At 69.0% G+C, this 49,092-nt stretch carries 36 protein-coding genes (2 of these 36 cut by a window edge); 14 read left to right on the top strand and 22 right to left on the bottom strand.

What is annotated here, in order from left to right; translation table 11 throughout:
• Positions 1 to 3,788, top strand: the 3' portion of a protein-coding gene (locus UAJ10_RS05180; RefSeq protein ID WP_322914293.1) for a beta strand repeat-containing protein. Its footprint begins 1,363 nt before the window's first position; only the last 3,788 of its 5,151 coding nucleotides appear in the window; its start codon lies beyond the left edge, outside the window; its stop codon occupies positions 3,786 to 3,788.
• On the top strand, positions 3,740 to 9,649 hold the full coding sequence (locus UAJ10_RS05175; protein WP_322914292.1) for a hypothetical protein: 5,910 nt from the start codon (positions 3,740 to 3,742) through the stop codon (positions 9,647 to 9,649). The genes UAJ10_RS05180 and UAJ10_RS05175 overlap by 49 nt, the downstream gene beginning before the upstream one ends.
• A 100-nt stretch (positions 9,650 to 9,749) precedes the next feature.
• On the opposite strand, the gene tehA is transcribed toward UAJ10_RS05175, so the two are convergent.
• The 4 genes from tehA to UAJ10_RS05155 all read right to left on the bottom strand — a co-directional run bounded on the left by tehA (position 9,750) and on the right by UAJ10_RS05155 (position 15,713).
• A complete protein-coding gene (gene tehA, locus UAJ10_RS05170; protein ID WP_322914291.1) occupies positions 9,750 to 10,730 on the bottom strand; it encodes a dicarboxylate transporter/tellurite-resistance protein TehA in 981 nt (326 codons plus the stop codon).
• 124 nt (positions 10,731 to 10,854) lie between these two features.
• Positions 10,855 to 11,724 carry a serine O-acetyltransferase gene (gene cysE / locus UAJ10_RS05165; protein ID WP_322914290.1) on the bottom strand — a complete coding sequence of 290 codons (870 nt, stop codon included), beginning with the start codon at positions 11,722 to 11,724 and terminating at the stop codon, positions 10,855 to 10,857.
• A gap of 229 nt (positions 11,725 to 11,953) precedes the next feature.
• Positions 11,954 to 14,329, bottom strand: coding sequence for a glycoside hydrolase family 31 protein (locus UAJ10_RS05160; RefSeq protein WP_322914289.1), 2,376 nt, complete (start codon positions 14,327 to 14,329; stop codon positions 11,954 to 11,956).
• Between the two features lie 244 nt (positions 14,330 to 14,573).
• Positions 14,574 to 15,713 (bottom strand): MFS transporter, encoded by a 1,140-nt coding sequence (locus tag UAJ10_RS05155; RefSeq protein WP_322914288.1) that lies wholly within the window; start codon positions 15,711 to 15,713, stop codon positions 14,574 to 14,576.
• A gap of 216 nt (positions 15,714 to 15,929) precedes the next feature.
• On the opposite strand from UAJ10_RS05155, the gene UAJ10_RS05150 reads away from it, so the two are divergent.
• Together UAJ10_RS05150 and UAJ10_RS05145 are read left to right on the top strand one after the other, a co-directional pair.
• Entirely contained in the window at positions 15,930 to 16,379 is a 450-nt protein-coding gene (locus UAJ10_RS05150) for a DUF3775 domain-containing protein (RefSeq protein ID WP_322914287.1), read from the top strand.
• 144 nt (positions 16,380 to 16,523) lie between these two features.
• Positions 16,524 to 17,030: a YciE/YciF ferroxidase family protein gene (locus tag UAJ10_RS05145; RefSeq protein WP_040846655.1), complete on the top strand. Its 507-nt coding sequence runs from the start codon at positions 16,524 to 16,526 to the stop codon at positions 17,028 to 17,030.
• A 24-nt stretch (positions 17,031 to 17,054) separates the two neighbouring features.
• Here the strand turns inward: UAJ10_RS05145 and UAJ10_RS05140 are convergent, their stop codons facing one another.
• From UAJ10_RS05140 to UAJ10_RS05120, 5 genes are all read right to left on the bottom strand, one after another.
• Positions 17,055 to 18,548: an alpha,alpha-trehalose-phosphate synthase (UDP-forming) gene (locus UAJ10_RS05140; RefSeq protein WP_322914286.1), complete on the bottom strand. Its 1,494-nt coding sequence runs from the start codon at positions 18,546 to 18,548 to the stop codon at positions 17,055 to 17,057.
• Between the two features lie 89 nt (positions 18,549 to 18,637).
• The gene (locus UAJ10_RS05135; protein ID WP_322914285.1) at positions 18,638 to 21,208 is read right to left on the bottom strand and encodes a membrane-bound PQQ-dependent dehydrogenase, glucose/quinate/shikimate family; all 2,571 of its coding nucleotides are present in this window, start codon (positions 21,206 to 21,208) and stop codon (positions 18,638 to 18,640) included.
• A gap of 56 nt (positions 21,209 to 21,264) precedes the next feature.
• Entirely contained in the window at positions 21,265 to 22,800 is a 1,536-nt protein-coding gene (locus tag UAJ10_RS05130) for an efflux transporter outer membrane subunit (RefSeq protein WP_322914284.1), read from the bottom strand.
• 2 nt (positions 22,801 to 22,802) lie between these two features.
• Positions 22,803 to 24,386 carry an MDR family MFS transporter gene (locus UAJ10_RS05125; RefSeq protein ID WP_322914283.1) on the bottom strand — a complete coding sequence of 528 codons (1,584 nt, stop codon included), beginning with the start codon at positions 24,384 to 24,386 and terminating at the stop codon, positions 22,803 to 22,805.
• Positions 24,383 to 25,690, bottom strand: coding sequence for an HlyD family secretion protein (locus UAJ10_RS05120; protein ID WP_322914282.1), 1,308 nt, complete (start codon positions 25,688 to 25,690; stop codon positions 24,383 to 24,385). Before UAJ10_RS05120 ends, UAJ10_RS05125 begins: the two co-directional genes overlap by 4 nt.
• 174 nt (positions 25,691 to 25,864) lie before the next feature.
• Here UAJ10_RS05120 and UAJ10_RS05115 point away from each other — a divergent pair, with 174 nt between their 5' ends.
• Positions 25,865 to 26,407, top strand: a complete 543-nt coding sequence (locus UAJ10_RS05115) for a TetR/AcrR family transcriptional regulator (RefSeq protein WP_322914281.1) — start codon at positions 25,865 to 25,867, stop codon at positions 26,405 to 26,407.
• 17 nt (positions 26,408 to 26,424) lie between these two features.
• Here UAJ10_RS05115 and UAJ10_RS05110 read toward each other — a convergent pair whose 3' ends face one another.
• Together UAJ10_RS05110 and UAJ10_RS05105 are read right to left on the bottom strand one after the other, a co-directional pair.
• Positions 26,425 to 27,285, bottom strand: coding sequence for an alpha/beta fold hydrolase (locus UAJ10_RS05110; RefSeq protein WP_322914280.1), 861 nt, complete (start codon positions 27,283 to 27,285; stop codon positions 26,425 to 26,427).
• Between the two features lie 55 nt (positions 27,286 to 27,340).
• The gene (locus UAJ10_RS05105; protein ID WP_322914279.1) at positions 27,341 to 28,156 is read right to left on the bottom strand and encodes a FadR/GntR family transcriptional regulator; all 816 of its coding nucleotides are present in this window, start codon (positions 28,154 to 28,156) and stop codon (positions 27,341 to 27,343) included.
• A 343-nt stretch (positions 28,157 to 28,499) separates the two neighbouring features.
• Here UAJ10_RS05105 and UAJ10_RS05100 point away from each other — a divergent pair, with 343 nt between their 5' ends.
• From UAJ10_RS05100 to UAJ10_RS05090, 3 genes are all read left to right on the top strand, one after another.
• Entirely contained in the window at positions 28,500 to 29,285 is a 786-nt protein-coding gene (locus tag UAJ10_RS05100; RefSeq protein WP_322914278.1) for an enoyl-CoA hydratase, read from the top strand.
• A 66-nt stretch (positions 29,286 to 29,351) separates the two neighbouring features.
• Positions 29,352 to 29,738, top strand: coding sequence for a hypothetical protein (locus UAJ10_RS05095; RefSeq protein WP_322914277.1), 387 nt, complete (start codon positions 29,352 to 29,354; stop codon positions 29,736 to 29,738).
• Between the two features lie 53 nt (positions 29,739 to 29,791).
• Positions 29,792 to 30,019 (top strand): hypothetical protein, encoded by a 228-nt coding sequence (locus UAJ10_RS05090; protein WP_322914276.1) that lies wholly within the window; start codon positions 29,792 to 29,794, stop codon positions 30,017 to 30,019.
• Positions 30,020 to 30,117: 98 nt separating this feature from the next.
• Here UAJ10_RS05090 and mhpT read toward each other — a convergent pair whose 3' ends face one another.
• Entirely contained in the window at positions 30,118 to 31,329 is a 1,212-nt protein-coding gene (gene mhpT / locus UAJ10_RS05085) for a 3-(3-hydroxy-phenyl)propionate transporter MhpT (protein ID WP_322914275.1), read from the bottom strand.
• 175 nt (positions 31,330 to 31,504) lie between these two features.
• On the opposite strand from mhpT, the gene UAJ10_RS05080 reads away from it, so the two are divergent.
• Positions 31,505 to 32,587, top strand: a complete 1,083-nt coding sequence (locus UAJ10_RS05080; RefSeq protein WP_322914274.1) for a branched-chain amino acid aminotransferase — start codon at positions 31,505 to 31,507, stop codon at positions 32,585 to 32,587.
• A gap of 78 nt (positions 32,588 to 32,665) precedes the next feature.
• Here the strand turns inward: UAJ10_RS05080 and UAJ10_RS05075 are convergent, their stop codons facing one another.
• From UAJ10_RS05075 to UAJ10_RS05030, 10 genes are read right to left on the bottom strand one after another with little or no spacing between them, the layout of a single operon-like run.
• Entirely contained in the window at positions 32,666 to 33,208 is a 543-nt protein-coding gene (locus UAJ10_RS05075) for a hypothetical protein (RefSeq protein ID WP_322914273.1), read from the bottom strand.
• Between the two features lie 34 nt (positions 33,209 to 33,242).
• Complete coding sequence (locus UAJ10_RS05070) at positions 33,243 to 34,751, bottom strand: FAD/NAD(P)-binding protein (RefSeq protein ID WP_322914272.1); 1,509 nt, start codon at positions 34,749 to 34,751, stop codon at positions 33,243 to 33,245.
• A gap of 39 nt (positions 34,752 to 34,790) precedes the next feature.
• A complete protein-coding gene (locus UAJ10_RS05065; protein WP_322914271.1) occupies positions 34,791 to 35,573 on the bottom strand; it encodes an ABC transporter ATP-binding protein in 783 nt (260 codons plus the stop codon).
• The gene (locus UAJ10_RS05060) at positions 35,573 to 36,055 is read right to left on the bottom strand and encodes an ABC transporter permease (protein ID WP_322914270.1); all 483 of its coding nucleotides are present in this window, start codon (positions 36,053 to 36,055) and stop codon (positions 35,573 to 35,575) included. The genes UAJ10_RS05065 and UAJ10_RS05060 overlap by 1 nt, the downstream gene beginning before the upstream one ends.
• Positions 35,965 to 36,423, bottom strand: a complete 459-nt coding sequence (locus UAJ10_RS05055; protein WP_322914269.1) for a hypothetical protein — start codon at positions 36,421 to 36,423, stop codon at positions 35,965 to 35,967. The genes UAJ10_RS05060 and UAJ10_RS05055 overlap by 91 nt, the downstream gene beginning before the upstream one ends.
• Before the next feature lie 4 nt (positions 36,424 to 36,427).
• Positions 36,428 to 37,399 (bottom strand): aliphatic sulfonate ABC transporter substrate-binding protein, encoded by a 972-nt coding sequence (locus UAJ10_RS05050; protein WP_322914268.1) that lies wholly within the window; start codon positions 37,397 to 37,399, stop codon positions 36,428 to 36,430.
• A gap of 31 nt (positions 37,400 to 37,430) precedes the next feature.
• Positions 37,431 to 38,195: an ATP-binding cassette domain-containing protein gene (locus UAJ10_RS05045; RefSeq protein ID WP_322914267.1), complete on the bottom strand. Its 765-nt coding sequence runs from the start codon at positions 38,193 to 38,195 to the stop codon at positions 37,431 to 37,433.
• Entirely contained in the window at positions 38,192 to 38,980 is a 789-nt protein-coding gene (gene ssuC / locus UAJ10_RS05040) for an aliphatic sulfonate ABC transporter permease SsuC (RefSeq protein WP_322914266.1), read from the bottom strand. Before ssuC ends, UAJ10_RS05045 begins: the two co-directional genes overlap by 4 nt.
• On the bottom strand, positions 38,977 to 40,206 hold the full coding sequence (gene ssuD, locus UAJ10_RS05035) for an FMNH2-dependent alkanesulfonate monooxygenase (protein WP_322914265.1): 1,230 nt from the start codon (positions 40,204 to 40,206) through the stop codon (positions 38,977 to 38,979). Before ssuD ends, ssuC begins: the two co-directional genes overlap by 4 nt.
• Positions 40,203 to 41,165 (bottom strand): sulfonate ABC transporter substrate-binding protein, encoded by a 963-nt coding sequence (locus UAJ10_RS05030; protein ID WP_322914264.1) that lies wholly within the window; start codon positions 41,163 to 41,165, stop codon positions 40,203 to 40,205. The genes ssuD and UAJ10_RS05030 overlap by 4 nt, the downstream gene beginning before the upstream one ends.
• A 283-nt stretch (positions 41,166 to 41,448) precedes the next feature.
• Between UAJ10_RS05030 and UAJ10_RS05025 the strand changes: the two genes are divergently transcribed.
• The 5 genes from UAJ10_RS05025 to UAJ10_RS05005 form a co-directional block, all read left to right on the top strand.
• Positions 41,449 to 42,264 (top strand): hypothetical protein, encoded by an 816-nt coding sequence (locus UAJ10_RS05025; protein WP_322914263.1) that lies wholly within the window; start codon positions 41,449 to 41,451, stop codon positions 42,262 to 42,264.
• Between the two features lie 174 nt (positions 42,265 to 42,438).
• Positions 42,439 to 43,947 carry a S41 family peptidase gene (locus UAJ10_RS05020; protein WP_322914262.1) on the top strand — a complete coding sequence of 503 codons (1,509 nt, stop codon included), beginning with the start codon at positions 42,439 to 42,441 and terminating at the stop codon, positions 43,945 to 43,947.
• A 169-nt stretch (positions 43,948 to 44,116) separates the two neighbouring features.
• Complete coding sequence (locus UAJ10_RS05015) at positions 44,117 to 45,583, top strand: S10 family peptidase (protein WP_322914260.1); 1,467 nt, start codon at positions 44,117 to 44,119, stop codon at positions 45,581 to 45,583.
• Between the two features lie 413 nt (positions 45,584 to 45,996).
• The gene (locus UAJ10_RS05010) at positions 45,997 to 48,219 is read left to right on the top strand and encodes a TonB-dependent receptor (RefSeq protein ID WP_322914259.1); all 2,223 of its coding nucleotides are present in this window, start codon (positions 45,997 to 45,999) and stop codon (positions 48,217 to 48,219) included.
• 101 nt (positions 48,220 to 48,320) lie between these two features.
• Positions 48,321 to 49,092 carry the start of a M61 family metallopeptidase gene (locus UAJ10_RS05005; protein WP_322914258.1) on the top strand. 974 nt of this gene lie beyond the right edge of the window, so the window shows 772 of its 1,746 coding nt (coding positions 1–772); the start codon lies at positions 48,321 to 48,323; its stop codon lies off the right edge, out of view.

The following is a 49,092-nucleotide window of genomic DNA, read 5'->3' as shown; positions in this document are numbered from 1 at the left end:
AGTTCGCCATCACCAACGCCGGCCTCGTCACCGTGCTGCGCAACGACGGCACCATCACCGGTTCCCTGGGCAGCAACCGCTACGCCATCAAGAACGCCGCCACCATAGTCCGGCTGGACAACAGCGGCACCATCACCGGCGGCAATGCGGCCGTCTTCAACAGCGGCAGCATCGGCAGCCTGTCCAACAGCGGCGGCATGAACGCCAGCAACGCGGTCTACAACTTCACCGGCGGCATCATCGGCACGCTGTCGAATTCCGGCAGCATCACCGGCGGGGAGGGCATCGCCAACGGCGGCACGATGACCCTGCTGACCAACACCGGCCTTCTGGCCGGTAGTGGCGCCGGCGGCGTCATGAACAACGGTGTCCTGGGCACCTTGGTGAACAACGGCACCATTTCGAACGGCGCCTCCAGCAGCGGCAGCGCCGGCGTCTATGTCTTCGGCGGCACCATCGGCACCCTGGTCAACAACGGGGTGATCACCAGCGCCCATGTGGGCGTTTACAACCTCAGCACCATCGGCACCCTGACCAACAACAGCCTCATTTCCGGTGTCTTCAACGGCGTGGTCAACACCAGCCGTCTCACCCTGCTGGCCAACGGCGGCACCATCGACGGCAGCATCGGCGTCAACAACACCGGCACCATCGGCACCCTGGTCAACAGCGGTAGTATCGCCGGTTCCAACAAGGCCCTCTCCAACACCGGTACGATCACCCGCCTGATCAATGCCGGTACCATCGCCGGCGACATCGTCAGCGCCAGCGCGCTGACCATCGCCGGGGGCAGCGCTGGGACGGTGGGCACCTTCACGGGCCGCGCCGGCAGCCAAGGCCTCATCACCAGCACCATCGCCAACGTCGTGCTGGCGTCCGGCACCATCCTGCTGAACGACGTGGTCAACCTGAACACCCAGACGCTGGTCAACAACGGCGCCGGCCTGACGGTGACGGGCGCGACCATCATCGGTAACTACAGCCAGACGGGCGGCACGCTGGTGGTGGGGGCCGGCAGCGGCGCCCTGCTGGTCACCGGCACGGCCAGCATTTCCGGCGGCCTGCTGGGCGCGGCCGACGCCCCCGCCGCCAGCGGCGCCGTCAACGTGCTCGCCGGGGCCAGCGCCACCATCGTGGAGGCGGGGACCCTGGTCACCACCGGCCTGACCGCCAGCAACGCGGCCTATGGCACCGTCACGAACGGCAACTTCCAAGACCTGGTGCTGGTGCGGACGGGCGATTACATCGGCACCGTCTACGGCAGCCTGGGCGTCACCGGCCAGCTGAGCGCCACCACGGCGGTGATCGTGGCCGCCACCGGCACCCTGGGCACGCTGACCAACAGCGGCACCATCAACGGCGTGAACCAGACCGGCGTGTGGAGCGCCGGCACCATCGGCACCCTGGCCAACAGCGGCACGATCCGCGGCACGGTGGATGGCATCAACAACACCGTTTCCGCCACCCTGGGGCTGCTGACCAACAGTGGCGGGGGCATTATCGCCGGCACGCTGCGCGGCGTCGACAACGCCGGCACCATCGGCACGCTGGTCAACGAAGCCGGTGGCGTCATTTCTGGCAACAGCGTCGCGGTCTACAACCGGGGTGCGGGCGGCAGCATTGGCACGCTGAACAACGCCGGCACCCTGGCGGGTGTCGGCGGACGCTCCGCCATCGGTGTGTGGAACGCCGGCGCGATCGGCGCGCTGGTCAACGGTGGCGTGGTCTCGGGCGGTTCCACCGGCGTTTACAACGGCGGCGGCGGCAGCCTGGGCAGCCTGTCGAACGGCGGCAGCATCGGCGGCAAATCTGGCATCATCAACGCCGGGATCATCGGCGCGCTGCGGAACGACGGGACCATCACCGGCACCACCGGAAACAGCCGCTACGCCATCAAGAACACCGCCACCATAGTCTGGCTGGACAACACCGGCCTGATCAGCGGCGGCGGGGCCGCCGTCTACAGCACCGGCAGCATCGGCACGCTGTCCAACGGTGGAACCCTGTCCGGCGTCAACGCCGTCTACAACAATACCGGCGGTGTCATCGGCACGCTGTCGAACACCGGCGCCATCGCCGGCGAGGCCGGTGTCGGCAACGGCGGCGCCATCGGCCTGCTGGCCAACGGCGGCAGCATAGGCGGCAGTGGCATGGGCGGCGTGCTCAACACCGCCACCATCGGCACGCTGCTCAATGGCACCGCCGGCACCATCACCGGCCACACCGCGGGCGTCTACGCCTATGGCGGCACCATCGGGACGCTGGCCAACCGCGGTACCATCGCCGGCGACCTTATCGGCATCTACAACACCGGCATTCTGGGCACGCTGTCCAACAGCGGCACCGTCACCGGCGCCAACGCCGCCCTCGCCAACGCCGGTCAGATCGGCCTGCTATCCAACAGCGGCGTGGTCGCCGGCAACATCCTCAACACCGGTGCCGGCGCGCTGACCATCACCGGCGGCACCGGCGCCGCCACGGGCACCTTCACCGGCTACGCGGCGGGCGGCCAGGGCACCATCACCAGCACCGTCGCCGGCGTGGTGCTGGCCTCGGGCAACATCCTGCTGAATGACGCGGTCCACCTGGGCGGCCAGACGCTGGTGAACAGCGGTGCGGGCCTGACGGTGACCGGCGTGACCGTCACCGGCAACTACCGCCAGACGGGCGGCACCCTGGCGCTGAGCGCGGGCAGCGGCGCCCTGGTGGTCACCGGCACGGCCAGCATCACCGGCGGCATCGCCACGGCGGCCGGGCTGACCGGCGCCATCAACCTGCTGGCGGGTGACACCCATACCATCGTCGAGGCCGGCACCCTGGTGGCCAGCGGCCTGTGGGCCGGCAACGCCACCTACGGCACCGTCGCCCACGGCGGGCTGCAGGACCTGGTGCTGATCCAGACCGGGGACTATATCGGCACCGTCTACGGCAGCCTGGGCAACGCCGGCACCGTCAACGCCACCACGGCCTTGGCCGTGGCCGCCACCGGCACCCTGGGCACCCTGTCCAACAGCGGCACACTGGCGGGCAGCGCCCATGGCGTGCTGAACCAGGGCGGCATCGGCAGCCTGGCCAACGGCGCCGGCGGCCTGATCGCCGCCACCCAGGTGGGCATTGCGAACCTGGGTGGCACCATCGCCGTGCTCAGCAACGCCGGCACGATCAGCGGCCGCACCGGTGTCGTCAGCAGCGGCGGCATCGGCGCGTTGCTGAACAGCGGCGCCATCGCTGCCACGTCCTATGGCATCGTCAACACCATCGGCGGCACGATCGGCAGCCTGGGCAACAGCGGCAGCATCCGGGGCGGCGGGGGCATCAACAACGCCGGCGTCATCGGTACGCTGGTGAACGACAGCGCCATCGCCGCCGACCACATCGGCATCAGCAATGTCGGCAGCGTTGGCCGGCTGTCCAACGCCGGGGTGATCAGCGGCGCCTTCACCGCCCTGTTCAGCAACGGGACGATCGGCACACTGGCCAACACCGGCAGCATCGCCGGCGGCAACTGGGGCCTCTACAACGCGGACAGCATCGGCACCCTGCTGAACAGCGGCACCATCAGCGCCGTCAGCTGGGCCATCGACAATGAGGGCAGGCTGGGGCGGCTGGTCAACAGCGGCATCATCGCCGGCAACATCATCGACGCCAACACTGCTGGCGCCGGCCTGACCATCATCGGCGGCAGCGGAAACACGGTGGGCACCCTGACCGGCTATGCCGGGCGCAGGGCACCATCTCCATGCCCAATGGCGGCGACGTGGTGCTGGCGTCGGGCAAGATGCTGCTGAACGACGCGGTCAACCTGGCCTCGGGCGCGCTGGTCAATGCCGGCGCCTCGGTCACGCTGGTCAGCATCGTCACCGTCGCGGGCGATTTCCACCAGACGGCCGGCACCTTGCTGGCGGCGGCCGACGGCGGCGGCCTGGAGGTCAGCGGGTCGGCCAGCCTGACCGGCGGCACCCTGGGCATCCAGCACGACGGTGCCAATGTGCTGGCGGGCGACACCGTCACCGTGGTGGAGGCCGGCACCTTGTCCGTCGGCGGCGTGACCGGCATCAACGGCAGCCTGTCCACGGCCACCAGCGGGTCGGTCACCGGCCTGGTCCTGACCATGAGCGGTGACTATATCGGCGGCACCTACGGCAGCCTCGGCAGCGCCGGCCTGATCCAGTCCACCACCGCGGTGGCGGTGGGTACCAGCGGCACCCTGGGTACCCTATCCAACAGCGGGACCCTGGCGGGCACCCGCTTGGGCGTCGACAACCAGGGCAGCCTGGGCCTGGTGGACAACACGGGTACCCTGTCCGGCGGCATCGTGGCGGTCTACAACAACAGCGGCACCATCGGTACGGTGCGGAACAGCGGCACCATCGCCGGCGGCACTTATGCCGGCGTCTACAACGATGGCGGCACCATCGGCACGCTGTCCAACAGCGGCACCATCACCGATGCCTCGCTGGCGGCGGTTGCCAACGACCATGGTGGCACCATCGGCCGGATCGACAACGGCGGCACGCTGACCGGTGGCATCACCGGCGTGTGGAACGCCAGCGCCATCGGCACCGTGGCGAACAGCGGCCTGATCAGCGGCCCGATCGCCCTTTACAACGACGGCGGCACCATTGGCCTGGTGACCAACAGCGGCACCTTCGCCGGCACCATCCTCAACGCCTCGACATCCGCCCTGACCATCGCGGGCGGCAACTTCGACACCGTGGGCACCTTCACCGGCTATGCCCCGGGCAGCCAGGGCACCATCCTCAGCACGCTGGCCAACGTGGTGATGGTGTCGGGCAACGTGCTGCTGAACGACGCGGTGAAACTGGGCACCGGCACGCTGGTGAACAGCGGCGCCAACCTTCTGCTGAGCAACATCGTCACCGTCGCCGGCAACTACAGCCAGACGGGCGGCACCCTGACCGCCGTCATCGACACCGACGCCGCCGGTCAGCTGGTGGTCAGCGGCACCGCCAGCCTGACCGGCGGCACGGTCGCCGTCCAGTCGGGCAGCAACGCCATCGCCGGCGACCGCTACACCGTGGTGGAGGCCGGTACCCTGACCGCCACCGGCGTCACGGCGCGCAACGGCGTCCTGACCACGCTCACCAGCGGCTCGGTCACCGACCTGGTGCTGACGGTGGATGCCGACTATATCGGCGGCGACTATGGCACCCTGGTGAACACGGGGGCGGTCAGCGCCGTCACGGCGGTGCAGGTGGCACCCACCGGCACCCTGGCGGCCCTGTCCAACACCGGCACCCTGATGGGCAATATCTATGGCGTGGCCGTCGCCGGGGGCGGCACGCTGGGCTGGCTGACCAACGCCGGCACCATTTCCGGCGGGTCCACCGGCGCCACCAACCACGGCACGCTGGGGACCCTGGTGAACCAGGGCCTGATCACCGGCGCCGGCGCGAATGGCATCGCCAACGACGGGATCCTGGGCACGCTGGCCAACACCGGCACCGTCGCGGGGCATTGGGGCGCCCTGTACAATTCCGGCGGGACCCTGGGCGTGCTGGACAACAGCGGAGCCATGACCGGCGGCACGGCGGGCCTCTACAACGAGGCCGCCATCGGCACGCTGTTGAACAGCGGCACCATCGCGGGCGGCACCTATGCCGGCATCTACAGCAGTGGTTCCATCGGCAGCCTGGCCAACAGCGGCAGCGTCACCGGCGGCTATGCCGGCGTCCTGAACAAAGGGACGCTGGGCACCCTGTCCAACGACGGCGGCGGCGTCATTACCGGCTCCGCCACGGGCGTGTACAACCACGGCACCATCGGCGTGTTGAGCAACGCCGGCACCATCACCAGCGCCAACCTGGGTGTCTACAACCACGGCACCATCGACACCCTGGTCAACAGCGGCGTCCTGGCCGGCGCCACCGCCCTGCGGAACAGCGGCACCATCGGCGTGGTGGCGAACACCGGCGCCATCATCGGCAACGTGGTGAACGACGGTGCCACCGCCCTGGTCATCACCGGCGGCACGGGCGGCGTCGTGGGCACGCTGACCGGCGGCACCATCACCAGCACGGCCGCGAACGTGGTGCTGGCCTCCGGCACCGTGGCCCTGGACGACGCGGTGAACGTCGGCAGCCACACCCTGGTGAACAGCGGCGCGTCCGTCGTGTTGACCAGCGTGGTCGGCCTCACCGGCAACTACAGCCAGTCGGCCGGCACGTTGACCGCCGTCCTGGGCGCCGGCGGCGCCGGTGAACTGGTCGTCAGCGGCAATGCCAGCCTGACCGGCGGCACCGTGGCCGTCACGGCCACGGACGGCATGAACCTGATCGCCGGCGACAGCTACACCATCGTCGCGGCCGGCGGCAGCCTGTCGGCCATCGGCCTGAGGGCCGCGGCCGACGGCTTCAGCGCCACGCTGGGCACATCCGCCAACGGCGGCGCCACCGACCTGGTGCTGACCCTGGTCAGCGACTATGTCGGCGGCACCCTGGGCACCCTGACCAACAGCGGCACCATCCACGCCGCCACGGCGGTGAACATCGCCGCCGCCGGGTCCCTGGGCACGCTGGTCAACACCGGCGCCCTTATCGGCAACGTGGTGAACAACAGCGCCAACGACCTGGCGGTGGTGGGCGGCCCAGTGGGCGTAAATGGCGGCGGCACGGTGGGCAGCTTCACCGGCGGCACCATCCGCAACAGCCTGAGCAACCTCACCTTCGCCTCGGGTGCCGTCAGCCTGGGTGACGCCATCGACGTGACCGGCCACACGGTTGCCAATACCGGCGCCGTCATCGCGCTGGCCGGCGATGTCGGTGTCACCGGCAAATTCAGCCAGAGCGGCGGCACGCTGTCGGTGGACGGCCACGTGCTGGGCGTCAGCGGTGCCGCCAAGGTCACCGGCGGGGTGGTCAATGCCGGCCTGTCCGTTAGCGGCAACTACCTGGTGGGCGACAGCGCCACCCTGATCCAGGGTGGGGCGGGCTCCAGCTACACCGGCGCCGTGGTCACCAGCGGCGTGGCGGGCCTGGACGCCAGCGGCAGTGTCAGCGGCACCAGCCTGCTGGCGGTGGCGTCCAACGACTATATCGGCGGCACCCTGGCCAGCCTGGCCGTCACCGGGACGCTGACCAACACCGCCGGCGGCGCCACGGCTCTGTACATCGCCGCCACCGGCACGCTGGGCACCCTGGCCAATACCGGCGCCATCGTCGGCAACGTCACCAACCTGTCGGCGGGTGATCTGACCATCAGCGGCGGCAGCGGCGGCACGGTGGGTGTCTTCACCGGCGGCACCATCACCAACACCAGCAGCAACCTGGTGTTCGCGGCCGGTGACCTCAGCCTGGGTGACGACATCGACGTCACCGGCCACACGGTCACCAACGCCGGTGCCAACCTGTCGCTGGCCCGGAACGTGGCGGTGACCGGCGACTACGGCCAGTCGTCCGGCACCCTGGCCCTGTCCGGCCATACGCTGAGCGTCAGCGGGGCGGCCAGCCTCACGGGCGGCACCGTCAATGCCGGCCTGGCCCCCGTCGCCAACTACCTTGTGGGCGACAGCGTCACCCTGATCCAGGGCGGTGCGGGGTCCAGCTACGCCGGCGCCACCGTCACCAGCGGCCTCATCGGCCTGGACGCCACCGGCAGCGTCAGCGGCACCAACCTGCTGGCCGTGGCCGCCAACGATTATATCGGCGGCACGCTCGCCAGCCTGGCCGTCACCGGCACGCTGACCAACACCACGGGCGGCGCCACGGCGCTGTACATCGCCAGCACTGGCACGCTGGGCGGTCTGGCCAACACGGGTGTCATCGCGGGCAACATCACCAACCTGTCGGCCAACGACCTGGCCATCAGCGGCGGGACGGACGCGGCCCCGGGCACCCTGACGGGCCAGGGTGGCAGCCGGGGCACCATCACCAACAACCTGGCCAACCTGCGCTTCGTCTCCGGCACGCTGCTGCTGAACGACAACATCAGCGTGGGCAACCACAGCGTGGTCAACAGCGGGGCCACCCTGCTGGTGAACAGCGCCATCAACATCACCGGCAGCTACAGCCAGACGGCGGGCAACCTGGTGATCGGCGTGACGTCCACCAGCAACTACGGCAACCTGGTGATCAGCGGCAGCGCCAGCCTGACGGGCGGGTCGGTGACGCTGAAGGCCACCAGCGGCGCCCTGGCCGCCGGCAGCTACACCATCGCCACCGCCGGCAGCGGCCTGTCCACCAGCAACCTGGTGCTGACGGCGGCCGGCTACACGGTGACCAGCAGCACCATCACCAGCGGCGGCAAGACCGAGTTGGTGCTGACCCTGAACACCGCCAGTACCGGCACCACCGGTTCCGGCGAGGGCCCGGGGACGAACGGCGGTTCGTCCGGTGATGGCTCCTCAGGCAACGGCTCTTCAGGCAACGGCTCCTCGGGGAATGGCGCCTCCGGCAATGGGTCGTCCGGCACAGGCTCTTCCGGCACCGGGTCGTCGGGTGGCGGTTCCACGGGTGGCGGCACGACGACGCCGGCCACCACAAACTACACCGCCGTGGGCGTGGCGCAGGGCGGTGCGGCGGTGGGCACCGGCGCCGCGCTGGACGTCATCGCGGCCAGCGGCGGCTCGGCCGCGGCGGCCGTGCAGACGGCGGTGCTGGCGCCCCTGTCCACCCTGACCGGTACGGCCAAGCAGGTGGCGGTGGCCCAACTGGCGCCCAACCAGCTGACACCGCAGCTGACCACCAGCCTGGTCACCCCCACCACCACGGCCATCAGCCAGCACCAGCAGACGGTGGCGGGGCTGATGGACAGTTACGGCGGCAAGGGGGCCTCGGCCGGTGACGGCACGATGGGCGGCGTGCTGTGGGGCGAGGTGCTGGGCGGCGGCGCGTTGCGCGCCAACGCCACGGACGCCGCGGGCTACCGCGCCAGCAGCGCCGGTCTGGTGCTGGGGGCGGACTGGTACGCCGATCCCGAGGTCATGGCCGGCCTGGCGTTCAGCTGGCTGAACAGCGCCGCCGTGGGGCAGGGGGTGACGGCCGGCAGCCTGACGCGGGTGGGCAGCTATCAGCTGACCGCCTACAGCGTCTGGCGCCCGGCCTTCGCGGAGCAGCGGTTGTCGGTCGAGGGCCAGGTGGCGTTCGGCTACAACCACTACGACCAGCGCCGGACCATCGACTTCCTGGGCGCCCGCGCCAACGCCAACTACGGCGGGGAGCAGTACCTGGGCAAGGTGACGGTGGGTTACGCCATGCCGGATCGCAATGGCTTCACCCTGACGCCGCAGTGGAGCCTGCAGGCCGCCCGCCTGACCAACCATGCCTACAGCGAGCATGACGCCGGGGTGGCCGATCTGGATGTGGCCGCCATGACCACCAACAGCCTGACCCAGGAATTGGGCTTCAAGCTGGACACGGCCTTGAACACGGGCATCGGCAAGCTGATGCCGGACCTGAAGGTGGCGTGGGTGCACGACTACCTGAATGGCCCGGTGACGACCACCAGCGCCCTGGGCGGCGTCAGCTTCGCCAGTACCACCGGCCGGGTCAGCGCCGACGGCGTCGCCATCGGCCTGGGCGCCACCCTGGCCAAGGGCGACGGCGTCAGCCTGCGCCTGGAATACAGCGGCGAACTGCGCAGCGACTACCAAAGCCATGCCGGCGTCCTGCGCGCCAGCTGGGCGTTCTGACGGGGGAGGGAAGGCCGGGGCGCCGCCCGCCTTGGTCTTCCCTTAAGGCCATCCATTCCCCCCGATCTCGAGGGCCGGCGGGGGACGGGCGCGGGATGGTTCAGCGCGGCGTGGCCGGCACGGGCGGCGGGGGCAGCAGCCGGCCTTGCAGGGCGCGGTAGACGGTGCCGACGGCCACCACGCCCACCACCACATTGGCCAGCAGGAACAGTGCCGGGGCCAGCTGCGCCAGGACGCCGGTATCGCCCCGCGCCGCCATGCGCACCGGGGTGGTGGCCAGGGCGGTGGCGCCGAAGGTGAAGGCCCAGAAGGCGGGGGTGAAGGCCTCCTGCAAAATCCAGGGCAGCAGGCGCAGCAGCACCAGCGCCTGCAACAGGCCATAGCCGACCAGCATGCGGGGGAACAGGGCCGGCAGGTCCGGCGCCACGCTGATCAGGGCGACCGCCCCCACCACCGGCGGCGCCAACTGCACGCCCAGGGTCGGGCGCAGGGCGGGGGCCAGGGCCGGCGCGGTCAGCAGGCGGTGCAGTAGCACGGATTCGATGGCCAGCCAGCCGAAGAAGCCGGCGCCGAAGGCCATCTGTCCCGCCTCCCTATAGCCCAGGGCCGCCGCCATGATGCCGGCGACGAAGCTGCCCGCCACCGTGGGCAGGTACAACACGGCCGTGGTGGTGGCGGGATCGCGGCCACCCTGCCACAGCCCGCCCGTCCTCCACACCGCGAACAGCAGGGTGAAGGCGGCGCCCAGGGCGTACAGCACCAGGGCCAGGGGCCGTGAATGGGGCAAGGCGCCGCCCGCCACCAGCATGGTGGCGACGCCGGCCAGGCCGATGAAGCAGCACTGGACGGGGTGCTCGACCTCCGCCACGGCGGCCGCGCGGTGGTTGATCCATTTCGCGATGTACAGCAGCAGCACGACGGCCCACACGGCCGCGCCCGCGGCCATCAGCGCCTCGCCCACTGCCGCCGGCAGGCCCCAGGCGTCATGGGCCGCCCGCCAGCTGGCGCCCAGGCCGGTCAGGCCCAGCACGATGCCGAAGAAGGCGGCCGGTACGGGAGGCAGGAAGGGGCGGGTGCTCATGGGGGCTCCTTGACAGGTCGGGCGGCAGTCGCCGGGCAAATAGCCTGGCCGAATTGCCGCGCCCGTCAAGGCGGCGCTCAAGCCCCGCAACGAAGTTGGCGGGGACCCTAAATGGAATGCTTGCCTAAATGGAGTAGTTGAAGGACGTGTAGGCGAGGTCGCTCAGCACCTGGTCCAGCTGCTGGGCCGCCTGCCGACCCGCCTCGTCCACCTTCACCACCTTGGCCGGAATGCCGGCGACGGTGGAATAGGGCTCCGTCGGTCGCAGCACCACGGAGCCGGCGGCCACCCGCGTATAGGCGCCGATCTCGATATTGCCCAGGATCTTGGCGCCGGCGCCGATGATGGTGCCCTTGCGCACCTTGGGATGGCGGTCGGTCGTGTTCTTGCCGGTGCCGCCCAGGGTCACGTCCTGCAGCAGCGACACGTCATCCTCGATGACCGCCGTCTCGCCCACCACCAGGCCGGTCGCGTGGTCGAGGAAGACGCCTTGGCCGATGGTGGCCGCCGGGTGGATGTCGGTCTGGAACACTTCGGACGAGCGGCTTTGCAGGTACAGCGCGAAGTCCCGCGCCCCGTTGATCCACAGCCAGTGCGCCAACCGGTGGGTCTGGATGGCGTGGAAGCCCTTGAAATAGAGGAAGGGCTCGATCAGTCGGTCGCAGGCCGGGTCTCGGTCCAGCACGGCGGCGATGTCGGCGCGCAGGGCCGCCGCCAGGGTGGTGTCGTCGGCCGCCGCCTGGTTGAAGGTGTCGACGATCAGGGGCTGCGACACCACGTCGTTCTTCAGGCGCGCCGCGATGCGGTGGAACAGCGCGGTCTCGAACGAGGATTGGTTGATGATGGAATCCAGGAACAGGGGCGCCAGCATGGGCGCGCCGGCTAGCGCGTCCTCCGCCTCGGTCCGGATGCGATCCCACAGACCGTCGCCGGTCAGCTGGGCTGCTGCTTTTTCACGGCGCACCAAAGCCAACCGTCCCCCAAGCACCGGCATCGCCATCCCTCCGCCCACGCGTCCATGCGCCAGCGAAGGCTGCGCTCGGAAGCTATAAAGCCCCCGCCGGGGCGTCAACAATTTGACAATGCTCAAGCGACCGTCGCGGTTCCTTGAGCCCGCCTCATGAAATGGAAACAGCCGCGACACTATCGCGGCCGTTTCTTGTGTAAAATGACGCGTGTCACAGGGGCCTGGCGGCCCATGACCCGCACCTCACAAGGGCCGGCTAGCGGCCCATGACCTGCACCAGCTCGGCCGGGGCCTTGGCGAAGGGCTCGCGCGCGCCGTCGGCCGTCAGCTTGCCCGATGCGTCGTCCCAGCGCAGGGTGGCCGTGGCACCGCCCTTGCCCTTCTCATAGTCCAGGCTCAGGCCGTCGTCGTCGTAGACGGTGAAGCTGGCGTCGCGGCCGGGATAAACCTTCAACGCCACAATCTTCTGCTTCTCCGCCGTGGACTGCACGGCGGATCCCATGGGCACGATGGAACCCGCGCGCACGAACAGGGGGATCTGGTCGATGGGGGACGCCACGGTCACCCACTGGCCGCCGGCCAGCTTCTCGTTGGTCCAGTAGTTGTACCAGTCGGTCCCGGCCGGCAGGTACACCTGCTTGCGCGTCTGGCCCGGCTCCGTCACCGGCGCCACCAGGAAGGCCGGGCCGAACATGTACTCGGTGCCGATGTTCGCCACCGCGGGGTCGTGGGGGAAGTCCATCCACAAGGCCCGCATGAACGGCACGCCGGTATCGTGGGTGGCCTTGGCCTGGGCGTAGAGGTAGGGCACCAGGGCATAGCGCAGCGTGTCGTAGCGGGCCATGATGGCCTCCGCCTCCGGACCGAAGGCCCAGATCTCCGTGTGCTTGCGGTCGCCGTGCAGGCGCAGGGTGGGCAGGAAGGTGCCGTACTGGAACCAGCGGACCATCAGTTCCGGATAGTCGTGGTTCTGGCCCACCGTCTCCTCCGCGCCCGCCGGGCTGACCAGGGGCGTGCCGGTATAGCTGGTGGTTTGCGGCAGGTACTGCCAGCCGCCGATGTCGTTGCCCCAATAGGCGATGCCCGAGGCCGTCATGTTCAGGCCGGTGGGTATCTGGCGGGCCAGCACCTCCCACTGCGGGCTGATGTCCGACGACCAGAACAGGGCGCCGGTGCGCTGGGCGCCCAGGTAGGCCGCGCGCGACAGGATCAGCGGCCGGCGGTTGGGCCGCCAGGCCCGCAGGCCCTGCGACGCCTCCTCCACATGCAGCAGTGGGAAGAGGTTGTGGTACCGGTCGCCGGAACCGATGGAATAGAAGAAGCCGTCCGGCACCAGGTCCGGCTCCGTCTCATCCAGCCAGGGATAGTCGAAGCCGTGACTCAGCACGTTGTCGCGGGCGTGTTCCCAGAACCACTTGCGGGCGGCGGGGTTGGTCACGTCGATCAGGCCGCCCGTGCGGTCGGAGCGGAAGGGCAGGCCGTCCACGCTCTTGCCGTCCTCGTCCTTCAGCAGATAGCCCTTGGCGTCCAGCTCATTGAAATAGCGGCCCGAGGTTTCGAAACGCGGCCAGATGGAGATGATGGACTGCATGCCCATGGCGTGCAGGTCCTGGTTCATGGCGTCGGGGTTGGGGAACTCCGCCGGGTTGATGTCCAGCTGGCCCATGCGGGTCCAGTAGAACCAGTCGATGACCATGATATCCAGCGGGTACTTCTTCTGCCGGTAGGTCTTGGCCACGCGCAGGATCTCATCCTGGCTGTCGTACCGCGCCTTGGACTGGATCAGGCCGAAGGCGGCCTTGGGCGGAATGGGCGTCCTGCCGGTCAGGCGGGCATAGGCGCCGTAGATGTCGGCGGGCGTGTCGCCGGTGATGACGAAGAAGCTGACCCGCTCCCCCACGGTGGAGGTGAGGGAGGTGGCGCCGTTGATGCCGGCGTTCAGCACCGTCTCCGCCGGGTTGTCCCAGACGATGGCGTAGCCCTTGGAACTGACCAGCACGGGCACGCACACGGTCTCGCCGCCGGGCGCGTCGTACCAGTGCTTGCAGTCCAGGGTGCGGCCGCGCAGGTCCAGCGGACCGACCGACTGCTGGTTCTGGCCCATGCCGTAGTAATGCTCGTCCGCCGGCGACTTGAAGCTGGCACCCACCTGGTAGGTCTTCTCACCGGCCACGGTGTGGGGTGCCATGGACCAGCCGTCCATGGCAAGCACGACCTCACCCCGCGCGTTCTTCACCTGCAGGGTGACGGGCGGCAGCTGCGGCGCGAAATACTTCTCCATGGTGGAGGGCACGCGCGGCGCCTTGGCGGCGTCGACATGCAGGGTCAGCGCGCTGGAGGCGAAGCTGTCGCCGCCCTGGTCGCTGGTCCGGTGGAAGCCGCCGTTGTCCACGGCGCCGGGCAACAGGCCGTAGCCGGGGCCCTTCAGCGCCTGGTCCTTCTCGGTGGCGATGGTGACGCGCACCACGTTGGCGCCATAGCCTTCCACCGAGACGTAGGCGCCGTAGCGGTCCAGCACCGCGATGGGGTCGGCCTTCGCCGTCGTCGCCAGGGCGGCCGTCAGGGCCAGGGCAGACACGAAACCGGCCAGCGCCGCCCGTGGGAACGGCTTCCTTTTTCTCGAACTCAGCATCTTGCGACCATCCCCTCCGGATGCCGGGCGTGGTCCATCCCGAGGGGAGGCGGCCGGCTTTATCGGGCATTAATAATACAAAACCCTTCTCGCATGTCGCGGCCTTGGCGCCAAGACGGGAAAATGCGCCCGGAACCGAATGCCACGTCCCGTTGAAATGGATTTCAGACGGTGATTTCGATAGGAATGCCACCCGGAGCCCGCACCACCGCCTCATGGAACCCGTCGCCGGTATGGTTGGTGCTCACGCGTGCCCCGCCCGGGCGATGCGGCCGGCCAGCAGCGGCACGAGGGCCATCAGCAGGGCCAGCAGCCAAAAGGCCGTGGGCAGGCCGGCGGCATGCGCGACGAAGCCGATGCCGGCCGGGCCGGCCAGGATGCCGGCATAGCCGGTGGTGGTCAGGGCGGCGACGGCCAGGCCCACCGGCATCACGGTCTGGCTGCCCGCCAGGCGGAACAGCACCGGCACGATGTTGGAGGCGCCCAGGCCGATCAGCAGGAAGCCGGCGGTGGCCACCGCCGCCGTGGGGGCAATCAGCAGCACGGCCAGTCCCACGATGGCGCCGGCGCCGCCGCAGGCCAGCACCCGGCGATTGCCGAAACGCGCCACGATGCGGTCGCCCGTCAGCCGGCCCACGGTCATGGCGATGGAAAACACCATGTAGCCGAAGCCGCCCTGCGCCGTGTCCGCCAAACCGGCGCCGATGACCAGCAGCGCGCTCCAGTCCAGGATGGCGCCCTCGACCAGAAAGCAGATGGCCGCGAGCGCCGCCAACAGCAGAACGATGCCGTGGGGCGCCACCAGGGGCGTGGGTTCACCGCGCGCCGGCAGCAGGCGGGGCAGGGCCAGCAGGACGGCCGCCAGCACCAGCCCGGCGCTGAGCAGCGTGGCGGCCAGCGGAGCCGTCCCCATGGACAGCAACAGGGTCATGCCGCCGGACCCGAGGAAGCCGCCGACGCTGAACATGGCATGGAAGCCGGACATCAGCGGCTGGCCGGCACCCCGCTCCACCTCCACCGCATGGACGTTCATGGCAACGTCAATGGTGCCCAGCGCGGCGCCGAAGCCCAACAGGGCGGCGGCCAAGGTGGTCACGTTGCCGGCGACGGACAGCAGCGGCAACAACAGGGCCAGGGCGACGCCGCCGGCCAGGATCATGGGTTTGCTGCCCCAGCGGGCGCTGAGAAATCCCGTCAGCGGCATGGCGAGGATGGAGCCGATGCCCAGGCACAGCAGGATCAGGCCCAACTGCCCGTCGTCGGTGCCGACACGGGCCTTGGCCAGCGGCACCAGCGGCGCCCAGCAGGCCATGGCGAACCCGGCGGCCAGGAAGGCGAGGCGTGTGGCCAGGCGGGCACCGGCGGGAATGGAAAGGGGGCTCATGAACGTTCCCAGTCAATAGAGGCGGGGGTTCAACCCCGCGGTCCCGGTCAGGGGACGGCATATGGTCGTGAATCCCGCTTAATGGATTTATCGTTAAACCAAAAGCATGAATTTGACGCCCGCGAGGGCGGGTGAAACGGGGGCGCTTGGCGCCGGCGGGAACTTTGCCCCCGCGCGGCCGGTTTTCCCGACGGTGAAAACGGAGGGTCCCCCACGATGTCCAATACCCAGGAAACCACCGGTGACGACACCCCGGCGGCGGAGCTCAACATCAGCCTGGAAAAGGTCTGCTTCATCATCGTCAAGGCGCGGGAATTCGACGTGAAGGTCGATCCGGTGGAACCGGACCCGGCATCCAACCCCGCCGATGACGGTGAGCGCGGCGTGCTGGAGGATTACGACGACGACCCCACCCAGGCGGAACTGGTGGGCGCCATCACCTCCCTGAACGAGGATGAGGTGGTGGATCTGATCACCCTCACCTGGATCGGGCGGGGCGACTACACCGCCGCCGAGTGGAACGAGGCCCGCGCCCTGGCGTTCGAGCGCCACCGGGAAAGGTCCGCCCGTTACCTGATCGGCATCCCCACCTTGGGCGACTTCCTCGAGGAGGGCCTGGCCGCCCTGGGCCATTCTTGCGAGGAATTCGAGGTGGATCGCCTGTGACGGCGGGGAAAGGCGGCATTCAAAAAATCCCGGAACCGGGGCGGGGCTCAGGAATTGAGTGCTGGCCGGCAGCCGATGCCGACGAGCCGATGCGGCGCCGGCCATCATAAAGACATCCCGCGTCCAATCCCCAGGAGGAACACCATGGGTTTGTTCACCAAGGACATTGAGACCATGAACGACCTGTTCGTTCATCAGTTGAAGGACATCTACTACGCGGAAAAGCGCATCCTGAAGGCGCTGCCCGACATGATCGAAAAGGCCACCAACCCGGAACTGAAGCAGGGCTTCCAGACCCACCTGCGGGAGACCGAAGGCCAGATCCAGCGGCTGGAGCAGGTGTTCCGCCAGCACGGCGTGGAGCCGGAGGCGGTGAAGTGCCCCGCCATCGACGGCATCATCGATGAGACCGATGACATCGCCGGCGACGTGGACGACAAGCAGGTGCTGGACGCCGCCTTGGTCGCGGCCGGCCAGGCGGTGGAGCATTACGAGATCTCGCGCTACGGCACGCTGGTGACCTGGGCCAAGCTGCTGGGCCGCGACGACTGCGCCGCCCTGCTGCACCAGAACCTGGAAGAGGAAAAGGCCACGGACGAGAAGCTGACCATGCTGGCCAAGTCCCACATCAACGCCATGGCGGCGGAATAAGCGGGGGCCCGTCAGCCGGCCCCATCAACCGGTCGTCGCCTGGCTGACCCCCTTCGCCCGTTTGGAGGCCGTTCCCCGCACGCCGGCGCGGGGGACGGCCTTTTTCGCAGGCGTGCCGTCGGTTCCGCTTCGCTCCGACTTGGTCCGCGCCATCTTGCGGTTGGCCAGCGCCTCGGCGAAGGCCTCGCCCCACGCCAGGGCGGAGGTGTCCTTGATGACGTCCCACAGGTCGCGCCAACGTTCCCGCCGTTCCGCCAGCGGCATGGTCAGGGCTCGGCGCAGGGCCTCCTCGATCTGATCGGAATCATACGGGTTGACCTGCAGGGCGGCGCCCAGCTGGGTGGCGGCGCCGGCGAAGCGCGACAGCACCAGCACGCCCGGATCCTCCGGGTCCTGGGCGGCCACGAACTCCTTGGCCACCAGGTTCATGCCGTCCCGCAGGGGCGTGACCAGGCCCACGCGGGCATGCCGCATGTAGCTGGCCACGGTATTGCGGGTGCTGCTCTGCGTCACCAGCTTCAGCGGGGTCCAGTCGGGTTCGGCGTAGGCGCCGTTGGTGGCGCCGGCGATCTTTTCAAGCTCGCGCAGCAGGCTGCGGTAGGCTTGGACGCCCTCGCGCGACTTGGCGGCGATCTGCAGCAGGCTGACGCGGCGGTGCCACTTCGGTTCGGCCGCCAGGAACTGGCGGAACGCGGTCAGCCGTTCAACCAGGCCCTTGCTGGGGTCCAGCCGGTCGACACCCAGCACCAGGGCGCGGTCGCGCAGGTTGTGGGCCAGATCCTGGGCCGGGCGCCGTTCCATGGCGGCGTCGGTCACGCGCGCGAACTCCCGCGCGTCGATCTCCACCGGGAAGACGCCCAGGCGCACGGTGCGGTCGCCCAGGCTGAGGGCCAACTTACCCACCCGCCGGGCGCCGGCGTATTGCGCCGCCGTCTGGGCGAAGTGTTCCGCGTCCGCCGCTGTCTGGAAGCCGATGAGGTCGGCGGCGAGCACATCCTGCACCAGGCCCAGCAGGCCTTCGGAGATGGCGGCCACCGCCGGCGGCGGAAAGGGGATGTGCAGGAAAAAGCCGATGGGGTTGGCGACCTTCAGGTCCCGCAGGGCCGCCGGCACGGCCAGCAGCTGATAGTCCTGCACCCAGATCAGGTCGTCCTTCCTCAACAGGCCCTTCAGGGCCGTGGCGAAGCGGACGTTCACGGCGCGATAGGTTTCCAGCTCGTTCCGGTGGAAGCTCACCACGCCGGGCAGGATGTGCATCAGCGGCCACAGCACGCCGTTGGCGAAACCGAGGTAGTATTTGCGATGCTCATCCGGCGTCAGGTCGATCATGGCGCAGCTGATGCCCTGGCGGTCGACCACGCGGGGTTCCGGATCCGGCTGGTCCGCCAGCGCGTCGCTCCACCCGAACCATAGGCCCTTGTGCCGGCGCAACAGGCCGACCAGCGCCACGACCAGACCACCGGCCTGTGGCGTGCCGGCGGCCGGAACCCGGTTGGAAACGATCACCAGGCGCTTCATGCATGCCCCCTCGATAGAATGTCTGCCCACGCAAGGCAACATCCAGGGGGCGCGCAGGTTCCCAAGCGGGGCGAAAAATGTCCCGTTCTTCAATGGCTTCCAGGGTGGTCCCCCAAACCCACCACGGTGGCCCCCGGTGTGGGTAGGGCGTAGGCCATGATGTAGTCGCCGTTGCGCGTGCGCAGCCCGCCATGCCCGCCGGCGGCGATGATCACGTATTGCCGCCCATCCTTGCCCTGGTAGGTCATGGGGTTGGCCTGGCCGCCGGCCGGCAGGCGCGCCTTCCACAGCTCCCGGCCGGTGTGTTCGTCGAAGGCGCGCAGGTACTGGTCGGCCGTGGCGCCGATGAAGATCACGCCGCTGGCCGTCACCAGGTTTCCGCCGATGTTGAAGATGCCCGTGGGCAGGGGAAGGTTCGTCCGCGTGTTGAACAGGTTGGTGTCCCGCGTGGTGCCCAGCGGGCGCTGCCAGACGATGGTTCGGCTCTGCAGGTCGATGGCCACCAGCTTGCCCCAGGGCGGGGCGTGGCAGGGTGCGCCAAAGGCGCCCAGCCAGGGTTGGACCACGGCGGCGTAGGGCGTGCCGTACTGCGGCCCGATGCTGAAGTCCTTGGGCTTGGGATAGGGCTCGCTCCACCCTTTCCACGGCTTGATCATGCCCTTTTTCATCGCCTCCTCACGCGGGAGGATATCGACGGTGAAGGGGATGTAGCTGGCGTTGGCGATCAGCAGATGGCGGCTGGGGTCGATGCTGGCGCCGTGCCAATCGACCACGCCGTCGAAGGCGGGATAGGCGATGGTGCCGCGGTCCAGCGTGGGCGGAGTGTAGAGCCCGTCGTAGCGCCGGCGCTGGAAATCCAGCCGGCACAGCAACTGGTCGATGGGCGTGGCGCCCCAGGCGTCCGTGGCCTTCAACGGCGGTGGCGTCAGCGACGGCATGCCGGTTGAAAAGGGCTGCGTGGGGGATAGGCGCTCACCCGGCAAGCCCTGGCCCGGCACCGCCTTCTCCTCCACCCGCGCCAGCGGACGGCCATCGCGCCGGTCCAGCAGGTACAGCTCCCCCATCTTGGTGGTCTGCACCAGGGCGGGAACGACGCCGTCCGGCGTCGACACGTCCACCAGCGATGGGCCGATGGGCAGATCGAAGTCCCAGACGTCGTGGTGCACCGTCTGGAAGTGCCAGCGCTCCTGCCCCGTGGCGATGTCCAGGGCCACCAGGGCGCTGGAATAGGCATCGTCAAACGGCCGGCGGTCGGCGCCGTAATAGTCCGGCGTGGCGTTGCCCAGGGGGATGTAGACCAGGCCCAGCGCCGGGTCGGCGGTGTAGGTGCCCCAGCCGTTGGGCGTGCCCCGGGTGTAGACCTCGCCCGGTTTCAGCGGCGCCGTCGGATCGGCCCGCCCCATGTCCCAGGCCCAGGCCAACGCGCCGCTGACGGGATCATAGGCCCGCACCACGCCCGAGGGTTCGCCCTTGGCCTGGTTGTCGTAGATCCAGCCGCCCAGGATGACGCGGTTGTTCACCACGAGCGGCTGCGAGGTGATGAAATGGAAGCCAGGCGGCACCGGCCCCATGGCGTCCGTCAGGCTGACGAAGCCGTTGGTGCCGAAATCGGGGCAGGGCTGGCCCGTGTCGGCGTCCAGGGCCATCAGCCGCGCGTCCGCCGTGGTGGCGATGATGCGGCGGGGGCAGGCGGCCGCCATGGGATCCGTCATGGGGCCCAGGGCGGTGGGCGCCGCCTCGGCCGGCTTCTCATAATAGGCCACGCCCCGGCAGGCCAGGTATTCGTTGGCCGAGGTGTCGTTGTGCGGATCGTATTTCCACTTCACGGTGCCGGCGGTGGCGTCCAGGGCGATGACCTGGCGGTGCGGCGTGCAGAAATAAAGGGTGTCGTTCACCTTGATGGGCGTCGCCTCGAAATTGAATTCCCGCCCGTTCTTGTTTTCGAAGTCGCTGGGCAGGTCACCCGTGCGGTAATACCAGGCCAGTTCCAGCTGGCTCACATTGTCCGGCCGGATCTGGCTCAGGGGGGAGAAGCGGTCGCCATCGGCGGTACGGCCATAGTACCGCCAGCCGTCCTGGGGCACCGGCGGATTGGGCGCCGGCTCCGTGACCGGCTTGCCGCCGACCAGAGGGCTGCCGTCCACGGTGCGGAGGGCGGAGACGCGGTAGCCCAGCACCACGACGGCCACCACCGCCAGGGCATAGACGCCCATGCCCAGCCAAGGGCGATAGGTCAGGGGCCGTGGCTGGACGCTGTGCGTGGCCAGCGGATCGTCCTCGGGTGGCCCCGGTGGGCGCGGCGCGCCATGCAGCGGGCGCACCACCCAGGGCAGGCTGAGCCAGATGCCCAGCAGGGCCGGCGTCAACAGGCGGGGCACCAGTTGCCAGCCGTCCAGCCCCACCTCCCAGTAGGCCCACAGCACCGTCGCCAGGAACAGCAGGGCGTAGAGCCACAAGCCTTCCCACCGGCCCAGGCCCAGCAGCACGCCCACCGCCACCAGCGTCAGGCCGGCCAGCAGGTAGTACCAGCTGCCGCCCGCCACGATCAGCCAGCCGCCGGGGATGGCAAGGGCCAGCCCGAGCAGGATGACGACGACGCCCGTCAAGCCGGGCCACGATAGCCAGGAGGAGAACCGGCGCGATTTCGAGGACGTAGGCATGGGGTCCCATCTCCGTTCGTCAACGCGAAACGCCGCAACGCGGGGCGGGTTCCGCCTCAATAATCCGGCGGGTCGGGCAACCGCGCCGGATCCACCGGCTGCCAGCCCAGGCCCAGGCTTTTCTGCAGGGCGATGTAGTCGTTGCTGGTTTGCGCCTGTGCCTGGGCCAGGCTCTGCTCCACCTGCAAACGCTGGCGCTCGGCGTCCAGCGCCTCCAGCGCGGTGGCGGTGCCGCCGCGATAGCGGGCGTCGGCCAGGCGCTGGGCCCGGGTGGCCACGTCCAGCGCGACCGCCAGCTGGAAGGTGGCCTCGCGCTGGTGGCCATAGCGCGACAGGCCGCTTTCCGCGTCCTGCAGGGCCTGCAGCACGGTGTTCTGGTACTGGGCCAGACCCTCCTGATTGGCGGCGCTGGCTTGGCGGATCTGGGCGCGCACCCGCCCCCAGTCCAGCACGTTCCAGCTCAGCATGGGCGCGCCGATCATGCTGAGGCTGCTGCTGCGGAACAGGGTGTCCACCTTGTTGGAGCCGAAGCCGATGCTGCCGAACAGGCTGACGCTGGGGAACAGCTGGGCCACGGCGTGGCCGATTTCCGCATTGCTGGCGGCCAGCTGGCGTTCGGCGGCGCGGATGTCCGGCCGGCGGCGCAGCAGGGCGGCCGGATCGGCCACCGGCACGACCGCCGGCGGCAGGGGCAGGGGGCGTAAAGGCCTCAGCTCATCATCCAGGGTGCCAGGCTCCTGCCCCACCAGCAGGGCCAGCTGGTCCATGGCCTGTTCCACCTGGCCTTCCAACGGCGGGATCTGCGCATCGGTCTGGCGGGCCTGGGTTTCCATCCGGGCCACATCGGCGTCGGTGGCCGTGCCCAGGCGGCGCTTGTCCGCCGTCAGGTCCAGCATGCGGTGCTCGGCCGCCGCCGAGGCGCGGGTCAGGTCCAGCCGGTGCTGGGCGTCGCGCAGGCCGACATAGGCCTGGCCCACCTCCGCCGCCAGCTGCACCTGGGCATCCTCCACCCGGGCGGCCGCAGCGTCGGTCTGGGCCGCCGCCGCCTCGACCTCCCGCCGCGTCCCGCCGAACAGATCCAGTTCCCAGCGCGCGTCGAAACCCAGGTTGTACAGTTCCGTCGTCACATGGTTGGGGATGTCGACATGGGGCGGCGTGCCGCCGGGGAACAGGCCGGGGTTGGTCAGCGCCTCCCGCGCCAGGGCGGCGTTGATCTGGTTGTCGGCCGTGGACAGGGCGCCGGTGGGGATGCGCGCCTTGGCCGCCAGGGCGGTGGCGTTGCCTTGCGGGAACAGGGCGGCGCGCTGCTGCGCCACCAGGGCGCGCGCCTCCAGCACGCGGGCCTGCGCCGCCTTCAGCGTGGGGCTGGCGGCCAGCGCCTGATCCACCAGGCGCGCCAGTTCCGGATCGCCCACGCCGTCCCACCAGCGCGCCGGCGGGGTGGCGATGTCCACCGGGGCGCTGGCGGCGCGGTGGAACTGGCCGGCGGCCTCGGACCGGGGCGCCACGTCGGGCGGGCCCTGATAGTCGGGCCCCACCGTGCAGGCGGCGGCCAGCAACAAGGGCAGGGGGAAGAAGGCCAGGCGCCGCATCGTCAATGTCCCCCGCCGGGCGCGCCGCCCTTGGGCAGCGGCCGCATCATCAGCACCAGGGGGATGGAGCCGAACAGGATCATGCCGAACAGCCAGAACAGGTCGCTGAAGGTCAGGACGTTGGCCTGGTGGGCCACCTGTTGGCTGAACACCGCCAGGCCGCGCAGCCGCCCGCCCTCCAGGTCGCCGTTGGCGAAGGCCTGGGTCAGCTGGGCGACGTAGGCCTGGCCCTCGGGTGAATTGTAGGTGACGCTTTCGCCGATGCGGTTGATGTGCAGCGTGTCGCGCTGGTCCAGCAGGGTGGAGATGACGGCCAGGCCGAACGAGCCACCCAGGTTGCGGGCGGCGTTGAACAGGCAGGACGCGTCCTCCGCATGCTCCTTGCCGGCCGACGCGGTCGCCGCCTGGTTCAGGAACAGCATGGAGAAGAACTGGCCCACCCCGCGCAGCAGTTGCGGCACCACCAGTTCCGGCCCCGCGATGTCGGGTGTCAGGTGGCTGTTCAGCATGCAGCTGATACCGTAGAACCCCAGGCCCATGGCGACTGCCAGGCGCACGTCGATGCGGCGCACGGCGACAGGGAAGAAGGGCATGAGCATCAGGGTGGGCACGCCGCTGATCATGGCGATATACCCCGACTGTTCGGGGTTATAGCCTTGCACATTGGCCAAGTACTGCGGGATCAGGTACAGCAGGCCATACAGCGCCCCGCCCACCACCAGGCTCATGACGAAGACGGCGGCGAAGCTGTGATTGCTGGCCAGGATGCTGAGGCGGATGACCGGCCGGCGGGCCACGAACTGCCCCGCGATCAACAGCACGAAGCCGACGATGGAGACGCCGGCCAAGGTGTTGATCATGTCGGATTCGAACCACCGCTCCCGCTGGCCCTCCTCCAGAAGGGTGGTCAGGCAGCCCAGGCCCAGCGTCAGCCCCAGGATTCCCAGCCAATCGGCGTCGGCCAACTGGCCCCAATCGCCCTTTTCCGAAGGCAGCCCCAACGTCAGCAGGCCCAGCAGCGTGAGGCCGATGGGCAGGTTCAAGAAAAAGGCGTAGTGCCAACTGACATTCTCCGCCAGATAGCCGCCGATGGCCGGCCCCAGCACGGGCCCCAGCACGGCGGTGGCGCCGAACATGGCGATGCCCACCGGCTGCTGGCTGGGCGGAAGGCGGGTGGAGACGATGGTCATGGCGGTGGGGATCATGGCGCCGCCGGTCATGCCCTGGCCCACGCGACCGATGATCATCTGCACCAGGTTGCTGGAAATGCCGCAGGCCATGGACGACAACACGAAGCCGGTGGTGACGATCAGCAGGAAGGTGCGCAGGCCCAGCAGGCGAACGAACCAGCCGGCCAGCGCGATCATGACGATCTCCGCCACCAGGTAGGCGGTGGAAATCCAGGTGCCCTCGCTGCCGCTGGCGCCCACCTCGCCCTGGATCAGGGGCAGGGCGGCGTTGACGATGGAAACGTCCAGCGTGGCCATCAGGGCGCCGATGGTGCCGGCCGCCACGGCCAGCCAGGCGCCGCTGTCGGCCTTCGACGCCCCACCTTTCTGGTCCGCTGTCGCGGCGGCGGCGCTCATTTGCCGGCCCCGTTCTGCGGCTGGTTGTTCTTCTCCGCGTCCCGGTTGCGCTGGACGGCGTCGTCATGTTCCCGCTGGCGGCGCTCCTCGGTGCGCTTGGCCTCTTCCTTGATGCGGCGCTCCTCCTCCTTGGCGCCGATGGTGTCGACGGTGACGATGACCGACAGGCCGGGCACCAGCACCTTGCGCGCCTCCGGTCCCGCTTCGATGCGGATGCGCACCGGCACGCGCTGCACGATCTTGGTGAAGTTGCCGGTGGCGTTCTGCGGTGGCAGCAGGGCGAATTGGGCGCCGGTACCAGGGGCGAAGCTGTCCACGGTGCCGTGGAACTCCCCGCCGCTGACGGCGTCGACGGTGAAGGTGGCGGGCTGGCCGATACGCATCAGGCCGATCTGCGTCTCCTTGTAGTTGGCGACCAGGTACACGCCCTCCAGCGGCACGATGGACATCAGGCGCGTGCCGGTCTGCACATATTGGCCGACGCGCACGGCGCGGTCGCCCACCCGGCCCTTGATGCTGCTGCGCACCAGGGTGCTGCGCAAATCCACGTCGGCCTGGTCCACCTGGGCCTGGGCTTGCTCCACCTGCGCCTGGGCGCTCTGGATCTGGGCGTTCAGCACGTCGATCTGGCGCCGCGCGCTTTCCACCTGCGCCTCGTCGGCGACAGCCTCGGCCTTGGCCTGGTCGCGCGTCTGGCGCATCTGGTCCAGCTGTTCCGCCGTCTGGGCGCCGCTGGCGGCCAGGGGGGTGTAGCGGTCGACCTGGCGCTGGGCATAGAGGGCGGTGCTGCGGGCGCCGGCCAGCTGGGCCTGGGCGCGGACGATCTCCGCCTCCTGCCGGCGGATCTGGGCCTGATATTCCACGATGGCGGCCTTGCCCTGGGCCACCTGGGCCACGGCCTGGTCGTGGCGCGCCTTGGTCTCCCGCTCGTCGATCTTCACCAGGGGCTGGCCCGGCTCCACCAGTTGGTTGTCCTCCACCAGCACCTGCTCGACATAGCCGCCCACCTTGGGGGCGACGGTCACCATGTCGGCCTGCAGGTAGGCGTCGTTGGTCTCCTGCTCGTATTGGCCGGTGGTCCAGTAATAGACGCCCCAGGCGATCAGGGCGGCCACCACGACCACGGCGGCGATGATCAGGCCGATGCGCACCCGGGGATTGGCGAGGGGGGAGGGTTTCTTGTCCTCCTTGCGGTCCTTGTCGCCGTCCTCGGCCCGCTTCTTGTCGTCCTGTCGCTTGTCATCGTCCTGATGACGATCGCCCTGGGGCTGCTGGTCCTTGCGTGGCGTCTCGTCATCACTCATGGGGCGGGCCTGCTCAGGGTATGGGGCGGCTGGGTGAACGGCCGCAGTAAACGGACAGGCCTGTCCAGATGTTCCGTGACAAACGCCGCAGCGGGAAATTTTTGAGGCGGTGCAACCGGATACGCCGCAACGGCGTTTCGGTTGAAGACATCTCCCCAGGGAAGGAGCGGCCCCGTGCGTCGCGATGCGCAGGACCGTCGGGAACGGTTGATCACGGCGGCGGCGGCGCTGTTCCAATGCCATGGCTACAATGTGGCGCTGGAGGCCATCGCGGCGGAGGCCGGGGTGGGCCGCGCCACGCTCTACCGCAACTTCGCCGACCGCCGTGCGCTGGCCCTGGCGGTGTTTGAGCGGCAATTGGCGGCCTTGGTCCAGGATTGGGCGGGCACCGGGGGCGACCCGGCCGCCTTTTACCCCTTCCTGTGCCGCATCGCCCGCCAGGCCGTGCTGCACGGCCCCCTGATCGCCAGCCTGGAGGCGGATGAGGACGGGCCCGTCCTCATCCAGGGGCTGCGCACGCTGCTGGACGCCGTGCTGGCCCCGCCGCTGGCCTCGGCGCAGGCGGCCGGCTTGGTGCGGCCGGACCTGACGGTGGCGGACCTGCACCGCGCGGCCAAGATGCTGGTGGGTGCCGCCGACCGCCTGGTGGCGGAGGCGCGGGAGCAAGCCCTGGCCGAGGCCTTGGCCCTGCTGGTCGAAGGCTTGCGGCCGCGATAGGGGTGTCAGCCCACCAGTCAGCCCACCAGGAAGGGTCGCGTGACCGCCATGAAATCGTCCAGCCGGTCGTGGTGCGGCCAGTGGCCGGCCTCCGCGATCATGGCTGTGCGGCCCTGGGGGAACAGGGCGGCGGCCCCGTTGGCCACCGGATCCTCCACCCAGCTTTTCCCGCCGTTGACCAGCAGGGTGGGGCAGGTGACGGCCGACCACAGGTCCCGCAACTCATCCAGGCTGATGCGGAAGGGATAGGCGGTGCGGATGTAGTTGTCGAACTTCCAGCTGTAGGTGCCGTCCTCGTTCTGGTGCAGGCCGTGGACGGTCAGGTGGCGCGCCTGGTCGGTCGACAGGAAGCTGTTCTCCGCCTGCATGCGGGCCACGGCCTCCTCCAGCGTCTGATATTTGCGCGGTCCACGGGCCGACAGCTCGTGCACCTTGTCCACCCAGGCGCGGAAACGGTCGGCCAGGGGCTTTTGCGTCCGCAGCTCCTGCCAGGGCCAGGTGCCCTCCACCACCGCTAGCCGCTCCACCAGCTCGGGATACAGGCTGGCCAGGAACAGGGCCGCCGCGCCACCATAGGAATGGCCCATGACCACCACCTTGCGGCCGGCGCGCTGGCGCAGCAGCTGCACCAGGTCGGCCACCACCTCCGCCAGGGTGTAGGCGCCGCCCTGGGACCAGGCGGAGTCGCCATGGCCACGCAGGTCGGGCGCCAGGATGTGGAAGTCGCGCGCCAAATCCTGCGCCACCCAGTCCCAGCTGCGGCAATGGTCGCGTCCGCCGTGGACCAGCAGCAGGGTGGGCTTGTCCTCCCGCCCCCACTCGGCATAGTGCAGGCGCAGGCGGTCGGAGAAGTAGAAGCGCGAGACGGGCCCGTTCATCGGCGTTATCCCTGTGACATTACGGGGGCGGAATGACCGCCCCCTTCTTGTTAAGTCAATCGCGGGGGGCGATGGACTCCCGCTCCACCTCCGGCGACACCCAGTCCAGCATCAGGCGGTTTTGCCGGCGCGCCAGCAGCACGGCCATCTCCGGGTCGCGGGCCAGGATGGCGTCCACCATGCGCAGGCGGCCGGTGCGCCAGTGGGCGCAACGCTCGGGATGCCCCTGGAAGACACGCAGGTTGGCGTCGCGCTGGCCGAATTCGAACAGCGTGCGGTGGAACAGCTCCAGCGCCGGGTTGCCCGCCATGCGCATGAGGATGGCGTAGAGGGCCACCTCGTCCCGCACCACGTCGGCCGCCAGGTAGGTCGCGTCCTTGCGGTCCACCAGATGCTGGCGGAACTCCGCCAGATCCAGCCGCGCGCCCGTGGCGTCGGCGCCCCCCTTGGCGTCGGCGCTCATGGTATCCGTCAGGGCGGCCAGACGGGCGGCCTCCACATTCACCAGTTGGAAGGCGTCCAGCACGTCGCGCACGGTGGTCTGACGCAGGCGCAGGTACAGCGCCGCGGCCTGGGTGACGGCCCCGATGTCCGGCCGCCGGCCGTAATAGCCGCCGCCATTGCCCCGTCGCACGACCAGCAGCTGCTCCTGCTCCAGGATGCGGGCGGTCTGACGCAGGGTGGGCCGGCTCAGGCCATAGCGGGCCAGCAGTTCCTCTTCCGAACCCAGCGGCGCGCCATCGGGCAGCGCCAGGATCTCATCGCGCATCCGCCGCGCCGCCTGGGCCGGCGCTCCGCCGCGTGCGGGAACCGGGGGCGTGTTTGCAGTCTGGGTCGTCACGGTGTCTGTTTCACGTGCGGGCAGGGGCATAGGGTACCGGTTTGGGGCCGTGGGGCCCGCGCATCGCGGCGGATCATTCCAGGATTGCCCGTAACAGGCAACCTTTCGGGCTGGGGAAGGGGGACGCGGCGGCCGCGTGAGCGGCGACGGGGAAACGCCTTCACAAGCTTCGCAAGCGCCGTTTCCAGCCTTCACCCCCTTTTCCTAGTCAGGCCGGGCGGATCGCTGAATAATCCTGGTGACTTCGGTATTCGCCTGCCCCTTCGATGATGTCGGGCAGGTCGCGGGGACCGTCCGGGCCGTGGTATGGGGTCTGGTCCCCACCCGGCGCCGCGGAACGACGCCCACGATAATCATCCTGGAGAGGACCCCAATGTCCGAGTTCGCTTACGAGAACATCCTGGTCGAGGTGCGGGGCCCCGTGGGCCTGATCCGCCTGAACCGTCCCAAGGCACTGAACGCCCTGTCCGACGGGCTGGTGACCGATCTGGAGGATGCGCTGAACCGCCTGGAGGCGGACGACGCCATCGGGGCCATCGTCTTGACGGGCAGCGAAAAGGCCTTCGCCGCCGGCGCGGACATCAAGGAGATGCAGTCCAAGACCTACATGGACGCCTACCTGGGCGATTTCATCACCAAGAAGTGGGGGCGCCTGGCCACCTGCCGCAAGCCGACCATCGCGGCGGTCGCGGGCTACGCCCTGGGCGGCGGGTGTGAACTGGCCATGATGGCCGACATCCTGCTGGCCGCCGACACGGCCAAGTTCGGCCAGCCGGAAATCACCATCGGCACCATTCCCGGCGCCGGCGGTACCCAGCGCCTGACCCGCGCTATCGGCAAGGCCAAGGCCATGGAACTGGTGCTGACCGGCCGCATGATGGACGCGGCGGAGGCTGAGCGGGCGGGCCTGGTGGCGCGTATCATTCCGGCGGCGGAGCTGGTGGATGAGGCGATCAAGGTGGCGGAGAAGATCTGCGGCTATTCCCGCCCCGCCGTGATGATGGCGAAGGAGGCGGTGGACCGCGCGTTCGAGCTGACCCTGGCCGAAGGCCTGCGGTTCGAGCGCCGGCTGTTCCACTCGACCTTCGCGCTGGAGGACCAGAAGGAAGGCATGAGCGCGTTCGCCGAGAAGCGTCCGCCCCAGTTCAAGGGCCGGTAAGCGCTTCCATTCGACACCAGGCAACGGCGACGCGGAACAGGAGACGACCTACCCAGGGAGGACGGCATGGCGGCGGAGGGGCCCGGGCACTGGGGCGACCGGTGGGTTGGCGCGCAACGGATAGCGGCCGCCCTGCTGGCCTTGGTCAACGCCTTGCGCCCGTGGCGCATCTACCTCCTGGTCCCATCGCCGATGCGTGGTGAGGGGGCCACCGGCCACTTCCTGATCGTCATCGATGACGAGGCGCCGCTGCCCTACTGGGACGGCAACCTGGCGCTGGCCACCCTGGGCCGCCTGAACCTGCCCGCCGCCGTGACGGTCCTGTGCATGGGCGATTTCCGCAGCGCCCTGCAGGTCGACGGCTCCATCGCCCAGCGCATGGTGGAGGAAGGCGAACTCCTCTTCGCCGCCCGGGCGCCGTGGAAAGACGGGGAAGTGCGACTTAAGGCCTAGAGTTCATTTTTACCAAACACTTGGACGCCGTTTCTAACACTCAAGGTGAGAGCATGCGTAGCGCCGCCAAACTGGGCCCCGCGCGATCCTGGGATGAGGAAAGCCTGGCTCAGCTGATCGCCATGAACGCCGCCGGCCACGGCGACCGCGAAATCGCCCAGGCCCTGGGCCGTACTGTCGCCTCCGTCCAGCACAAGCGCCACCTGCTGCGCCTGGCCACCCCGGTGGATCATCGGCGCGGCCGGCGCATGCGGCTGGAGGGGGCGGCCATTCCCGCCTAGAGTGCGATCGTTCCGGATGGACTCGTCTGGAGCGTGAATCGCACGGCGAAACAAAAGCTTAGAGTTTTTCTGACCCTTCAACGGAAGTCAGAAAAACTCTAAGCGTGGCGGCGGGCCACCAGCACGAAGGTGGCGATGCCGCTCAGGACCACCACCGGGATGATGCCCGTCAGCACGTCGGCGCTGCTGCCGCCGCCGGCGATCAACTGGCCGGCCAGCAGGGGCCCGACGACGGAGCCCAGGCGCCCGGCGGCCACCACGGCGCCCACGCCCAGGCCACGCACCTCCGCCGGGTAATAGCTGGGGGCCAGCCCATAGATCATGGCCTGCGCCGCCAGCACCGCCGCGCCGGCGATGGCGGCCACGGCCATGAGGAAGTTGGCCTCCGCCCCGGCCAGGCCGGCCAGGGCCAGCGCCAGGGCCAGGAAGATGACGATCACGGCCAGACGGCGGTCCACCCGTTCCAGCAACTGGCCGGCGATGCCGGAGCCGCAGGCGCCGCCCATGTTGAAGACGATCTGCACCCCCAGCACCAGGGTACGGGGCAGCCCGCGGGACAACAGCAGCACGGGCAGCCAGTTCAGCAGCAGGTACAGCACCAGCAGCGCGAAAAAAGACCCCAGCCACAGGGCGCCGGTGTCGATGCGCCGTCCCGGCGCGAACAAGGCTTGCAGGATGCCCTGGCGCGGCGCGTCGGCCGGCGGCGCCATGCGGAAGGCGGGCAGGGCCACGGCCAGGATGGGCAGCAGCGCCAGGGGGGCGACGCCGCCCACCCAGAACACCGTCTGCCAGTCGCCGTGGCCACCGCGCAAGGCCATGAAGGCGGCCAGGGCCCCGCCCAAGGGCATGCCGGCATAGATCACGGCCACGGCGCCGGCCTTGCCCCGCTCCGTGCTTTCCGACGCGATGGCGATCAGGTTGGGGAAGGCGCCGCCCAGGCCCAGGCCGGTGAGGAAGCGGGCGGCCAACAGGCTGGGATAATCCCAGGTCAGCGCCGTGAGGCAGGAGAACAGGCCGAAGACGCCCAGCGACAGCATCAGCGCCACCTTGCGCCCCTTGAGGTCGGAAACGCGGCCGCCCACCAGGGCGCCCACGATCAGGCCGGCGATGGCCGCGCTGAACACCAGGCTCATTTGCGTGGGGTTCAGCTGGAAGGCGGGACCCAGCCGGGGCGCGGCCACGCCGGCCGACTGCAGGTCGAACCCCTCGATGGCGGCCGCCAGGAAGCACAGGCCCATGGTCAGGCGCTGCGCGCCCGCGGTCAGCCCCACAGGGTTGGCCGTCCCCGCCATCGGCAATGTTTCGCCCATCCCGTCCTCCGCCGTTGTTCTTTAATGGCGTTTCACATCAGATTTAGCTTCGATCTGATCCGTCCGCTAGGCAGCTTTGAAAATCCGCCGTACCACCTGGGACCAAAAATGCATGACCGTATGCGGCCAGCCGATCGGTTAGGCTACCGGCATGGGGACACGAAGGCTTGAGATCATGACGTTCACGATAGACCGCACTTCCAATCCGACCGACGACGCCACGCGCGCCCGCATCCTGGAAAACCCCGGCTTCGGCAAGGTATTCACCGACCACATGGTGACCATCCGCTGGACGGAGGGCCAGGGCTGGCACGACGCCAAGGTCACGGCGCGGGTACCGTTTGCGCTCGATCCGGCCGCCGCCGTGCTGCACTACGCCCAGGAAATCTTCGAGGGCATGAAGGCCTACCGGGCGGCCGACGGCGGCGTGACGCTGTTCCGTCCCGACGCCAACGCCCGCCGTTTCCGGGAATCGGCGGAGCGCATGGCCATGCCCCTGATTTCGGAAGAGCTGTTCCTGGAGGCGGTGGAGCAGCTGGTGCGCATCGACCAGGCCTGGATCCCCGGCGGGGAGGGCGGCAGCCTGTACATCCGCCCCTTCATGTTCGCCAACGAGGCCTTCCTGGGCGTGCGGCCGGCGTCGGAGTACATCTTCTGCGTCATCGCCTGCCCGGTGGGCGCCTACTTCAAGGGCGGGGCCAAGGCGATCACCATCTGGGCGCCGGAGAACTACACCCGCGCCGCCCCCGGCGGCACCGGTGCGGCCAAGTGCGGCGGCAACTACGCCGCCAGCCTGATCGCCCAGCTGGAGGCCAGCAAGCACGGCTGCGACCAGGTGGTGTTCCTGGATGCGGCGGAGCATCGCTGGATCGAGGAGCTGGGCGGCATGAACGTCTTCTTCGTCCGCGATGACGGCAGTCTGCTGACCCCGCCGCTCAGCGGCACCATCCTGCCCGGCATCACCCGCGACAGCATCATCCAGCTGGCGCGCAGCCTGGGCCACACGGTGGTGGAAGAGCCGTATTCCCTGGCGCAATGGAAGGAGGATGCCGCCACCGGCCGGGTGCGCGAGGCCTTCGCCTGCGGCACCGCCGCCGTGCTGGCTCCCATCGGCACCGTGCGGACGGGGCAGGGCGACTTCGTCATCGGCAACGGCGAGGGCGGATCGACCACCGCCAGCCTGCGGGAGCGCCTGGTCGGCATGCAGCGCGGCAGCCAAGCCCCGCTGGTGGATGGCTGGATCCGCCGCGTCCTGTAGCCATACCTGTAAACCCCCGGCGCCCATAAGGCGCCGGGACGTGGCCTTCAGTTCATCAGCGCCGGAATTCCCGCCGCGTCATGTGCCAAAGGGCAAAATCTGCCAAGCGGGCACCCCTGCCTCCGTCGTCCCCAAGACACAATTGCTCCGCCCGGCATCGGGTGTCGTGGAAACCGGGCGGCCGTCCTTGTACTGATTGGCGGCGGCCCATATGCCGGGGGCACTGCCGATCTGTGGGTGGGGGCCGCCCATGACGGCACCGCTTGCGACGGCCATGGGGCCAATAGCCGGGCCGATAACGGCGGGGCTTGGCAGTAAAGACCCCAAGTGCCCAGGGAGGCTGTTCACAGGCAGATTGGCGATGCGCATCCACTCCCCTTGGGCATCGTCCGTCTTCTGGGCGAGCCTGTTTGCGATGGCGGTTTTCTCAAAGGCTGCCGGAGCTGCTGCGTCGCCGGTTGAGCCGGGCAGTACGCACCACGCGGGGATGGAGTTGATGAGACTGCCGTTGACATAAGTGGCGACACCCGTTGATAAGCCGGGCGTGATCTGAGGCAGCATCACGGATTTTCCCGTATTGGCCGCTTCGGTGGCATCGGGCGATTTCACTTCAAAAATCATATTCGTTTTTCCCATCAACGCGTCAGTTGGGGCATTAACCCGCTAGAGCGACGCCCGGTCTGGAACGCGCGCCGTTTTTTGGCACATCTGGCGCTGTCTGGCCCGGCAGGCGCTTGGCCACGGACCGCGCCACCTCCTCCGCGTGGATCAGCACCTGCGGCAGGCCCATCAACTCGCCGAAGGTGGCGCGGGCCAGGGGGCCGGCCACCCACAGCGTCTCATCGGGCATGCCGCGCACATCGATGACCCGGCTCTGGTCATCCACCGCGATGCCCAGGCCCAGCGCGTCGGGGTGAAGGCGCCCGGCCGCCACCAGGGGCGCCAGGGCCGGCACGGCGTCAATGAGATGATCGTGCGCGGGGCCGGTGGCCACCACCACCGCATCCGCCGTGCGGATCAGGGTGGGACCGCCCCGGCGGGGGCGCAAGGTGGCGTGCACGCCCTCGGCATCGGCCCGGATGTCGGCCAGGCTGGCCGCCAGGATTTCCAGCTGCCCCCGCGCCTGTAATTCCTGGATCGTCGCCTCCGGCTGCGGGGCGATGCGATAGCGGTGCGCATCCCAAAAGGGACGCAGGTGGCGCAACAGCTTGCGCTTCTCAGCCAAGGGCAGGGCCTGCCAGATGGCGCGGGCGTCGCGGCGCACTGCATCCAGCACCACCTGCCACGGCTGGCCCTCCGCCCCGGCGGCGGCCACGGTGGCGCGGACGCGCCGCAGCAGGGCCAGGGCCGTCACCTCGGGCCGGGTGGCGAAGTCGCCCACCAGATCGCCCGTGTCCAGGGCGTGGCCACGGGGCGTCAGTCCGCGGCGGGAAAAGACGGTGATGGGGCCCTTGTGCCCGCCGGCCTCCAGGGTAGCCAGGATGTCCGCCATGGTCAGGCCCGATCCAACCACCAGTACCCGGGCGCCGGGATCCAACCCGTCCAGCGCGCCGGGCGCCCAAGGGTTGGCGATCAGGCGCGGGTCGTCGCCCAGGGCCTCCACCAGGGCGGGGGGCGGGGCCGGCGGCGGGTGGCTTGTGGCGATGATCACCATGTCGGCCACCAGGCGGCCACCGTTCTCCAGCGCCACGGCATAGCCGAAGGATTGGCCTGGCGGCGCATCGCGCGGGATGGGGGTGACGGAAGTGGCGCGCTGCTGCACATGCCGGATGTGGGCGGGTCCGTCGGACGCCGCCTGCTCCCGCACCAGCCCGTCGAGATAGCGCCCGAATTCCAGCCGGCTGGAGAAGATGTGGCCGCCCTTGACCAAAGCCTGCGGATCGGTGGCCAGCACGCCGGAGCGGCGCAGCCAGCGGTCGAAATGGCCCATGTCGGCGGAAAAGGCGCTCATGCGCGCCGCCGGCACGTTGATGCGGTGCTGCGGGTCCGGGGTGGAATAGGCGACGCCGCCCCCCAGCAGCGGGCGCGGCTCCACGATGTCGATGTCCACCGGCACGGGCGTGCCCCGGGCCAGGTGCAGGGCGGCCACGGCCCCACTGAACCCGCCGCCCAGGATGACGACGCGGGGTGCGGTTCTTTGTTGGGGCGTGTCACCCAGGGACATGCGGAACCCGATCAGTGATACCGGTTACGGCGGTGCCGGTCATAGGGCGGCGGCGGTCAGGCTGTCGGGTGCCAGAGTGTCAGGGGCCAGCGATTGGTTCAAGGCGGCACGTAGTTGCCTTTTATGAACTTCAAAAGCGTGGGCGTCGCGGTCCCGGGGACGGGACATCGCCACCGTCCGGATGTCGTCGACGCGGCCTGGGCGGGGGCGCAGGGTCACCACGCGGTCGGCCAGCACCAGTGCCTCCTCGATGTCATGCGTCACCAGCACCAGGGTGGGGCGCTCGAAGGCCCAGAGTTCCAGCAGATGGTCCTGCAGGGCGGTACGCGTCAGGGCGTCCAGGGCGGAGAACGGCTCATCCAGCAGCAGGACCTGCGGCCGGGTCACCAGGGCGCGGGCCAGCGCTGCGCGCTGCGCCTGGCCGCCTGACAGTTCGCGTGGCCAGGCCTGGGCGTGGGCCGTCAGGCCCACGCGGTCCAGGGCCGTCGCCACGCGCACGGCCCGCTCGCCCGGCGGCAGCGCCGCCAAACCGAAGCCCACATTGTCGGCGACGCTGAGCCAGGGCAACAGGCGGGGTTCCTGGAACACCAGGCCCACCGCCGGATGGGGGCCGTTGATGAGGTCGCCGCCCACGCGCACCGATCCGGCGCTGGGCGTTTCCAGCCCCGCGACCAGGCGCAGCAGCGTGCTCTTGCCACAGCCGGAGCCGCCGACGATGGCCAGGATCTCGCCCGCCGGCACACGGAGGTCGATGCCGCCCAGGGCGCGCAGGCCGTTGGGATAGGTCTTGGCGAGACCGGAGATCTCAAGGTCCACGCTCATCAGCGGCCCCCCTGATAGGCGTCCTGCCAGCGCAGCGCCGGGGCGGCCAGTGCCACGATGATCGCGTCCGCCGCCTTGCCCAGCAGGGCGAAGACCAGGATGGCGGCGATGATCTGGTCGGGCTTGCCCAGTTGCTGGCCGTCCACCAGCAGATAGCCGATGCCCTCCGACGCGCCCATGTATTCGGCCGCCACCACGAACATCCAGCCCAGGCCCAGGCCGGTGCGCAGGGCCACCACCAGGGCCGGCAGGATGGCGGGCAGCAAGATGCGCCGCGCCAGCGCCAGGCCGGACAGGCGGTAGATGCGCCCCACCTCGACGATCTTGCGGTCCACGCCCAGCACGGCGCCCATGACGCCCAAATAGACGGGGAAGAAGACGCCCACGGCGATCAGCGCGACCTTGGAGGTTTCGAAGATGCCCAGCCACAGCAGGAACAATGGCACCCAGGCCAGCGACGGGATGGCGCGCAGGCCCTGCAATGCCGGGTCCACCAGGCGGCGGAACAGGGGGAATAGCTGGCGGCCAGGCCGGACAGGATGCCGGCGGCACCGCCCAGGGCGAAGCCGGCGCCCACCCGGGCCGCCGTGGCGCCGACGTGGGGCCACAGCTCCCCCGACCGGGCCAGTTTCCACAGGGCGACGGCCACGCGGCTGGGCGGCGGCACCAGGCGACCGGTGGCCAGGCCCGACCGCACCGCCGCCTCCCACGCCAGGGCCGCCAGCAGCGGCAGGGCCAGGCCCAGCAGCAGGGGGCGCCAGTCCAGACGCGGCAATCCCCAAGGCCGGGGTCCGGCGGCGGCGATGGCCAGCGCGCCGTTCTCCAAGCCCGCCGTCGCCTCCGCCGTCATGGCGTCAGCCCACCGCGTAGCGGCTGTCGACCAGCTCTGCCGCCACCTTGCGCACGTCCACGCCGGCCTCGATCAGACCTACCTGCTGCATGGCCAAGCCGGAGGCGACCACGCTATCGGCCTGTGCCGGCTTCAGGTGGCCTTGGCTCAGGTCGGTGCGCTGCAACTGCCTGGCCACCACAGCGTCCGCCAACTTGGTCTGGGCCACCAAGCTGGCGGCCAAGGCATCCGGATGGGCCAGGGCGAAGGCCCGGGCCTTTTCATAGGCGGCCAGCACCTTTTGCACCAGGGCCGGGTTGTCGGCCGCGAACTCCTCCCGCACGTTCAGGGCGCCCCAGCTGATGAAGGCGGGGTTGCGGTACAGCAGGCGGGCGTTGTTCTCCACCTCCGCCGCCGCCATCAGCGGATCCAGCCCCGCCCAGGCGTCCACGTCGCCGCGCAGCAGGGCCTGCTTGCCATCGGGGTGCTGCACCAGCACCAGCTTCACGTCGTCCTGGGTCAGGCCGGCGCTGGCCAGGGCGCGAACCAGGAAGATGTGCGGGTCGGTGCCGCGCGTCACGGCGATGCGCTTGCCTTTCAGGTCGGCGATGGACTTCGCCGGGCTGTCCGCCGGCACCACCAATGCCGTCCATTCCGACTTGCCATAAACGTAGACGGAGCGGATGGGGTTGCCGCCGATGCGGCCCAACAACGCCGCGGCGCTGGCGGTGGACCCGAAGTCCAGGCTGCCGGCGTTCAGGAATTCCAGCGCCTTGTTGGAACCCAGGGACTGCACCCAGCGGACGCTGACGCCATCCGCCTTCAAATCCTCCTCCAGCCAGCCCTTGTCCTTCAGCAGCAGGCTGACGGGGCTGTAGGTGGCGAAGTCCAGGCGCAGCTCGGTCGTCTTGGCCAGGGCGCGGGCCGGGCGCAGCAGTGGGGCGGCGGCCACGGCCAAGCCGCCGGCCAGCAGGGTGCGGCGGGTAAAGGTCGTCATTCGGGTGCTTTCCTTCTTGTTCTGGCCTTCTTTAGACGGCCCTCAGGATGCGACGTTCCAACTCCGCCAGGCGCGGCGCGCCGGGGGTGCGGGCGTTGCGGGGAATGTCGATGGCGACATCGTCGGCGACGATGCCCTCGCGCAGCACCAGGACACGGTCGGCCAGGGCCACGGCCTCGGCCACGTCATGGGTGATGAGGATGGCGGTGAAGCCGTGCTGGCGCCAAACCCGGGTCAGCAGGCGGTGCATGTCGCCCCGCGTCAGCGCGTCCAGGGCGCCGAAGGGCTCGTCCAGCAGCAGAATGCCCGGCTCCGTCACCAGGGCGCGGGCCAGCGCCACGCGCTGCTTCTGACCGCCGGACAGGACATAGGGCCAGTCGCCGGCGCGATCGGCCAGCCCCACCTCGGCCAGCAGGGCTTGGGCCCGCGCCTTCCAGCCGGGGCCGCGGGCGATGCCGACATTGCTCAGCACCCGCTGCCAGGGCAGCAGGCGGGCGTCCTGGAACAATAGGCGCACGTCGGGCTGCAAGCCCTTGCGGGCGCTGCCATTGATGCGGATGGTGCCGCCGGTCGGGCTGTCCAACCCGGCGATCAGGCGCATGAGGGTGGTCTTGCCGCCGCCGGAGCGGCCGACGACGGCCACGAACTGCCCGGCCGGAATGAGCAGATCCAGGCCGCGCAGCACGCCGACGTCGCCGAAGGCCTTGGTGACGCCGTCGAAGGCCAATTCCAGGCCCTTGCCGATGACGGGTGCCGGCTCTTCAAAATTGGGAACCGCACGCAGGGGAACCATCATGCCGCCTCCAGCCCGGTGTGGAAGGATGGGTTCCAGTCCAGCGCCCTGCGTTCCAGCCAGCGGGACGCGATGTCGGCCAGCTTGCCCAGCAGGGCGTAGACGATGATGCCCAGCAGCACCATGTCGGTCTGCAGGAACTCCCGCGCGTTCATGGTCATGTAGCCGATGCCGGAGGAGGCGGAGATGGTCTCCGCCACGATCAGGGTCAGCCACATGATGCCCAGGGCGTAGCGCAGGCCCACCAGGATGGCGGGCAGGGCGCCCGGCAGGATGACGCGCAGGTACAGGGCCACGGGCCCCAAACCGTAGACCCGCCCCATCTCCACCAGGCCCCGATCGACGGACCGGATGCCGTGGAAGGTGTTCAGGTACATGGGGAACAGGACACCCACGGCCACCAGGAAGACCTTGGCCTCCTCCCCGATGCCGAACCACAGGATGACCATGGGGATGATGGCCAGGTGCGGCACGTTGCGCAGCATCTGCAAACTGCTGTCCAGGATGTCCTCGGCGATGGGCAGGGCGCCGTTGATCAGGCCCAGGGCGAAGCCCAGGCCGCCGCCGATGATCAGGCCCAGCACGGCGCGTTCCGCGCTGATGCCCACATGGTGGGGCAGGCTGCCGTCGCGCAATGTCGTCCAGAAGGCGACGGCGATGTCGCTGGGCGCCGGCAGCACCCGGGCGGACAGCCATCCCGCCTTGGCCGCCACTTCCCACCCGGCCAGCAGGGCCAGGGGCAGCAGCCAGGGGACCAGCCCCCGGCGCAGGGCCTTGGCGCGTGTCATGATGCCGACGCCTGGCGCAGGACTGTGGCTTCCTTGGCCGCCGGGGGCAGGGTGTTGGCGATGCGCTCGCCGAAGGGACCGTGGTTGGTGGCCTCGCCCCGGTCGCGTCCATTGCCGGGCGCCAGGGGCAACAAGGGGAACACCAGCTCGGCGAAGCGGTACGCCTCTTCCAGGTGTGGATATCCGGACAGGATGAAGCTGTCGATGCCGACGGCCATGTATTCCTTCATGCGCTGGGCCACCGTTTCGGGGTCGCCCACCAGGGCGGTGCCGGCGCCGCCGCGCACCAGGCCAACGCCGGCCCACAGGTTGGGGCTGACCTCCAGCTTGTCGCGCCGGCCGCCGTGCAGCGCCTGCATGCGGGCCTGGCCCACGCTGTCCATGCGGGCGAAGGTCTTTTGCGCCTGGGCGATGGTGGCGTCGTCGACATGCTGGATCAGCTCATCGGCGGCACGCCAGGCTGCTTCGTTGGTTTCGCGCACGATGACGTGCAGGCGGATGCCGAAGGTCACCGTGCGGCCCTTGGCGGCGGCGGCGGCGCGGACGGCGGCCACCTTCTCCGCCACCTGCGCCGGCGGTTCACCCCAGGTCAGGTACTTGTCCACCGTCTCCGCCGCCACGTCGATGCCGGCGGCGGACGACCCACCGAAGTACAGGGGCGGGTAAGGGCGCTGGAGGGAGGGGAAGAACAGTCGACCATCCTCGATGCGGATGTGCTTGCCCTCGTAATGCACGGTCTCGCCGGCGATCAGGCGGGTCCAGACCGACAGGAATTCGCGCGTCACCTCATAGCGCTCGGTGTGCGACAGGAAGATGCCGTCGCCGGCGTTCTCCACCGGGTCGCCGCCGGTGACGACGTTGATCAGCAGCCGGCCGTTGGACACGCGGTCCAGGGTCGCCGCCATGCGGGCCGACACCGCGGGCGATTGCAGGCCCGGCCGCACCGCCACCAGATAGCGCAGCCGCTCCGTCAGCGGGGCCAGGGCCGAGGCGATGACCCAGCTGTCCTCGCAGCTGCGGCCGGTGGGCAGCAGCACGCCGTAATAGCCCAGGCTGTCGGCGGCCTGCGCGATCTGCTTCAGATAATCGAAACTGACGGCGCGCGCGCCATGCGTGGTGCCCAGGTAGCGGCCGTCGCCGTGGGTGGGGATGAACCAGAAGACGTTCGCCTCGGTTACGGGGGCTTCCGTCACCGGTTCGGCGGGGGGAAGGGCGGTATTGCTCATGACTTCGATCCCGGAATGGCGTCGGAGACGCGGATGGGCTTGGGGATCAGCCCCAGCTGATGGAAGGTGTCGGCGATCTTCTGTTGGGCGGCGATCACGTCGGGCGTGATGGGCTGCACGCCGTAGCCCATGCGGGCCAGCGCCGTCTCCAGCACCGGTGCTGGAATGCCCACCTGCGGGCTCAGGCGCTGGGCCACGGCCTTCTGATCGCCGCGTGATGCGGCGTCGATGTCCTTCAGCGCCGCCAGGATGGTCTGCACCACCTGGGGCCGGGTCTCGTTGAAGCCGCGTTCTGCCAGATAGAACTGGTGGTTGGCCACCAGGGGGCTGCCATCGGCGCGCACGCCGTCCACCAGCACGCGCGCCTGGGTGGCCGCCTGCGCGGCGGCATAGTAGGGGTCCCAGATGACCCAGGCGTCGACGCTGCCCTGCTCGAACGCCGCGCGGGCGTCGGCCGGCGCCAGGTAGGTGGGCTGGATGTCGCTGTACGCCAGGCCCGCATCCTCCAGCGCCTTCACCAGCAGGTAATGCACGTTGGAGCCCTTGTTCAGCGCCACCTTCTTGCCCTTCAGGTCGGCCACGCTTTTCAACGGGCTGTCCTTGGGCACCAGGATGGCCTCTCCCTTGGGCGCCGGGGGTTCCACGCCGACATAGACCAAGGGGGCGCCCGCCGCCTGGGCGAAGATGGGCGGCGCCTCACCGGTGATGCCGAAGTCCAGCGCGCCGACATTCAGCGCCTCCAGCAACTGTGGTCCGCCGGGGAATTCCCGCCATTCCACAGCGATGCCTTGGGCTTTCAACTGCGCGTCCAATTTGCCGCTTTCCTTCAACAACAGCAGCGTGCCGTACTTCTGATAGCCGATGCGCACCGGCTTTTCCGCGGCGCTGGCGGTGCCGATGCCCAGGGTCAGGGCGGCGGCCAGGGCCAACCGGCAAAAGGCGGAAAAGGCTTTACCCATCACAATCTCCCGTCGGTCGTCCGGCTGGCTGTCGGAAATTCACACTATCGACTTGCTATTTATCGCTCAAGACGTGTGAATTCACGTTTCGCCGAGATGCTAAATTGGCGTTAAACACAGTGTCAATATGATTTAATAACTATGATTATATGTGAAATATAGGCGGGCAAATTGCGGTGCGCGGCGCCTGAGCATAAAACGGTGGATGCCCAGGCGATCCCTTGCGCCCACCGTTGCCCTTCGGCACAGTTCACCCGGGTAAGCACGGGGCGTTGGGGGCGTCATGGGCAAGCGGGCGGTCATCACCTTGTTGGCGGCGGTGTTGGGAAGCGGCGGGGCGGTGGCGGCGGAGCCGCCCGTGCCCGGCCTCACGCCGGCGGATTGCCAGGCGCCCGCTTCCGCCTCCGTCCAAGCCTTATGCACCGATCCCGGTCTGCGCCAACTGATCGACGGCGTCCAGGATGTACCCTACGTCCGCCTGGGCCGCGCCTGGACGGTGGATGAGGCCATGTTCCAGCGTTGCGACGCCACGCTGGACGCCCGCGCTTGCCTGGACCGGGAATACAGGGTGAAGATCAAGGCCGTGCAGGCGGAGTCGGCCAAGCGCGCCATGGCCTACGCCCCGGACGGGAGCAAGGCCGACGCCAAGGCCCTGCTGGCCCGTATCGCCGGCATCTACCGGCATCCGGTCAAGACCGCCGACGGCGCTCATGGGGCGGAGGACGTGCTGCAGGTCACGCCGGTGGCGGATGGCGCCGCCTACCTGGACATGCGCCTGGCCTTCTACAATGGGCAGAGCTGCACCCTGACCGGCATCGCGGAATACAAGAAGATCGGCAGCTTCGTCTTCCAGGACCCGGCGCCCAAGCAGCGGTGCATGCTGACCATGACCCTCAGCGGGGATGAGGTGGGCTTCAGCGATCCCACCGGCGCCTGCGCCAAATTCTGTGGGGAGCATGCCAGCCTGACGGCGGAAACCTTCGTGCTGAAGCAGAAAAAGAAGCTCCGTACCCTGCCGGCCCTGCAGCAATCCACCGCGTACCAAGAGGCCCTGCAAGCCTACCAGGCCCGCCACGCCACGGCGAAGGCCACCCCCTGACGGCCAGTCCCCGCATAAAATTTGCCGACGTCCGCGCGGCGGGCGGGATAACGCAAAAACATTCCGCCGGCCCGCCCCTATGATTCACCCTGCGATTGAGGCTGAACCTCCTCAGCCTTGAAAATAAAAGAAAATGGCGCGCCGCGCGGCGGCGGCCGGGCAGGGAGTGCCATGATGAAACGGTACCTTTCCGCCATCGCCCTTGGTGCGGCGCTGGCCCTGACGCCGCCTGCCCTGGCACAGGGCCCGCTGCCCGAAAAGCCAGCGGATGCGGGGGCCGCGGACCTGTGGCAAGGCCTGTTCCAGCGTGACCTGGACTATCTGGAGCGGGTGATCCCCAGCCACTACATCTACGCGGTCTATCCCGATCCCGCCGGTTGGAATGGACAATTCCGGTCGGCGCTGACCCAGGCGCGGCAAGATGCTGCCCGCGTGCGGAACCTGCCCAGCTACCGCGCCGCCATGCAGCGCTTCATCGTCAGTTTCGAGGATGCCCACTTCAGCGCCTATTTCAACGCCGCCTCCCGCCACGGGCGGTGGCCCGGCTTCGCGGTGGAGTACCAGGGCGGCCGCTACCTGGTGACGGGCAGCAAGACCGACAGCGTACGGGTGGGGGAGGAGATTGGCGCCTGTGATGGCCGGCCGCTGGATGGCTGGATCGACATGCTGACGGAGTTCGACGGCGGCCCCAAGGGGCGGGAGACGACGCGCGCCGCCCTGGCGCGGCAGATGTTCGTGGATCGTGGCAACCCGTTCTACACCCTGCCGGCCGAGTGCCACGTTGGGGACCGTGAGGTGACGCTGACCTGGGCGCCGCTACCCTCCGAAAGCCTGGTGGCGGAGGAGCCGGAACGGACCAGTTCCTCCGCACCCACGCTGACCGATGGCGCCCTGGGCCTCAGCGATTTCGGCGCCAGCGGTGCCTGGGTCCGCATCGGCACCATGATGCCGACCACGGCGGAGAGCGCCGCGCAGTTCCATCAATTGATCGACCAGGCGCCCTCGCTGCGCGACAAGGAAGTGATCGTCATCGACGTGCGCGGCAACGCCGGCGGCACCTACAACTGGTTCATGGCCTTCCTGCGCGGCCTCTACGGCCAGGACTATGCCGACTATTACGCCCGCGCCCGGCTGGAGATCGCCAACACCATCCTGGTGCTGGCGGCCAAGGGCATGGACGACATGGGCTATTCCGACAGCGTGAAGCATATCGACGTGCCGCCCGACCCACCCCTGGAGGCGGCGATGGCCAAGCCGCGCGTCCAGGAACTGCCCGGCGGATCCCGCCTGTTGTTCATGGATCCGGCGGTCAAGGCCCAGCATTATCCCAAGGCGCCGCCGCCGTCGCTGGTCCGCGCCCGCGTCTATCTGCTGACCGACTATGGCTGCGCCAGCGCCTGCCTGTCCTTCACCGATGAGATGATGCGGTTCCCCGGCGTCACCCAGATCGGCACGGAAACCCATATCGACCGCCGCTCCGGCGGCTGGCCTGAGGGCTTCGAACTGCCCAGCGGCCTGGCCACGGTGCGCATGGGCCGCATGGTGCGCGACCAGCGCCAGCGGGGGGAGAACGTCGCCTGGGTGCCCACCCATCACTACCCTGGCGATATCGCCGACACGGCGGCGGTGCGGCGCTGGGTGCTGGAAACGGTGCTGCCGCAGGATCTGGCCAAAGCGCGTTAGTGCCGGGTCAAGAGCGCGCTGCGGCTGGGTAGGGCTATGCAGGGTCTGTCCACACCGGGCAATCTTTATGCGCCCGGATTGGAAAACGGGCGTGATGGGAATAATCCATCCTACCCAACGGCGATAACATTTCCCTGACAACAGGGGCTTACACCAAGGGGATCGAAAAATGACCGGGAAATTCGCCGGCCGTAAAGTGGGGGGCCTGGTGGCCGCGCTGATGCTGGCCGCATCCATGCCGGCATTCGCGGAAGCGCCGGTTGTGACCCATCACACCACCACGCTCAGCGGCCACAAGCTGGCCTATACCGCGACGGTGGAAGGGACGGACGTGAATGACGCCGCCGGCAAGCCGGGCGCCCATCTGGTCAGCTTCGCCTACACCGTGGATGCCAAGGACGCGGCCAAGCGGCCGGTGACCTTCGTCTTCAACGGCGGGCCCATCACCGCCTCCCTCTGGCTGCACCTGGGCGTCATGGGGCCGAAGCGCGTGGCCGTGCCGGATGACTTGAAGGCCGATCCCGCCACCTTCACGCTGGTGGACAACCCTTATTCGCCGCTGGATGCCACCGACCTGGTGTTCATCGATCCGGCCTCCACCGGTTTCAGCCGCGTGGCTGACGGCGTCGATCCCAAGAGCTATTTCTCGGTGAAGGCGGACGGGCAGGAGGTCACGGCCTTCATCCAGGCATGGCTGGCGCAGCATCACCGCGAGGGTTCCCCCGTCTACCTGCTGGGTGAAAGCTATGGCACCATGCGCGCGGCCGAGGTGGCGGGCCAACTGGCCGAACTGCCCAAGCCCATCCCGCTGGCGGGCGTGCTGCTGATGGGCCAGGCGGTCAACATCATCGAATACGTCCAGCGGCCGCAGAACATCATGAGCTACGTGGTGTCGCTGCCCACCCTGGCGGCCATCGCCTGGTACCACCAGCGGGTGGATCGCCACGGCCTGCCCTTGGAAGCCTTCGTGGACGAGGCGCGGCGCTACGCCCAGAGCGACTACATGCCGGCGCTGTACCAGGGGAGCGACCTGCCGGCGGCCGACCGCGACCGCGTCGCCCAGCGCCTGCAAGAGCTGACCGGCATCCCCGCCGCCTATTATCGCGATCATGCCCTGCGCATCAGCAAGGAGCAGTACCGGGGTGAACTGCTGAAGGACCAGGGCCTGCTGCTGGGCCGCGCCGACGCGCGCTATGCCGCCCCCATCACCGACAAGGGTATCGGCCCCGATCCCTTCGCCGCGGCCGTGATACCGCCCTTTTCCCGCCTGTTCAAGGCGTACATCCACGACGACCTGAAGGTCGACCGAACGGAGCCTTATGTGGAGGCGGCGGAGGTGGGCGGCCTGGATGATTGGGGGTGGAGCTTCGCCTCGCCCTTCGCCAACTGGGCCTACAGCGATCGCCTGCTGAAAGCCATGAAGGCCAATCCTAAGATGCAACTGCTCATCGGCAACGGCTATTACGACACCCAGACCACGGTGGGGGCGGCGGAGCTGCTGGCCCGCCAGGGCGGCTGGCCCGAGAGCCGCGTGCGCCTGACCTTCTATGAGGGCGGGCACATGGCCTACACGGACGAGGGCGCCGCCCGCAAGTTCGGCGCCGACGTCCGCGCCTTCGTCAGTCCCGCGCCCTGACACCGACAGCCCTTTGAAACCGACGCCCGCAGGGGACCGCCTGCGGGCGTTCGCTTTTGGTGGTGTCGACAGGCCATGGTTCAGCGCGGCATTGCGGGAAAATATATTCCCTGATCCTCAGGCTGTCGGCATTGGCAATGCCGTCTTTCGCCATTCGGCGGGTGTTCGGTTCCTCCTCACGGCCCCGTGCCCACGACCTACGAATGGTCGGTCAGAGCCTTCCGGCAGAAAATTTCCGCAGCGCACCCCTGGGGAATAAAATTTTCTCCCCGCCCGTTTCGGCATACGCAATTTGGAAAGAAAAGCCTGGGGCCGGCGGTATCATAAATTATCTTTTTCGACCTCGCCGGATAACAAAATCCCACAAGGATTGGTGGCGGCAGAGGGCGCTCATAAGAACAGGGGGTAGTAATATGCAGGGCACGCGTGGAATCCGGGCGTTACTCGCCACGACTATTCTTACAACTTTCTCTTTCTGGTCGCTGCCGAGCTTCGCCGATGGTGCCGCGGCCGATGACAGCCTGGATGAGCTGCAAGAGATCGTCGTCACGGCTCAGAAGAAGACCGAGCGCCTGATGGACGTACCGGCCTCGATCGCCGTGGTTTCCAGCCAGTCGCTGCTGCAGGCCAACAACACCCAGCTGCGCGACTTTTACACCCAGGTGCCGGGCCTGAACGTGACGTCCAGCGGCAACGGCCGCACCACCATCGCCATCCGCGGCATCACCACCGGCGCCGGCAACAACCCGACCGTGGGTTTGACCATCGACGACGTTCCCATCGGTTCCGCCACCAGCGGCGGCCTGGGTGACGCGGTGGTGCCGGAAATCGACCCGTCCAGTCTGCAGCAGATCGAAGTTCTGCGCGGGCCCCAGGGCTCGCTGTACGGCGCCAGCTCCATGGGCGGCCTGATCCGCTATGTGACGGCGGCGCCCAATCTGACCGAGACCTTCGGCCAAGTGGCTGTGTCCGGCTCCAGCGTCGCCCACGGCGGCGAGGGCGGCGGCGGCCGCGCCTACATCAACGTGCCCATCGTCGAGGACAAGCTGGGTCTGCGGGTCAGCGCCTTCGCCCGCATGGACCCGGGTTACATGACCAACGCCAACAGCGGCCAGACGGAAATCAACGTCAACCGCACGGAAGGCGGCCGCGCCAGCCTGCTGTGGCAGATCACGCCCAGCGTCAGCTACCAGGCCTCCGCCACCTACCAGCACATGACGGCCGGCGGCTCGGCCAACGAATACGTCTCGGTGGACCGTGTGCCCACCTATGGTGACTACACCCAGGCGCCCATTTCCGGCCTGAACACCGGCTATCTCGACATGGGCATCTACAACGGCAACCTGAAGGCGGACCTGGGCTTCGCCAACCTGGTGGCCGTCACCTCCTACAGCCACACCGTGTTCAACGGCCCGCAGGACACCACCGGCACCTTCGGCCGCTACCTGGGCTTCTTCTTTCCCGCCCCGGCCCTGCCGGCCTTGGGCACCGGTATCTACAACTATTACCAGACCAACAAGCTCAGCCAGGAAATCCGCCTGGAATCCCAGCCGGGCGGCATGATTGACTGGATGGTCGGCGGTTTCGCCACCAACGAAGACAACCTGAACCGCCAGAACGTCTACGTGGCCAACAAGGCCAATGGCGAGAACGTCGGCTTCCCCGACCTCTATACCGTCTTCGGTCCCTCGCATTACCGCGAGTACGCCGGCTTCGGTTCCGCCACCTACCATTTCGACGATAAGCTGGACTTCACCTTCGGCGGCCGCTTCAGCCGGCAGTTCCAGGAAAGCTACCAGGATGTCGGCGGCGTGCTGCAGGGTGACAACGAGATCACCGACATCCATTCCGGCACCAGCGTCTTCACCTACTCGCTGGGTCCGCAGTACCACATCAACAAGGACATGATGGTCTATGGCCGCGTGTCCACGGGCTTCCGCCCCGGCGGCCCCAACGCCGCCCCGGGTGAGCCCGCCGCCTACAACTCCGACACCACCACCAACTACGAGGTGGGCTTCAAGGGTGTCGTGGTCGATCGCCTGCTGACGGTGGACGCCGCCCTGTTCGACATCGAATGGGACGACATTCAGCTGCAGGCGGCATCGCCCACCGGCTTCTCCTACGTGCAGAACGGCGGCACCGCCCGGTCGCGCGGTGGCGAACTGACGCTGACCCTGACGCCCTCGGAAGGGCTGAGCGTGGTGGCCAACCTGGGCTACACCGACGCGACGCTGACCGAGGACATCAAGACCTCGGGTCTGTACGGCCTGAAGGGCCAGCGCCTGCCGTACTCCGCCAAGTTCAGCGGCAGCCTGTCGGCGGACCAGAAGTTCCGTATCATGGACGGCTTCAACGGCTTCGTCGGCGCCACTGTGTCCTACATCGGCGACCGCTACAGCGTGTTCCCGACCAAGTCCACGGGCCAGCGTTTCTTCATGCCGTCCTACACCACGGTGGACCTGCGCGCCGGCGTCACCCATGACGACTGGAACCTGTCGGTCTATGCCAAGAACCTGGGCAACGAGATCGCCTTCGTCTCCGGCGGTCCGTTGGATACCATCACCCGCACGGGCATCTACTCGGCGGCCATTATCCAGCCGCGCACCTTCGGCATGACCATCAGCAAAGACTTCTGATGACCAAGCCTTGATGGGCGGGTGAGTGAAGGGGCCGGTCCGGCGGTACCGGATCGGCCCCCTGTTTTCCGGGGTGGGTAGAAACAGGCGGGGCGCGGGCGATGCGGTATTTCAAGATGGGTGGCTTGGCGGCCCTGCTGGCGTTGTCCGCCGCACCGGTGGCCTTGGCGGCCGCACCCCAACTGGCCGTGACGCTGAAGCCGGCGGCGGCGGAGGGGGCGGAGGCCGACGGGACGGGAATTGTGCCCTTCGTCGATGTCACGGTTGAAATCCCGGACGTGGCGGTGGCGGCGGGGGCGCCGCTGCTGCGCCTGCCGCTGGTGACCAACAATGTCAAGAGTGTCGCCGACACCCTGACCGACTTGACGGCCAGCGACGCCGCCGGTCCCGTCGCGCTGACGGCCAAGGACGACGCCGACCGGCCGGCCATGGCCTATCGACACTGGACGGCGGCGCGGCCGGTCAAGGGCACGCTGACGGTCCGTTACCGCGCCCCCATCACCACCCTGGCCAACCCGCGCGGGGCCGCCCCACCCCTGGAGCTGCGCACCGACGGCGGTGGCTTTTCCGGTGCCGCTGACACCTTTCTCATCCTGCCGGACGCGGATGCGAAACTGGGTTTGGCGCTGCATTGGGACTTGTCGGTGGCGGGGCCCGGCACCGCGGGCGTTTCCAGCTTTGGCACCGGTGACGTGACCTCCGGCGGTCCGCTGAGCGTGGAGGACCTGGGCGCCACCTATGTCATGGGCGGGGCCATCCACCGCTATCCCGAGGTGCCCCCCAGGCAGGGCTTCTTCTCCGCCTGGCAGGGCAACCCGCCCTTTGACGGCAAGGCCCTGATGCAGTGGACGGAAGCGCTGTATCACCATTACC

This window comes from Nitrospirillum guaranorum, assembly GCF_034653275.1.
GTDB lineage: Bacteria > Pseudomonadota > Alphaproteobacteria > Azospirillales > Azospirillaceae > Nitrospirillum.
The sequence above is the reverse complement of the archived record's forward strand: the minus strand, read 5'-3'. Positions and strand labels throughout refer to the sequence as shown.

Bases quoted from the DNA above. Each gene is read 5' to 3' on its own strand.
- mhpT (WP_322914275.1), bottom strand. From the start codon at position 31,329: ATGGGCGAAACATTGCCGATGGCGGGGACGGCCAACCCTGTGGGGCTG.
- UAJ10_RS05045 (WP_322914267.1), bottom strand. From the start codon at position 38,195: ATGATGGTTCCCCTGCGTGCGGTTCCCAATTTTGAAGAGCCGGCACCC.
- UAJ10_RS05055 (WP_322914269.1), bottom strand. From the start codon at position 36,423: ATGACGGCGGAGGCGACGGCGGGCTTGGAGAACGGCGCGCTGGCCATC.
- UAJ10_RS05140 (WP_322914286.1), bottom strand. From the start codon at position 18,548: ATGAAGCGCCTGGTGATCGTTTCCAACCGGGTTCCGGCCGCCGGCACG.
- ssuC (WP_322914266.1), bottom strand. From the start codon at position 38,980: ATGACACGCGCCAAGGCCCTGCGCCGGGGGCTGGTCCCCTGGCTGCTG.
- UAJ10_RS05025 (WP_322914263.1), top strand. From the start codon at position 41,449: ATGGGCAAGCGGGCGGTCATCACCTTGTTGGCGGCGGTGTTGGGAAGC.
- UAJ10_RS05100 (WP_322914278.1), top strand. From the start codon at position 28,500: ATGTCCGAGTTCGCTTACGAGAACATCCTGGTCGAGGTGCGGGGCCCC.
- UAJ10_RS05110 (WP_322914280.1), bottom strand. From the start codon at position 27,285: ATGAACGGGCCCGTCTCGCGCTTCTACTTCTCCGACCGCCTGCGCCTG.
- UAJ10_RS05095 (WP_322914277.1), top strand. From the start codon at position 29,352: ATGGCGGCGGAGGGGCCCGGGCACTGGGGCGACCGGTGGGTTGGCGCG.
- UAJ10_RS05050 (WP_322914268.1), bottom strand. From the start codon at position 37,399: ATGACGACCTTTACCCGCCGCACCCTGCTGGCCGGCGGCTTGGCCGTG.
- UAJ10_RS05090 (WP_322914276.1), top strand. From the start codon at position 29,792: ATGCGTAGCGCCGCCAAACTGGGCCCCGCGCGATCCTGGGATGAGGAA.
- UAJ10_RS05075 (WP_322914273.1), bottom strand. From the start codon at position 33,208: ATGATTTTTGAAGTGAAATCGCCCGATGCCACCGAAGCGGCCAATACG.
- UAJ10_RS05015 (WP_322914260.1), top strand. From the start codon at position 44,117: ATGACCGGGAAATTCGCCGGCCGTAAAGTGGGGGGCCTGGTGGCCGCG.
- UAJ10_RS05160 (WP_322914289.1), bottom strand. From the start codon at position 14,329: ATGCTGAGTTCGAGAAAAAGGAAGCCGTTCCCACGGGCGGCGCTGGCC.
- UAJ10_RS05145 (WP_040846655.1), top strand. From the start codon at position 16,524: ATGGGTTTGTTCACCAAGGACATTGAGACCATGAACGACCTGTTCGTT.
- UAJ10_RS05150 (WP_322914287.1), top strand. From the start codon at position 15,930: ATGTCCAATACCCAGGAAACCACCGGTGACGACACCCCGGCGGCGGAG.
- UAJ10_RS05130 (WP_322914284.1), bottom strand. From the start codon at position 22,800: ATGCGGCGCCTGGCCTTCTTCCCCCTGCCCTTGTTGCTGGCCGCCGCC.
- UAJ10_RS05020 (WP_322914262.1), top strand. From the start codon at position 42,439: ATGAAACGGTACCTTTCCGCCATCGCCCTTGGTGCGGCGCTGGCCCTG.
- UAJ10_RS05120 (WP_322914282.1), bottom strand. From the start codon at position 25,690: ATGAGTGATGACGAGACGCCACGCAAGGACCAGCAGCCCCAGGGCGAT.
- tehA (WP_322914291.1), bottom strand. From the start codon at position 10,730: ATGAGCACCCGCCCCTTCCTGCCTCCCGTACCGGCCGCCTTCTTCGGC.
- cysE (WP_322914290.1), bottom strand. From the start codon at position 11,724: ATGCCGGTGCTTGGGGGACGGTTGGCTTTGGTGCGCCGTGAAAAAGCA.
- UAJ10_RS05070 (WP_322914272.1), bottom strand. From the start codon at position 34,751: ATGTCCCTGGGTGACACGCCCCAACAAAGAACCGCACCCCGCGTCGTC.
- UAJ10_RS05105 (WP_322914279.1), bottom strand. From the start codon at position 28,156: ATGCCCCTGCCCGCACGTGAAACAGACACCGTGACGACCCAGACTGCA.
- UAJ10_RS05125 (WP_322914283.1), bottom strand. From the start codon at position 24,386: ATGAGCGCCGCCGCCGCGACAGCGGACCAGAAAGGTGGGGCGTCGAAG.
- UAJ10_RS05080 (WP_322914274.1), top strand. From the start codon at position 31,505: ATGACGTTCACGATAGACCGCACTTCCAATCCGACCGACGACGCCACG.
- UAJ10_RS05135 (WP_322914285.1), bottom strand. From the start codon at position 21,208: ATGCCTACGTCCTCGAAATCGCGCCGGTTCTCCTCCTGGCTATCGTGG.
- UAJ10_RS05065 (WP_322914271.1), bottom strand. From the start codon at position 35,573: ATGAGCGTGGACCTTGAGATCTCCGGTCTCGCCAAGACCTATCCCAAC.
- ssuD (WP_322914265.1), bottom strand. From the start codon at position 40,206: ATGAGCAATACCGCCCTTCCCCCCGCCGAACCGGTGACGGAAGCCCCC.
- UAJ10_RS05175 (WP_322914292.1), top strand. From the start codon at position 3,740: ATGCCCAATGGCGGCGACGTGGTGCTGGCGTCGGGCAAGATGCTGCTG.
- UAJ10_RS05030 (WP_322914264.1), bottom strand. From the start codon at position 41,165: ATGGGTAAAGCCTTTTCCGCCTTTTGCCGGTTGGCCCTGGCCGCCGCC.
- UAJ10_RS05155 (WP_322914288.1), bottom strand. From the start codon at position 15,713: ATGAGCCCCCTTTCCATTCCCGCCGGTGCCCGCCTGGCCACACGCCTC.
- UAJ10_RS05010 (WP_322914259.1), top strand. From the start codon at position 45,997: ATGCAGGGCACGCGTGGAATCCGGGCGTTACTCGCCACGACTATTCTT.